A 56,318-nucleotide genomic window follows, 5' to 3' on the forward strand; every position below is an offset into this window, starting at 1 on the left:
AGACGACGATCCCCCCGGCCCCCCGACCGGCTCCCGCACCGGTACCCCCCCGCGCTCGCCCAACGGCGCCCGAGCCCCCTCCCACGGGGGTGCTCCCACCCGCTTCCGCGACGGTACTGCCGCGCTCGCGCGCGGGGGCGGCCCGGCTGGTCCCGGCGTCCGCGCCTGCGGTAGGTGTCTTTTCCGCGTCCGCGGAGTTGGTCCCGCCCGCGTGTGTGGCGGTGTTTCCTCGCGCTCGTCCGACGGCGGCACCGCCGGCGCCCCCTCCCGCGGCAGGGGTCCCTCCCGCCCCCGCGGAGGTGGTCCCGCAGGCCCCCGGCCCGTGCCTGTCGGCGGCGCCGGCCATGTCGGCCCCGCCGGCCGTGTCCGTCGTCACGACGGGGTGTCCTGTCGGGCGGCGCGGCGTTCCGCGCGCAGTTCGGCTCGTGCTCGGGGGTCGGCCTTGCGGAACTCGTGGAAGTGGCCGGGGTGGTAGAGGTGTGAGCGGGTGCCGCTCGCGTCCAGGGCGGGGCCGACCAGGAAGAGGGTGTGCTTCCAGAGTTTGTGCTCCTTGACGGTCTCCTCCAGGGTCTCGATCGTGCAGCGGACGAGCAGTTCCTCCGGCCAGGTCACCTGGTAGGCCACCACGACCGGCGTGGACGTCGGATAGCCGCCCTCGAGCAGCTCCTGCACCAGCTGCCCGCTGCGCGCCGCCGACAGGAAGAGCGCCATCGTCGTCCCGTGCCGGGCGAACTCCCGTACCTCCTCGCCCGGCGGCATCGGCGTCTTGCCGCCGCCGAGCCGGGTCAGGATCACGGACTGCGCCACCTCGGGGATCGTCAGCTCGCGCTGCGCGAGCGCGGCCACCGCGGAGAAGGACGAGACGCCGGGAATGATCTCCGTCTCGACCCCGAGACCGGCGCACCGGTCGAGCTGCTCCTGCGTACCGCCCCACAGCGCCGGGTCGCCGGAGTGGATCCGGGCCACCTTCAGCCCCTCCTCGGCGGCCCGCTCGTACACGGCCACCACGTCCTCAAGCGACATCGTCGCCGAGTCCAGGATCTCCGCGCCCTCCCGCGCGTGGCCGAGCACCTCCGCCTGCACCAGGCTGGCCGCCCAGATCACCACGTCGGCCTCGGCGATGGCGCGCGCGGCGCGGAACGTCAGCAGGTCGGCGGCGCCGGGGCCGGCACCGACGATCGTCACCTTGCCGGCGGGGGCATCGGCCATGGGATGGGTCCTCTCCTACGGAACACGCGGAACACGTGGGACGTGCGGGACGTGCGGAACATTCGGAACGTGCGAAATCGTGCGGAACATCTGTGCGTACGAGGGGTTCATGCGCTCGGACGCGTCGTGCGGGCGGTACGAAACTCAGGGCTTCCACGCGGACACGGGGCCGTGGAGGTGCGTGAACGGCGGTTGATCGGATAGCAAGGGCCTATGGCGGTCCTCGTAGCGCTCGGCGCGTTCCTGATGACGCTGGCCGGCGGCTGGACGGCACAGCGGGTGACCGACCGCCGCCATCTGGTGCTCGGCCTGGCCGGCGGCCTGATGCTCGGCGTGGTCGGCCTCGACCTGCTGCCGGAGGCGTTGGGCGCGGCGGGCCAGGAGGTCTTCGGCGTACCGGCCGCGCTGCTGCTCTTCGTGGCCGGGTTCCTGCTGGCCCACCTGGTCGAACGCCTGCTGGCGGCACGGCAGGCGGCGCACGGCGGCGAGGAGAACGACGGCCGCGCGCCCCAGGTGGGCCTGACGGCCGCCGGCGCGATGGTCGGCCACAGCGCGATGGACGGCGTGGCGATCGGCGCGGCCTTCCAGGTCGGCGGCGGCATGGGCCTGGCCGTCGCTCTCGCGGTCATCGCGCACGACTTCGCGGACGGCTTCAACACGTACACGATCACGAGCCTGTACGGGAACGACCGCCGCAAGGCGATCATGATGCTCGTCGCCGACGCCGCGGCCCCCGTGGCCGGCGCCGCCTCGACGCTCTTCGTCACCATCCCGGAGCAACTGCTCGGCTGCTATCTCGGCCTCTTCGGCGGCGTGCTCCTCTACCTCGCCGCCGCCGAGATCCTCCCCGAGGCACACCACGAACACCCCGCCCGCTCGACCCTGCTGTGCACGGTCGCGGGCGCGGGTTTCATCTGGCTGGTGGTGGGCCTCGCGGGCTGACGTCCCGGGCTCCGACGCTCCGGGTCTCACAGTTTCCCGCCGCGCCCGCCCTCGCGCCGCGCGGGCGCGATGAGCGTGGAGAGGTAGGGCAGCGGCCCGTCGAGGAGCTCGGCGGCGGGCCGGATCGACTCGCTCTCAAGACCGAGCGCCGAGCCCCACACGGCGTCGTCGAGCCGCCCGGTCTCGCGCAGCGCCTCCGCGACCTCCGCGGCCTGCCGCCCGAACTTGTACGCGACGACGGTGCCCGGACCGTTCAGGGCGTCCTTGAGGACGGTCGTCCCGGCCGTCACCGGCACGAGGGTGAGCGGCTCGGTCCCCTCGGCGAGCACGGCTCCCGACCGCGCCGCGAGATCCTGCATGGCGGTGATCCCGGGCACGCTCTCCACGACGGTCCCCGGCACGAGCTCCGAGACGGTCTGCGCGAGATAGGTGAAGGTGGAGTACACGTTGGGGTCGCCGATGGTGGCGAAGGCGATGACGGCGTGCGCGCGCAGCAGCCCGGCAACCCGCTCCCCGGCCGCGTCCCAGGCGGCCTCCCGCCGCCCCCGGTCGGTCCGCTCGTTCAGCGCGAACACGATCCGTACGACCTTCTCCGCGGGCACGTAGTGCAGGACGGTCGCCTCGGCGCGGCCCCGCTCGCCGGTGTCCATGACGGGCACCACGACGACCTCGGCGGCCCGCAGGGCATTGACCCCCTTGACGGTCACCAGCTCCGGGTCACCGGGCCCGACGCCGACTCCGATCAGCTTGCTGCTCATGACGTCAGGCACCTCTCCACGAACCGACGGGCGACACCGGGCTCGGACGCCCAGTGCGTGTGCAGATAACTCGCGTGCACACCGTGTTGTACGAAACCTTCGACCCGTTTGCGAGGGGTGCGCACACCCCAGGCGGGAGCCGTCCCGGCGCCGGGCTCGACGACCGTCCGGTGGAACTCGTGCCCGCGCATCCGGGTCCCGGCCACCGCGAGCACACTGTCCGACAGGGCGACCGCGTCCCGGTATCCGAGGGTCAGCCGCTCGTCCATACGGGCCTTGGCGTCGATGACCCCGCACATGGGCTGCCCGTCCAACTCGCGCGCCAGATAAAGCAGTCCGGCGCACTCGGCGGCTACCGGCGCACCGCTCTCGACGAGCGCCGAGACCGCCTTCCGCAACGGCTCGTTGGCCGACAGCTCGGGCGCGTACACCTCGGGAAACCCGCCCCCGATGACCAGCCCGCCCACACCCGGGGGCAGTTGCTCATCACGGAGAGGATCGAAGACGACGACCTCGGCCCCGGCGGCGGCGAGCAACTCGGCATGCTCGGCGTACGAGAAGGTGAAAGCGGCCCCCCCGGCAACGGCGACACGTTTCAGCCCGTCCGGCGTTTGAGGACGAGCCCTTCGGGCGACCGGGGGTTCGGGGGCGGAGCCCCCGAGTTCGGGAACGGGAAGGGGCGGAGGGGGCGAGGAACCCACCACCTCGGCCGCGTCCCAAGCGGCACCCGGCAACGCCGGAGCACTCCGCGCCAGCGCGAGCAGAGCCTCCAGATCACACCCTTCCCGCACCTGCGAGGCCATCGCCGCGACCGCCTCGACCGCGTCCGCCCGCCGCTCGGCGACCGGCACGAGACCCAGATGCCGCGAAGGCGTGTCCACCTGCGGAGCCCGCCGCAGCACCCCGAGCACCGGCACCCCCGACTCGTCGAGCGCCTCCCGCAGCATGCCCTCGTGCCGTACGGACCCCACCTTGTTGAGGATCACCCCGGCCACCCGCACCTCGGGATCCCAGGAGACGAACCCGTGCACCAGCGCGGCCACGGACCGGGACTGGGAAGAGGCGTCGACGACGAGCACCACGGGCGCCCGCAGCAACTTCGCCACCTGGGCGGTGGAGGCCAGCTCCCCTTCGCCGGCGGCCCCGTCGTACAGCCCCATCACCCCCTCGACGACAGCGAGTTCGCATCCCCGGGCCCCGTGCCCGAACAACGGCGCGATCAGCTCCGTACCGCACAGGTACGCGTCCAGATTCCGTCCCACCCGCCCGGTGGCGAGCGCGTGATATCCGGGATCGATGTAGTCGGGCCCGACCTTGTGCGCGGACACGGCGAGCCCCCGCGCGGCGAACGCGGCCATCAACCCCGTGGCGACGGTGGTCTTGCCGCTGCCCGAGGAGGGCGCGGCGACGACCAGCCGGGGAACGGAGATCACCACTCGATGCCCCTCTGGCCCTTCTGCCCCGCGTCCATCGGATGCTTGACCTTGGACATGTCGGTCACCAGGTCGGCCAACTCCACCAGCTTCTCCGGGGCGTTGCGGCCGGTGATCACCACATGCTGGGTGCCGGGCCGGTCCCGCAGCACGGCGACGACCTCCTCGACGTCGACCCAACCCCAGTGCATGGGATAGGCGAACTCGTCCAGCACGTACAGCTGGTACGTCTCGGCGGCCAGGTCCCGCTTGACCTGCTCCCACCCCTCGCGGGCCTTCTCCTCGTTGTCCATCTGGGAGTCGCGCTGCACCCAGGACCAGCCCTCGCCCATCTTGTGCCAGTCGACGGAGCCGCCCTCACCGCTGGCGCCGAGCACCCGCAGCGCGCTCTCCTCGCCGACCTTCCACTTCGCCGACTTGACGAACTGGAACACCCCGATCGGCCATCCCTGGTTCCAGGCCCGCAGAGCGAGCCCGAACGCGGCCGTCGACTTGCCCTTGCCGACTCCGGTGTGCACGACGACAAGTGGCCGGTTCCGCCGCTGACGTGTCGTCAGCCCGTCGTCCGGTACGACACTCGGCTGCCCCTGCGGCACTACGCGGCCCTCCTGTTGTCGCCCTGCACGTCCCTGACCAGACCGGCGATGGAATCGGCCCGCAACTCCTGGAGGGTCACCGCGGTACCCCCGAGCTCCACGGCGAGCTGTCCGGCCAGACCCAGCCGCACCGCCCCCGCCTCGCAGTCCACGACCACGGACGCCACCGAGCCGGCCGCGAACAGCCGTGCCGCCCGCCCGGCGAGCGCCACCGGCTCGGGACCACCGGTGGCCCGGCCGTCGGTCACCACCACGATCAGCGGCCGGCGCGCCGCGTCCCGCAGCCGCTCCACCCGCAGGACGTCGTGCGCCTTCAACAGCCCGGCCGCGAGCGGCGTCCGGCCGCCCGTGGGCAGCGACTCCAGCCGCGCGGCGGCGGCGTCCACCGAGGAGGTGGGCGGCAGCGCGACCTCGGCCGCGGCCCCGCGGAAGGTCACCAGACCCACCTTGTCCCGCCGCTGGTAGGCGTCGAGCAGCAGCGACAGCACCGCGCCCTTCACGGCACTCATCCGCTGCCGCGCCGCCATCGAACCGGAGGCGTCCACCACGAAGAGCACGAGGTTCCCCTCACGCCCCTCCCGGGTCGCCTGCCGCAGATCGTCCCGCCGTACGACGAGACCGCGCCCCGACCGCCCGCGCGCCCGCTGATGCGGAGCCGCCGCCTGGATGGTCGCCGCGAGATGCAGCTTGGTGAGCGCCCCCTGGGGCCGCCGCGATCCGGTCGTGCGCCCGTGCTCGGTCCGCGCCCGCGAACGCCGCCCGGCCGCACCCTCACCGAGTCCGGGCACGCTCAGCACCTTCGTACGGAAGGGCTCCGCGGCCCGTACGGGGGACTGCTCGCTGCCGCCCCGCGAGCCCGGAGCCCGGCCCTCCTCGGAGGGCTCGCCCTGCGCCGGAACCTCACCGGCGGGGGAGTCGTCGCCGGGAGAGTCACCGTCCGGCCCGTCCTGCGGAGGCCGCCCGCCGCCACCGGGTCCGTCCGGATCCGGATCGTCGTCCTCGCCGTCGCCCCGGCCGCCGAACTGCTCCAGCGTCTCGTCGAGCTTGTCCTCGTCGAGCCCCGGCGCGTCGAAGGGATTGCGCCGCCGCCGGTGCGGCAGCGCGAGCAGCGCCGCCTGCCGCACGTCCTCCGCGAGCACCTCGGTCCGCCCGTCCCACGCGGCCAGCGCGGTCGCCGTCCGCGCCATCACGATGTCGGCGCGCATGCCGTCCACCTCGAAGGCCGCACAGGTCGCCGCGATCTGCCGCAGCGCCCCGTCCCCGAGCCGTACCGAGGGCAACAGCGCACGCGCCGCCACGATCCGCGCCCGTACGGCCGCCTCCTCGTCCGCCCACCGCGCCGCGAAGCCCTCCGGATCGTCGTCGTACGCGAGCCTCCTGCGCACCACCTCGACCCGCTGGTCGGGCTCCCGGGAGGCGGCGACCTCGACGGTCAGCCCGAACCTGTCGAGCAACTGCGGCCGCAGTTCCCCCTCTTCGGGGTTCATCGTCCCCACGAGCAGGAAACGGGCGGCATGCCGTACGGAGACGCCCTCGCGCTCGACGTAGGAGGCGCCCATCGCCGCCGCGTCAAGGAGCAGGTCGACCAGGTGGTCGTGGAGCAGGTTGACCTCGTCGACGTACAGGATCCCGCGGTGCGCGTCGGCCAGCAGGCCGGGCTCGAACGCCTTGACCCCCTCCGCGAGCGCCCGCTCGATGTCGAGGGCGCCCACCAGCCGGTCCTCGGAGGCACCGACGGGCAGTTCGACCATCCTGGCCGGACGCGTCGTCCCCGGACCGACCTCGTGCGGCCCGTCCGGGCAGGCGGGGTCGGGGGAGGCCGGCGCGCACGAGAACCGGCAGCCGGCGACGACATCCACCTCGGGCACGAGAGCCGAAAGGGCGCGTACGGCCGTGGACTTGGCCGTCCCCTTCTCGCCGCGCACGAGCACACCGCCCACGGCGGGCGACACGGCGTTCAGCAGCAGCGCGAGCCGCAGGTCGTCCTGGCCGACAACGGCCGTGAACGGAAAGGGAGTACTCACTGGTCGTCGCCCTCCAAGTCGCCTTCGAGCTCCAGATAGGTGGAACGCAGCCGCTCCAGCGTCTCCGCGTCCGGCTCGGCCCACAGCCCCCGGTCGGCGGCCTCCAGGAGCCGTTCGGTGATCCCGCGCAGCGCCCAGGGGTTGGACTTCTTCATGAAGTCCTGGTTCTCCGGGTCGAAGACGTACTCCGCGCTGAGCTTCTCGTACATCCAGTCGTCCACGACCCCGGCCGTCGCGTCGTACCCGAAGAGGTAGTCGACGGTCGCCGCCATCTCGAAGGCGCCCTTGTAGCCGTGCCGCCGCATCGCCGCCATCCAGCGGGGGTTGACGACCCGGGCGCGGAACACCCGGTGCGTCTCCTCGCCCAGCGTCCGCGTCTTGACCTGGTCGGGCACGGCGGAGTCGCCGACGTACGCCTCGGGGCTGGTGCCCGTCAGATGGCGCACCATGGCCACCATCCCGCCGTGGTACTGGAAGTAGTCGTCCGCGTCCACGAGGTCGTGCTCGCGGGTGTCGACGTTCTTGGCGGCGACCGCGATCCGCTTGAAGGCGGTCTCCATGTCGCCGCGCGCCGCCCGCCCGTCGAGCCCGCGCCCGTACGCGTAACCGCCCCACACCGCGTACACCTCGGCCAGGTCGGCGTCCGAGCGCCAGTTCCGTGCGTCGATGAGCGGGAGCAGCCCCGCCCCGTACGCACCCGGCTTCGACCCGAAGATACGAGCCGTCGCGCGCCGCCTGTCACCGTGCTCGGCGGTGTCCTCGTCGGCGTGCCTGCGCACGTAGTTGGCCTCGGCGGGCTCGTCCAGCTCCGCCACCGCCCGCACCGCGTCGTCGATGAGACCGACCACGTGCGGGAACGCGTCCCGGAAGAACCCGGAGATACGGACCGTGACGTCGATGCGCGGCCGGCCCAGTTCCGCCAGCCCCACGATCTCGAAGCCGGTCACGCGCCTCGACGCGTCGTCCCACACCGGGCGGCAGCCCAGCAGCGCGAGGATCTCCGCGATGTCGTCGCCCTGGGTGCGCATGGCGGAGGTTCCCCAGACCGTCAGGCCGACGGAGGTCGGGTACGCGCCGGTGTCGGTCAGATACCGCTGGATAAGCGAGTCGGCGAGCGCCTGTCCGACCTCCCAACTCAGCCTGGACGGGATCGCCTTGGGGTCGACCGAGTAGAAGTTGCGGCCGGTCGGCAGGACGTTGACCAGTCCGCGCGTCGGCGATCCGGACGGGCCCGCCGGGACGAAACCGCCGTCGAGTGCCTTCAGGATGTGGTCGATCTCGTCCGTCGTCCTCGCCAGTCGCGGCACGACCTCGTCGCAGGCGAACTCCACCACCGCGATGGCGGACGGGAGTTCGACGCCGAGGACCTCACGTACGAGGGCGGCGCTCTCGGCCGTCACCCAGCCGCGCTCCTCCATGCCCTCGGCGATCCGCCGGCACAGGCGCTCAAGGAGGTCGATGGCGTCGGCGCCGGTCCGCGCGGGTCCCTCGACGAGTTCCGTCAGTTCCACCGGCACCTTCACCGGCGCGCCGGGCTCGCCGAGCAACTCCTTCTCGACCAGGCCGAAATGCTCGGCGAGGCAGGCCCGCAGACCGGGCAGCGCGTTCGCCTTGCCGCCCCACACCTGCGAGGCCCGCAGCACCGCCAGCACCAGGTTGACCCGCGGCTCGGCCTCCGGACCGCCGCCGAGGATGTGCAGGCCGTCCCGGATCTGCACGTCCTTGATCTCGCACAGATAGCCGTCGATGTGCATGACGAAGGAGTCGAAGTCGCCGTCGTCCGGCTGGTCGTCGACATGCAGGTCGTGGTGCAGCTCGGCCGCCTTGACCAGCGTCCAGATCTGGGCGCGCACCGCCGGGGCCTTCGTCGGGTCCAGGTCGGACACGAGCGCGTACTCGTCGAGGAGCTGCTCCAGCTTCGCCAGATCGCCGTAGGTGTCCGCACGCGCCATCGGCGGCACGAGGTGGTCGACGACCGTGGCGTGCCCGCGCCGCTTGGCCTGGGTGCCCTCGCCGGGGTCGTTGACGATGAAGGGGTAGATGAGGGGGAGTTCACCGAGCACGGCGTCGGGCGCGCAGCCGCCGCTGAGGCCGAGTCCCTTGCCGGGCAGCCATTCCATCGTGCCGTGCTTGCCCATGTGCACGACGGCGTCGGCGCCGAAGGAGTTCTCCAGCCACCGGTAGGCCGCCATGTAGTGGTGCGACGGCGGCATGTCCGGGTCGTGGTAGATCGCGATCGGGTTCTCGCCGAAGCCGCGCGGCGGCTGGATCATCACGACGACGTTCCCGAACCGGAGGGAGGCCAGCACGATGTCGTCCCCGTCGAGGTACAGGTTGCCCGGCGGCTCGCCCCAGGCCTCCAGCATGCCGTTGCGCAGCCCGGGGTCGAGCTTGTCGAACCAGGCCCGGTAGTCCGCCAGCGGTACGCGGGCGGGAGCGGACGCCAACTGCTCCTCGGTCAGCCACTCGACGTCGTGGCCGCCCGCCGCGATGAGCCGGTGGATCAACTCGTCGCCGTTGTCGGGGTATTCGGTCAGGGAGTACCCGGCGCCCCGCAGCGCGTCGAGCACCCGGACCGCGGAGGCGGGCGTGTCGAGACCCACCGCGTTCCCGACCCGGGAGTGCTTGGTCGGGTAGGCGGTGAAGACCAGCGCGAGCTTCTTCTCGGCGTTCGGCTTGTGCCTCAACCGGGCGTGACGCACGGCGATCCCGGCGACGCGCGCGGCCCGCTCGGGGTCGGCGACATAGACCGGGACGTCGTCCGGGCCCTGCTCCTTGAAGGAAAACGGCACGGTGACGATCCGCCCGTCGAACTCCGGGATCGCGACCTGCATCGCCGCGTCCATGGGGGACAGTGCGGCGTCCGACGCCTCCCAGGCGGCATGCGAGGAGGTGAGGCAGAGCCCTTGCAGGACGGGGATGTCGAGATCGGCGAGCGCGCCGATGTCCCAGGCCTCCTCGTCACCGCCTGCGGAGGCCTCCGAGGCGTGCGTGCCGCCGGCCGCGAGCACGGTGGCAACCAGCGTGTCAGCCCTGGCGAGGATCTCGTACAGTCCCGCTTCGGCGTCACGCAGCGAACCGCAGTACACGGGAAGGGCGTTGGCCTCCCGCGCCTCTATCGCGTCGCACAGCGTGTCCACGAAGGCGGTGTTGCCGGACAGTTCGTGCGCCCGGTAGAAGAGCACGCCGATCGTCGGACGCCCCTCCACGAACGGACGCTCGCCGTGGATGCCGTACGCGGCCGTCCGCCGCGGTTCCTCGAAGCCCTCGCCGGTGAGCAGCACGGTGTCGGAGAGGAAGCGGGCCAGCTCGGCCAGGTTCTGTGGGCCGCCCTCGACGAGATAACGCAGCGCCTCGGCGACCACCCCGGCGGGCACGGACGACTCGGCCATCAACTCCGCGTCGGGGACGGCCTCCCCGCCGAGCAGCACGGTCGGCACACCGGACGCCTTCAGGAAGGCGAGCCCGTCCTCCCAGGCACGCTTCCCGCCGAGGAGCCGTACGACGGCGACGTCCGCGCCCGCGACGAGCGCGGGGAGTTCGGCGGCGACGTCCACCCGGGTCGGATTGCCGATCCGGTACGCGGTGCCGGAGGCCCGGGCCGCCAGCAGATCCGTGTCGGCGGTCGACAACAACAACACTGTGCTCATGCGGGCGCTCCCGGTGGAATGAAAGGCAGTCCTGACGGCGCGCCCGACTCGATGAGCCGCAACAGCGCGTCCGTATCCGCGTGTTCCTCGATCAGATCGCCGAGCAGGTCCAACTGCTCCTCGCGCAGTGCCGCGAACGACGTGTCGGCGGCCGGTACGAAACGACGGCCCGCGGCGGCCGCCACCTCGCGCAGGAAGGCGCGCCGGAACCCGTCCGACTCCAGCGAGCCGTGCCAGTGCGTGCCCCACACCTCGCCGACCCGGCAGCCGTCCAGAAAGGGGGTGCCGCCGGTGACCTCGGCGACGCCGTGATGGATCTCGTATCCCTCGACGGGTTCGCCGAGCGCCTCGCCCACGGGCCGCGCGAGCGTCTTCTCCCGCGCGAACCGCACCCGCACGGGCAGCAGTCCGAGCCCGTCGACGTGCCCGGCCCGTGACTCGACCTCGTCCTCGATGTGCTCGCCGAGGAGCTGGTAGCCGCCGCAGACGCCGAGCACCGGCCGCCCCTCGGCGGCCCGGCGCGCGATCGCGTCCGCGAGGCCGCGTTCCCGCAGCCACTGGAGCGCCTTCACCGTCCCCCGGGTGCCGGGGACGATGACGAGGTCCGCGTCGGTCAGTTCCTCCGCCCGGTCCACGAACCGCACGACGACACCGGGTTCGGCGGCCAGCGCGTCCACGTCCGTGAAGTTGGACATGAGCGGGACGGCGCAGACGGCGACGCGCAGCACGTCCTCGCCGGCCGGCGCCGTGACCACGGACTCCCGGACCGCGCCCCTGAGGGAGACCCGCAGTCCGTCCTCCTCGTCGATGCCGAGGCCGTGCCGGAAGGGCAGCACACCGTAACTGGGCCGCCCGGTGAGGCCGTTGAGCATGTCGAGGCCAGGCTCCAGCAGGGAGACATCGCCGCGGAACTTGTTCACCAGGAACCCGGCGACGAGTTCCTGGTCCTCGCGGGAGAGCAGCGCGACGGTCCCGAAGAAGGACGCGAACACGCCGCCGCGGTCGATGTCGCCGACGACGAGCACGGGCAGCCGCGCGTTGCGCGCGATCCCCATGTTCACGATGTCGGTCCGCCGCAGATTGATCTCGGCGGGACTGCCCGCCCCCTCACAGATCACCGCGTCATACGTGCCCCGCAATTCGGCGAGACACTCCAGCACCGTCCCGAGCAGAGCCTCCTGCCGGCCGCCGTGGTACCCGCGGGCGCTCATCTCGCCCACCGGCCTGCCCATCAGCACGACCTGACTGCTCCGGTCGCCGCCCGGCTTGAGCAGCACGGGGTTCATCAGCGCGGTGGGCTCCACCCGGGCGGCCTGCGCCTGCATGGCCTGCGCCCGCCCGATCTCGGCGCCCTCCCGCGTCACGAACGAGTTCAGTGACATGTTCTGCGCCTTGAAGGGCGCGACCTTGACGCCCTGGCGCACCAGCCAGCGGCAGATCCCGGCGGTCACGACGCTCTTGCCCGCGTCGGAGGTGGTACCGGCGATCAGCAGTCCGCCGCTCATGAGTTGCCTCCCCGTCGCCTCAGCAGCACTCCCGCGGCACACACGCCGAACGCGAGCCAACTCACCCGCCGGGACAGCCGTACGGCCCGCTCGATGTCGCCGACCGCGACGGCCCGGCCCGCCCCGTTCAGGACCGGCCGGTGCTCGACCCTTCCCCCGTACGCGAGGGTTCCGCCGAGCCGCACGCCGAGCGACCCCGCGAACGAGGCCTCCACCGGGCCGGCGTTGGGGCTCGGGTGCCGGTCCGCGTCGGCGCGCCAGGCACGCAGGGCGCCGCGCGGATCGCTTCCGGCGGCGGCCGCGAGGAGCGCGGTGAGCCGCGCTCCGGGCCAGCCCGCGAGGTCGTCGAGCCGCGCGGACGCCCAGCCGTAGCGCCGGTATCTGGTGGACCTGTGCCCGACCATCGCGTCCAGGGTGTTGACGGCCCGGAACCCGACAAGACCGGGCACGCCGGCCACCGCACCCCACACCAGAGCCCCCACCACGGCGTCGGAGGTGTTCTCGGCGACCGACTCGACGACCGCCCGCGCGATCCCGTCGGCGTCGAGCGCCTGCGGATCCCGGCCGCACAGATGCGGCAGCCGCTCCCTGGCCACCTCGACGTCACCGGCCGCGAGCGCGCCGCCGATCGCCCGCGCCTCCCGGCCGAGGGAGGTTCCGCCGACGACGGCCCAAGTGGCGGCCGCGGTCAGCGTGATGGAGGCGGTACGGGATTGGCGTACGGAACGGGCGGCGAGCGCCGCGAGCCCGGCGGCACCGCCGGCGCACACGGCCGTGTGCAGCGCGCCCCAGCCGCGGTGGTCCCGCCAGAGCACCCGCTCCACGGCACCCGCGGCCCGCCCGAAAGCGGCGACCGGATGCCCCCGGCGGGGATCGCCGAGCAGCAGGTCACCGAGTAGGCCGGCGGCGGCGCCGTACGCGAAGACGCGATCGGCACGCATGGGTTCAGCCGACCGTCAGGTCGGGCACAGCCGTCTTTCGCAGGTCAAATGGGCAGCCGCGCATGGCGATATGTCCTCACTCAGGGTGTCCGCGCCCTGGTTAGAAGAGACCGGCGGTGAGAGTTCCTGGCTTCCGGGGACTTCACTCCCCGGTGACAGTGGCGGGACCGCGCCGGATTCACACCGGCTTCCTCTCTTGCCGCCGTACTTGGCCCCGGCAGTCCACCACGGCGTTGGAAGACCCGTCAACTTGCCGTTGACCTGCGACGGAGGAGTGTGCTGAGGCCCACACGGGGCCGACCAAGATCACGCCGCTCTCGTGGCCGGGCGCGGGGAAACACACGTATGGGGCGCACCGGGAAGTGCGCCCCATACGTGACTCTTCGCTGTGACGGGCCGTCAGGCCACGATCAGATAGATCCCGTACGCCACCGCCGCCGCGCACGCCGCGAAGCAGGCGTACGCGCCGGTGACCGCGAGGGCGGCGCTGCCGCCCGTGGCCGTCGCGGACTCGCGCTTGGAGAGGCCGACGATGCCCAGGGTGAAGAGGCCCACCAGTGCCACGGTGGCCACCAGGCTGACTCCGAACACGGAGCCGAGTGCTGCCCAGTCGATGTGCATGCTGTTCGTTCCTTAGACCGTGGCCGGAGCGGTGGGCTCCGCGTCCGGGGACGGGATGGTGGCCTTGAGGTCGGCGGGGAGCGGGCCCGCGGGAGGCGGGGAGACCGCGGCGACCGCCGCCGTGACGACGCCCGGGGTCTCGGCGCCGAACTCGTTGACGTTGTCGATGGTCACCGGGCGACGGCGCGACAGGTTCCAGATGATCCCCGCGCCGGCCACCAGGAGCGCACCCGTCAGGGCGACGCCCCAGGTGCCCTGCTTGGTGAGGAACTCCGCACCGGCGCCGACCAGGCCCGCCGCCGGGAGTGTGAGGCCCCAGGCGATGAACATGCGGGTCGCGGTCGACCAGCGGACGACACCGCCCTTGCGGCCGAGGCCCGAACCCATCACCGCGCCGGAGCACGACTGCGTGGTGGAGAGCGAGAAGCCCAGGTGGGAGGAGGCCAGGATGACCGTGGCGGCGCTGGTCTGGGCGGCGAAGCCCTGCGGCGGCGCGAGGTCGGTGAGGCCCTTGCCCATCGTGCGGATGATGCGCCAGCCGCCCAGGTAGGTGCCGAGCGCGATGGCCATACCGGCCGAGACGATGACCCAGGTCGGCGGGTTCGAGTCCGGCGCGATCACGCCGCCGGTGACCAGCGCGAGGGTGATGATGCCCATCGTCTTCTGCGCGTCGTTCGTGCCGTGGGCCAGCGAGACCAGGCCCGCCGAGGCGATCTGGCCGGCGCGGTAGCCCTTGGCCGTAGCCTTCTCGTCGGCGCGGCGGCCGATCCGGTACGTCAGCCGGGTGGCCAGCGTCGCGGCGATTCCGGCCACCACGGGCGCGGCGATCGCGGGAAGCAGCACCTTGGTGACCACGGTCGAGCCGTTCACCGACGACCAGCCGGCCGACATGACCGCGGCGCCGATGAGGCCGCCGAAGAGCGCGTGGGAGGAACTGGAGGGCAGGCCCAGAAGCCAGGTCAGCAGATTCCAGAGGATGGCGCCGACGAGCGCCGCGAAGATCACTTCGGTGCGGATGCCCTCTTCGTTGATGATGCCGCCGGAGATCGTCTTGGCGACCTCCACGGAGAGGAACGCCCCGACGAGATTCAGCACGGCGGACATGGCCACCGCCGTCTTCGGTCTCAGGGCACCGGTCGAAATGGTCGTCGCCATCGCATTGGCGGTGTCGTGGAAACCGTTCGTGAAATCGAACACGAGAGCGGTAACGATCACGATTCCGAGGAGGAGCGTGATGTGTTCCATTAACCCAGACTTCTATTGGACGTCAGTGGCAGGTGGACCGTAGGCAACCTGAATGAACGGAAGATGAACTAGGGGGGCATTGAAAGTGTCGCATGCGTCGCGCTATCCCTTTGATGGTGTGAAGGGGGCGGCTCGGTGCCGATCCGGCACGGGTCCGACACCTGTCCCGACGCCTCGAACACAGGCGGAACAAGGGGTTCCGCTACTCGCGCGGCCCCCGCGCGAACTCCTTGAGCCGAGCCATGGATCCGTTGAAGAGATTCTGGTCACCCGGCAGGCTGCCGCTGTTGTCGTACTGCCAGAAGGTCCAGAAGGACCAGCCTGCGGGCAGGGTGCCCGCGGTCGTCGAGTCGTAGCGCGCGACCCACAGGGGGTGGTTCCCGAAGGCCATGCTGCCGCCGGTGCAGGTGTTCCACCAGTGGGTGGTCGTGTAGATCACCGGCAGGCGCCCTGTCCTGCGCCGCACCTCGTCGCTGAACGCCTTGATCCAGCTCGCCATCCCGGCCCTGGTCAGGCCGTAGCACTTGTTCCTGCCGTACGGGTTGTACTCGATGTCGAGCGCGGGCGGCAGCGTCCGGCCGTCCGCGCGCCAGGCGCCTCCGTTGCGTACGAAGTGCGCGGCCTGGGCGGTGCCGGACGACCTGTCCGGCAGCGCGAAGTGGTAGGCGCCGTGCAGGATGCCGGCCTCCCGCGCCCCGCCGTACTGCTGGTCGAAGTACGGATTGCGGTACGTGTGGGACTCGGTCGCCTTGACGTAGACGAACTGTGCGCCCTTCGTCCTGGCGCTCGGCCAGTCGACGTTCTTCTGGTGCGAGGAGACGTCGTGCCCCTTGGGTTTGCCGACGGCGGAGGCCGGAGCCTCGAAGAGAGCTGTCCCGCCCACGGTGAGAGCGGTGACGGCGGCCGCGACGACGCGGGCGCGGTGGCGGGACGGACGGTGGTCACGGGCCACATTTCCCCCGTAATGGCGACGTGCACGGCAAATGCCCCCGAGGCTACTGGAAGATCACCAATACCTCGACGAGCCCTGGCGAAACGCTCAAAACCGATCGCTGGGTGCCCATTTGTGGTCTTACGGACACCCGGATCCCGCACCGAAGGCCCTCGCCCTCCTCGTGCCGAGGCCGACGCCTGGCAGGATCGCCGCATGGCTGAGCAGCGGCGGGACGCACGGGACGCACGGGGCGATCGGAGCGATCGAGGCGGGCGGGAGGGTGCGCAGGCGGCGCGTGAGCACGCGCCCGACGCGCGGGGCGCGGAGGAGCGGGCGTGGGACGAACTCGTCGCGACAGCCCGCCGCACGGTCGCCGACGGGCTGGTCGTGGGCACCTCGGGCAACGTCTCCGTACGCGTCGGGGACACCGTCCTGGTCACACCGACGGGAGTCCCCTACGACAGGCTCACGCCCGGCGACGCGGTGGCCGTCGACCTCGACGGCAGGCAGGTACGGGGTTCGCTCCTGCCGACGAGCGAACTGCCCATGCACCTCGCCGTCTACCGCGCCACCGACGCGCGCGCCGTCGTCCACACCCACGCGCCGCACGCGACGGCCGTCTCGACACTCGTCCCCGAACTCCCCCTGATCCACTACATGGCGGGCGACCTCGGCGGCCCGGTCCGCGTCGCCCCCTACGCGACCTACGGCACCCCGGAGTTGGCCGAGAACATGCGCCAGGCCCTCCGTCTGCGCACCGCCTGCCTCCTCCAGAACCACGGCACGATCGCCCACGGCACGACGCTCTCCCAGGCCTACGACCGCACAGCCCAACTCGAATGGATGTGCCGCGTCTGGCTGACCGCCTCCTCGGTGCCCGGCCTGTCCCCCTCCCTGCTGACCCGGGAACAGGTGGACGAGGCGGGGGAGCGGCTGCGGGGGTACGGGCAGCGGGACTAGCCGCGAGTGCCGCCCAGGGCGCCGGGAGAGGGGGCGACGGCGCGGTCGGACAGGGCGGCTCGGGGGATTCCGTTCTCGGGCCGGCGGCTCCGTTTCCGATCCGGGACGCCGGTCGCGGCCGGACCGGGGGAACCGGCCGATTCTCGCCGTAACGGCTTTCAGCCGCCTACCCCCGAGCTGGGGTGCCGAGCTTGTCCGCGTCGGCCTCGTCCGTTCACCTGGCCCCCGAATCCCGTACGCCACACCAGGCGCCGGCCCGACTCCCCGGGAAACGTGATCCCCGGCCGCGTCCCACTGGCCGGAATCCGGTGCCCCCAGGACACTGGACCCGTGCGCACTGTCAAAGCGGCGGCCGCTGCCGTCACCGTAGCCATCGCCGCGGGCGCGGCCTCCGTCATGGCGGGACGGTTCGCCAGTGACGCCGCGTTGAAGGCGCCGCCCGGCAGGCCCCTGCCCACCGAGCCCCGGCTCACCGTGCACGCCACGACGGCCGACGGGATCACGCTCACCCGGGATCTGGCCTCGCTGCGCCCCGGCACCTACGGGCTGGCCGGCGACGGCTCCCACGCGGTCGTCGGCCCGGTCATGGAGAACGAGCCGCACCCCGTCGACACGGTCGTACGACGTCTGGAACGCGTCACCCCCGGCACCCTGGAGCCCGGCGACAAGGTGTGGTTCACCCCGAACGTGCACATCGGCAACCCGAGCGCCGCCCTCGGTCTCGACTACGCCGACATCGACGTCCCCGGCGAACTCGGCGGCCTGCCCGCCTGGTTCGTCCCCGCGGCCCGCGACACCTGGGTGATCACCGCGCACGGCCTTGGCACCACCCGCGAACACCCCATGAACGTGATCGACTTCCTGAACCGCCACCAGTTCCCCGTCCTCGACCTCGCCTACCGCGGCGACCTCGGCGCGCCCCGCCCCCCGGACGGCCTGCACCACCTCGGCGAGACCGAGTGGCGCGACCTCGACGCGGCGATCCGCTACGCCGTGCGCTACGGCGCCGACCGGGTCGTCCTGTTCGGCTGGTCCACCGGCGCCACCATGGCCCTGCGCGCCGCCGCCCACTCCCCGCTGCGCGACCGGATCTCCGGACTCGTACTGGACTCACCCGTCCTCGGCTGGGAGACCACCGTGCGCGCCCTCGCCACCGCCCGGCACACCCCCGGCGCCCTGCTGCCCCTGGCGGTGCGTGCCGCCCAGGGACGCACGGGCCCGCACGGCGACCGCGTCGAGGACGCCGCCCGCCCCGAACGCCTCAAGGTGCCGACCCTGCTGCTGCACGGCCCGGACGACACCATCGCCCCCTGGGGCCCCTCCCGCCGCCTCGCCGAACAGCGCCCGGAGCTGGTCACCCTGCACACGGTCCCGCACGCCCCGCACGGCGCCATGTGGAACGCCGACCCGGCAGGCTACGAAGAGGCCCTGCGCCGTTTTCTCACACCGCTGATGTAGGGGCGGCGCAGGGGCTGTTTTCGGCCTCTCCGCCATGCGGGACAGGGGTACTTTCCGGGCGTGCGGGGGCCCGTGGGCGGTGCCCGCGGAGGGGCCGCGGCTCATTCCGTTTGGGTTTTCGGACTGTCAACCGGAAGACTGCACCCGTGACGTCCCGTAACCCGCGCGACTCCAGGCTCCGACTCGTCCGCCCGAGGCCCCTGGCCGCCGCTCCCCGAGCGGTGACCCAACGCCGCTCGCAACGCCCCGCACCCCGCCCGCCCGAGGGCACCCCGCCGCCCGCGGAACTGGCCCGCATGGCCCGCACCGGCCTCTCCGACGCGGCCCGCGTGGCCCGCTGGGCGGACGCCGCACTCGGCCCCGGCCGCGACGGCGCGACACCCGACGGCGCGCCCCCCGAGGACAAGGGCACCCTCTCCGACGCCTCCGCCGAACGGGCCGCCGCCGACCTCGGGCTGACCGCGGATCAGGTCCGCGCGGACTGGGACACCGCACGTCTGGCCGGCCTCGTGGAGGTGCACGGCGGCAGCGCCCGGCCCGGCTGGCGGCTGCGCGCCTGGAACCGCGACGACAGCGCCGTCCTGCGCGGCTGGGTCGCCCTCTTCGACGCCTGGTCTCTCGCGTACCCGGAGCCCGCGGACCGCGAGCCGTCCGCCGTCGCCGAGGTCGTCTCCGCGATGCCCCAGGTGCTCTCCTTCCTCCAGCTGTCCGCCGGGCCCGTCCCCGTGGAGCAACTCCTCGACCTCCTCGAACAGCGCGTCACGGAACTGCGCACCGAGCGCTGCGAGATCCCCTACGGCCCCCAGCCCGAGCCGGCCGACCGGACCGCCGCCGAGGCCACCCCGCTCGCACCCCTCCTCGACTGGGCCCTGCACGCCCTGGCCTCCGTGGGTGCCCTCACCTGCGCCGACGGCCAGGCCACCCTCACCCCGCTCGGCAACTGGGCGGTCTGGGTCAAGCTTGAGCAGATCTGCGTGGCCGCGCAGAGCCCCGCCGGCAACATCGAGCACTCCGCCGAGGACATGCTCCGCGGCTGCGCCCAGCTCCGGCCGAACGCGGCCCGCGCCGAATACCGCGCCTGGCTCGCCGCCCGCCCCGTGGGCAGCGCGATCACCGAACTCCTCGACGCCGCCCGCGGTGAGGACGCCCTCAGCCGAGGTCTCGCCTTCGAGGCGCTGCGCGTGGTCGGCGCCCCCGCCGAACCCGACGTACGGGCCGCGGCCGAGGAGACCCCGCTGCGCCCCTACGCCCTGCTGTGGCTCGCCGAGCACGACGGACACGACCCCGAGGACGCCCACGAGGTGCTCACCCGCGCGGAGGCCACCTGGCTCTGGGTCGACACCGCCGCGGCCGTCGCCGACCACGGGGAGGCGCCGCTCCTCGTGCGCCATCTGGAGTCGGCAGTGCAGCCCACCGTGCCGATGCTCCTCGACGAGGTGCGCGCCGTCGGGCATCCCCGCACGGTGCAGGTGCTGGTCGCGCTCGCCGCCGCCCACCCGGACCCGGCGCTGGCCAAGGCCGTCCGCCGGGCCGCCTTCCAGGTGCACACCTGGGGGAGCTGACCAGCCGCTTCGCCACCGGCACCGGGCAGGTCCGCGTGCGGCGGGCTCAGGCCGCTATCTCGGGGGCGTACGTCCCGAAGCTCCAGACGTTGCCTTCGATGTCCCGGGCCATGTAGTCCCGCGAGCCGTAGTCCTGGTCCGTGGGGGGCATCAGGATCTCCGCGCCGTGGTCCACGGCCTGCTGGTGGTGGGTGTCCACGTCGTCCACGACGACGTAGACACCCACCGGCCCGGCGCCCTTCATCGCGTTGTCGAAGACTCCGCCGCGGCCCTTGGAACCGAGCATCACCGCGCCGTTCCCCTGGGTCAGCTCGGCGTGCATCACCGCGCCGTCCTCGCCCTCGTAGACCGAGAGCTCGGTGAATCCGAAGGCCTCCGTGAGCTGCCTGATCGCCGCTTTCGCGTCCGCGTACAACAGGGTCGGGCAGATGCTCGGGCGCCCGCTGTCGATGGCTGCCATGCCGATCACTCCCTCTCGTCCCGCCGCCGGAATCCGAGCCGCCGGAATCCGGTCCGTGCCCAGTCTGGCACCGGGCACCGACAACGCCCGCCGAGCGGCCACGGGAGGCGGGCGGAGGTCAGCTGAAGGTGTTGCACCGGGCCATGTCGCCGGTGCGGTACCCCTGGTCGAACCACTGCTGGCGCTGCCCGGCCGAGCCGTGCGTCCAGGTCTCCGGGGTCACCCGGCCCTGGAACCTCTCCTGGATCCGGTCGTCCCCCACGGCCGCGGCCGCGTCCATCCCGTCCCGGATGTCGGCGGCCGTGAGGCTGGTCAGCAGCGGCCTGCCCGTCGACGGGTTCTTCGTGGTCGTCGCGTGGTGCGCCCACACCCCGGCGTAGCAGTCGGCCTGGAGCTCGACCTTCACGGCGTTGCTGTTCGCGCCGGTCACACCGTCCTGCGCCCTGCCCAGGGTCCCCATCAGGTCCTGCACATGGTGCCCGTACTCGTGCGCCACCACGTACGCCTGGGCGAACGGGCCGCCGCTCGAACCGAACTTGGTGCGCAGCTCGTCGAAGAAGCCGAGGTCCAGATAGACCTTGCGGTCGCCCGGGCAGTAGAAGGGCCCGACCGCCGAGGTCGCGGCGCCGCACGCGGTGCCGACACGGCCGCTGAAGAACACCGTGGGCGAGCGGGTGTAGGTGCCGCCGCGACGCGTGAACTCCTGGGTCCAGTAGGTCTGCACGCTGTTGACGACCGCCACGATGCGGCAGTCGTCCCTGGTGTTCGCGTCCTGGCCGGTCCGGCAGGTCTGCTGGACCTGCCCGAGAGAGGAGGCGGTCGCCGACGGCTGGTCGTCGCCGGAGAGCCCCAACTGGTCGGGTCCCACCCCGAAGAACAGGCCGAGGACGAGGGCGATCAGTCCGGCGATGCCGCCGCCCACGGTCGCCCTGCCGCCCGGGATTCGACTGCCGCGCACATCCTGCACCTCGGAGGTGTCCAGGTTGGCGTCGTCGTCGAACTGCATGGGCACACCTCCCTCTGCCGTACGGCCGTCCGTCTATGGCGTCATCCTCGTACGCCCCCAGGGCACCGGCCCCGGGCGGAGGTCCGAACGGGGGACGCACCCTCGCCCGCCCGCCGTGTCCCGACGACTACCCCTACGGGCCGCGCCTACGCTCTGCGCCTGATCCGTGTACCGAGTGGGCGAAGAGGGGGAACGGTGGTTGTCCTGCCTGCCGGGGTGACCGCCCCGCCCCCGCCCGACCAGGCACCACGAGACACCTCCCCGGCCGGTCCCACCGGCGTCACCTCCCCGGCCGATCCCGCGGCCGTTTCCGCGCCGGCCGGGCCCGCCGCCGTGCCCTCGCTTGTCGGGCCCGCGGCGACTCCGGCGTCCGTGCCTGCGCTTGTCGGGCCCGCGGCGACTCCGGCGTCCGTGCTCGCGCCTGCCGGTCCCGCAGGGACACCGGCGTCCGGGCCCGCGCCTGCCGGAGCCGCAGGGACACCGGCGCCCGGGCCCGCGCCTGCCGGAGCCGCAGGGACACCGGCGCCCGTGCCCGCGCCTGCCGGAGCCGCGGCGACACCGCCGCCCGTACCCGCGCCTCCGCGCCCACGGGCGGCACGGCATCACCCCCTCCTCCGTCTCCTCCCCCCGGCCCTCGTCCTGCTGCTCGTGGCCCCCGTCCTCGTCGTGGCCCACCAGGCGCGTCCCACCCCCTACGGGGACCGGATCACCGTCCACGCGCGCGTGGACGGTGATCCGAGTCCGTCGGTGCGTACGACCGAGGACGCGGTCGAGGCGTACGACGAGGCGACCGGGCGCCCTCACTGGAGCTACACGCGCGAGGGGCACCGACCGCTGGCCGTGGTCCCCGCGCGCGGGGACACCATCGCGCTCTGGGACGACGGACTGGTCACCGACACCGCGCGCGGCGGCGGCGCGGTGCGCTGGCACCGTGGCCTTCCCGGGGCCGCCCCGTGGCTCGCGGTCACCCGGGGGAGCGGCGTTCTGCGGCCCCTCGGCGCCCGCATGCTCGCCGTCGTCACCCCGCGCCGCGTCGCCGCGTACCGCATCGCGGACGGCGATCTGCGCTGGGTGCTGCCGGCCCGGCAGGGATGCGGGTTCGCGCCCTCGCGCGCGGTGCGCCGCGGTACGGCGCTCCTGATCGCCCAGCCATGCCCCGTCGGTGACGCCGCCGACTCCTGGACCGGCGAGATCATCGCGGTGGACGCCCTCGGCAGGATCACCCCCGACCGGACACCGCTGGGCAACGAGCGTCACACCCCATAACACCTCGACGCAGGAAAAGTGGTTGCACCGCCCCGTTAGACTTGGCCCATGGCCATTCTCCTCGCGCATTAGACGGCGGGAACGTCCTCAGCCGTCCACCCCGCCAACCACCCTGCCCTGGAGTCTGTCCGTGATCTCCGCCTCCGGAATCGAGCTGCGTGCCGGCGCCCGCCTGCTCATCGAGTCCGCCACCTTCCGAATCGCCAAGGGCGACCGCATCGGTCTGGTCGGCCGCAATGGCGCGGGCAAGACCACCCTCACCAAGGTCCTCGCAGGTGAGGGCACCCCCGCCGCGGGCAACGTCACCCGCTCCGGCGAGGTCGGCTACCTCCCGCAGGACCCGCGCACCGGCGACCTCGACATGCTCGCCGGCGACCGTGTCCTCTCCGCCCGCGGCCTGGACACCCTGATCCGCAAGATGCGCGAGAACGAACAGCGCATCGCCAACGGATCGGGCGCCACCCGCGAGAAGGCGATGCGGCAGTACGAGCGCCAGGAGACCGAGTTCCTCACCAAGGGCGGGTACTCCGCCGAGGCCGAGGCCGCCACCATCGCCGCCGCGCTCAACCTGCCCGACCGCGTGCTCGGCCAGCCCCTGCACACGCTCTCCGGTGGTCAGCGCCGCCGTATCGAGCTGGCCCGGATCCTCTTCTCGGACGCCGACACGCTCCTCCTCGACGAGCCGACGAACCACCTCGACGCCGACTCGATCGTCTGGCTGCGCGACTACCTGAAGACGTACCGCGGCGGCTTCATCGTGATCTCCCACGACGTCGACCTCGTGGAGACGGTCGTCAACAAGGTCTTCTACCTGGACGCCAACCGCGCCCAGATCGACGTCTACAACATGGGCTGGAAGCTCTACCAGCAGCAGCGCGAGGCCGACGAGAAGCGCCGCAAGCGCGAGCGGCAGAACGCCGAGAAGAAGGCCGCCGTACTGCACTCGCAGGCCGACAAGATGCGCGCCAAGGCCACCAAGACGGTCGCCGCGCAGAACATGGCCAAGCGGGCCGACCGGCTGCTGGCCGGACTCGACGCGGTGCGGGTCTCCGACAAGGTCGCCAAGCTGCGCTTCCCCGAGCCGGCACCCTGCGGCAAGACCCCGCTGATGGCCGAGGGCCTCTCCAAGTCGTACGGCTCCCTGGAGATCTTCACCGACGTCGACCTGGCCATCGACAAGGGCTCCCGCGTCGTGATCCTCGGCCTGAACGGCGCGGGCAAGACGACCCTGCTCCGCCTGCTCGGCGGCGTCGAGACCCCCGACACCGGTTCGGTGGTCGAGGGCCACGGCCTCAAGCTCGGCTACTACGCGCAGGAGCACGAGACCCTCGACCCGGAGCGCAGTGTCCTGGAGAACATGCGCTCCGCGGCCCCCGACCTGGACCTCGTCGAGGTGCGCAAGACGCTCGGCTCGTTCCTGTTCTCCGGTGACGACGTCGACAAGCCGGCGGGTGTCCTCTCCGGCGGTGAGAAGACCAGGCTGGCCCTGGCCACCCTCGTGGTCTCCTCCGCGAACGTCCTGCTCCTGGACGAGCCGACGAACAACCTCGACCCGGCCAGCCGCGAGGAGATCCTGGGCGCCCTCCAGACGTACAAGGGCGCCGTCGTCCTCGTCACCCACGACGAGGGCGCCGTCGAGGCGCTCCAGCCGGAGCGCATCATCCTGCTGCCCGACGGCGTCGAGGACCTCTGGGGCGCGGACTACGCCGACCTCGTGGCCCTCGCCTGAGCCCCGCAGCCCCGGGAGTGCCCGGGGCCGCGGGGGCCGTGGCCGCCCGCCGACCGGGCCCCGTCCGTCGGTCAGCGCCGCTTGATCGAACGACTGATCCACTGCGTATGGATCATTCGGCCGATCCGTGATCCATCAATGGTGTGAGATCTCCTCGTACCGACGTGTGTCCTACACCGATTTTCCGGCCGAGTCCTTTCTTCCCAAGGGCTCGGCCGTCTCGCGTCTCTGACCTGGCACTTCGCGGATGAACCCGTTCGGCCGAATGGAGAACAGCAGCCGGAATGCATGATTCCGCTCGTGGGGACGGGCTCCTGTCGTCAAAACCTTGTCTCACCGACCTTGCCGAATGGGTGGCCATGAAGCGCGGGAGGGGTGATCATGAGAGTCCAGAGCGCACTTCCCATGAGGAGGCACGGGTGGCCGAGACTCTGAAGAAGGGCAGCCGGGTAACCGGCGCCGCGCGCGACAAGCTCGCGGCAGACCTGAAGAAGAAGTACGACTCCGGTGCGAGCATTCGAGCGCTGGCCGAAGAAACCGGCCGCTCGTATGGCTTCGTGCACCGGATGCTCAGCGAATCGGGCGTCACCCTTCGTGGGCGTGGCGGAGCGACGCGGGGCAAGAAGGCCGCCTCGGCCTGAGGCCGGGCGTCCCCATCGGCTTCGGTGGTGACCACCCGGTCGGTCCCGTGATCGACCGGGTGGTTACTGTGCAGTCACTTATGGATGTCCACGTACGGCATCCACACTGACCGCACGCATCGGAGGCGTCCATGGCTTCTCTCGACCCGGTACTCGACAAGGACGGCGTACGGCTCACCATCGACGACTCCGTCGCCGCGGTGACACTGACCAACGCGCCCAAGCGCAACGCCCAGAGTCCCGCGCTGTGGCGGGCGTTGACGCAGGCCGGTCAGTCGCTGCCGGGCACCGTCCGGGTGGTGGTGCTGCGTGCCGAGGGCAAGTCCTTCTCCGCCGGCCTCGACCGGCAGGCGTTCACGCCCGAGGGCTTCGACGGCGAACCGTCGTTCATCGACCTCGCGCGCGGTTCCGACACCGAACTCGACGCGACCATCGCCGAGTACCAGGCGGCGTTCACCTGGTGGCGGCGTAACGACATCGTGTCCATCGCCGCCGTGCAGGGGCACGCCATCGGTGCGGGGTTCCAGCTCGCCCTCGCCTGTGACCTGCGCGTCGTCGCCGACGACGTGCAGTTCGCCATGCGCGAGACGAGCCTGGGCCTGGTCCCCGACCTCACCGGTACGCATCCACTGGTCAGCCTGGTGGGCTATGCCCGTGCGCTGGAGATCTGCGCGACGGGGCGGTTCGTGACGGCAGAGGAGGCCGAGCGCACCGGTCTCGCCAACCTCGCCGTGCCCGCCGACCAGCTCGACGACGCCGTACGGGACCTGGTGGGCGCCCTGATCGCCGCACCCCGCGACGCCGTCATCGAGACGAAGGCGCTGTTGCACGGTGTCCAGGGCCGCACGTACGAGGAGCAGCGCGGCGCCGAGCGCGCCGCACAGGCCCGTCGGCTGCGGGATCTCGCCGGGGTGAGCGACTGAGACCGTCGCTGGACCCCGGGGATCCCCGGGAACACCGGTCTAGTGGGCGGACGTCACCACGACCGCCACCGAGGGGCTGTCCGGCAGTGAGTCGGTGACCGCTCTCCTGACCTCACGTGCCACCTCGGCGGCGCGCCCCGAGACCGCCAGTTCCACGCGGACGTGACGGCGTGGCAGAGCGTCGCCGCCGGCAGGGCCGCCGTCCTCGATGTGCACCGACCGGCCCAGGGCGTCAGTCAGATGGGTGACACCCGGGACGGAAAGCGCCGCCGCGGCCACCCGTGCCTCGTCGGCGCCGGTCGGCTCGGCGGCCGGGCGTACGTCAGCCGGCCGTAGGTCAGCTGGGCGTACGTCAGCCGGGCGTACGGCGGCGGTTTCCTGGTCCTCCGCTGGCAACCCCGTCACCCGCAGATCCACTTCCGTGACCGTCAGACCGAGCCCCTCCGTCGCCGCCTCGGCCAGGGCCACGCGCAGCCGGGCCGCTGTCGTGGGGAGCGGTTCGGCGTCCGGGGCGGTGGGATCCGCCCAGGCCGTGAACTCCGCGCTGACGCGCAGCGGGCCGGGCGGCAGCGCGCTCGGTGGCGCGGGCACCGCCGGGTCCCGCGACCGCTCGGGGTCCGCCAGGGCGATTCGGAGTGTGCCGAGGCGGACCCCGCGCACGGGAGCAGCCGCGCGCCGCAGTACCGCTTCGGCGGCCCCCTCCGTGATCCACACCCCGTCGCCCGCGACACCCAGGGGCAGCAGTCTGCCGAGCCCGAGCCGATGTCGTACCACCTGAGCCCACGCGTCCACCGTCATTGCTCCAGCCTGCCGCATCCCAGGCGCGCGAGCGCGCGACCCCGCTTACTGTGGGTGAAGGACGACGACCGAAAGGGATGTACGGCGATGACCGACATGACAGAGCGGAAGCGGCCGGAGACCCCCGAGGGCGAGCGGGAGCCGCTGGGGACACGCAAGAACACCAAGCGCGGCGGCGGTGACCCCGCGACCCGCGGGCGTACCACCATCGCCGACGGGGTCGTGGAGAAGATCGCCGGGCTCGCGGCACGCGACGTACTCGGCGTGCACGCGATGGGCAGCGGGCTGAGCCGGACCTTCGGGGCCGTGCGGGACCGGGTGCCCGGTGGTACGAAGTCCGTGTCCCGGGGCGTCAAGGCCGAGGTCGGTGAGCTCCAGACCGCGCTCGACCTGGAGATCGTCGTCGATTACGGCGTGTCGATCGCGGACGTGGCCCACGCGGTGCGGGAGAACGTCATCGCGGCCGTCGAGCGGATGACCGGACTTGAGGTCGTCGAGGTCAACATCGCCGTCAGTGACGTGAAGCTGCCGGACGAAGAGGACGAGGAGCCGGAGTCCCGGCTCCAGTGACACGCCGCGCCCCGATCCGCCCGACGCAGCAACCGAATCGCTGAGGAGCGCACCATGAGCTTGGCCGTGATCGGCATGATCGCCGGAATGGCGCTGGGCTTCGCCGGGTACTTCGGGGGTTTCGGGGCCTTCCTCCTGGTGGCCGCCCTCGGTGCCGTCGGCTTCGTCGCCGGGCGGTTCCTCGAAGGGGACCTGGAACTCGGTGACTTCTTCCGTTCCCGCGAAGACCGGCGGCGGTGACGCGTGACCACTCAGCCCGGCAGGCTCGGTGAGACACGGCGGCCCGTGACGGACATCGAGCCGGCCGAGCGGGGTGCGACCCGGATCGCCGACCGGGTGGTGGCGAAGATCGCCGGCCAGGCGGCGCGCGAGGCACTGGCCGCGCTGCCCCCGGACGCCGTGCCCCCGCACGCCACGGTGGTCGTGCACCAGAACACCGCCCGCATCCGTGTCAGCCTCGAACTCCCCTACCCCTCCGACATCGGCGCGCAGTGCAAAGCGGTGCGTTGTCAGGTCGTTGAGCGGGTAGGCGCGTTGGCGGGGATGGAAGTACCGGAGGTGGCCGTCCAGGTGGAGCGGCTGCATCTGGACGAGGCGCCGGGCGCACACGGGAGGACGCAGTGAGCGAGTCCCAGGAAACCGAGGGCACCACCCGACGATTGCCCGTACTGGAGAAGGCCGCCGAGGAGGAACCGCCGCCCGTCCTCGACGAGACGGCCGGGGGATCGGGCCGCTTCTGGTCGGCCCGGCGCGTCCCCGCGGGGATTCTCGCGGTACTGGTCCTTCTCGGCGCGGGTGCCCTCCTGTACGACGTCGTGGCGGTCCGCGCCGACCGGCCCGCCATGCACTGGCGCAGGTCGCTGGCCGAGCAGCTCGCCGAACGCCCCCTGGACGACATCTGGGTGCTCGTCGGCTCCGGAGTGGCCGCGGCACTCGGACTCTGGCTGATCGTCCTGGCGGCGACGCCGGGGCTGCGTGACGTACTGCCGATGCTCCGCCCGCACCCCGACGTACGCGCCGGACTGCACCGGGGCGCCGCCGCGACCGCGCTGCGCGACCGGGCCATGGAGGTCGCCGGGGTGCAGTCGGTCCGCGTCCGGATGGGACGGGCCAAGGCCGACGTCAGGGCCGTCGCGCACTTCCGTGAACTCGAAGACGTACGAGCCGACCTGGACGCCACCCTCGCCGACGGCATCAGGGGACTGGGTCTCACCCGGCCGCCCTCCCTGTCGGTCAGGGTCGGCCGTCCGGGACGGAAGGGGTGAGCCGGATGCTGCGGATCGTCAACCGTGTCCTGCTGGGAGTGACCGGCCTTGCGCTGGTACTCCTCGGCGGCTCCGTGCTCGCCGTGGGGCTGGGAGCGAGTCCGCCTTCGTGGTGGATCCACGACGGGCGGCACGACGTGCTGGTCAGCGACGCTGACCGAGCACGGTGGCGGGACGAGGGCTGGTTCTGGCCGGTCGTCATCGCCGGCCTCGCGGTACTCGTCCTGCTCGCCCTGTGGTGGCTGGTGGCGGTGCTGCGTCGGCGCCGGCTCGCCGAGGTGATCGTCGACACCGGGGACGGCGAGGGCGCCCTGCTCCGCGGCCGGGCCATGGAGGGCGTACTGGCCGACGAGGCCGGGCGGTTGGACGGCGTCCAGCGGGCGCAGGTCCAGCTGACCGGACGGCGCAACGGCCCCGAGGCGCGCGTACAGCTCCTGTTGGAGCCGCACGCCGACCCCGGCCACGCGCTGCACTCGGTGACCACTCGGGCGCTCGCCCACGCCCGCGACTCGGCGGGCCTGTCCACGCTCCCCGCGGAGGTACGCCTCCGCGGGGCCAAACACCGCGCGGAGCGCGTGAGTTGACCATCGCCGAGACGCCGAGGAGCCCCCGCAAACGCCCCCTAGAACCCGCTCCGCATCCCCCCGTCCACCGGCAGCATGATGCCGGTGAGATAGGACGCCGCCGGGGAGAGCAGGAAGGCGGCTGTGCGGCCGAACTCGGCCGGGGTGCCGTAGCGCCGTAGCGGAATGCGGGACTCGTTGGCGGCGCGGGCGGCTTCCGGGGCCGGGGAGAGGCCGTCCAGCTCGCGGGCCCGGTCCGTGTCGATGCGGGACGGGAGCAGCCCGACGACCCGGATGCCGCGCGGGCCCAGCTCGTCCGCGAGGGACTTGGCGAAGCCCGCGAGACCGGGGCGGAGCCCGTTGGAGATGGTCAGACCCGGGATCGGCTCGTACACCGAGCCGGAGAGCACGAACCCGATGACGCCGCCCTCGCCGAGTTCCGCCGCGGCGGTCCGGGCCAGCCGCACCGCGCCCAGGAAGACGGACTCGAAGGCGGTCGTCCACTGCTCGTCGGTGTTGTCCGCGACGAACCCGGGCGCCGGGCCGCCCACGCTGACCAGGATGCCGTCGAAGCGGCCGAAGCGCTGCCGCGCGGCCCCCACGAGCCGCTCGGCCGCCGCGGGATCCGCGTTGTCGGCGGCGACGCCGAACGCGTCGGGCCCGAGCGCGGTCGCCGCCGCGGTGACGGACTTTTCGTCGCGTCCGGTGACGACCACCTTCGCACCGTCGGCGACGAGTTCACGCGCCGCGGCGTTGCCCAGGCCACGGGTGGCGCCCGTGACGACGTACACACGGTCCTTCAGTCCAAGATCCATGGGTCCTATTCTGTCCCCTTGCCCCCGTAGAGGACGAGGGCCGTGTTCACCAGGCCGATGTGGCTGAACGCCTGCGGGAAGTTGCCGAGCTGGCGGCCGGCCAGCGGGTCGTACTCCTCGGCGAGCAACCCCACGTCGTTCACCAGCCCCACCAGCCGTTCGAACAGCTCGCGCGCCTCCCGCGTACGGCCAATCAGGTGCAGGGCCTCCGCGAGCCAGAACGAGCAGGCCAGGAAGGTGCCCTCGCCGCCCGGCAGTCCGTCCACGTCGTTCTCCTCGACGCTGTACCGGCGCAGGAGGCCGCTGTGGCCCAGCTCGTCGCGGACCGCGTCGATGGTGCCGATCACCCGGGGATCGTCGGGGGGCAGAAAACCGACGCGGGGGATGAGCAGCAGGGAGGCGTCCAGTTCCCGGGAACCGTAGGACTGCGTGAAGGTGTTCCGCTCGGCGTCGTAGCCGCGCTCGCACACCTCCTGGTGGACCTCGTCCCGCATCGCGCGCCAGCCGTCCAGGTCGCCGTCGAGCCGGGGGTCGCCCTCCACGGCGCGTACGGCACGGTCGGCGGCCACCCAGGCCATCACCTTCGAGTACACGAAGTGCCGGCGCGGACCGCGCACCTCCCAGATCCCCTCGTCCGGCTGCCGCCACGCCGTCCGCAGGAACTCCATCAGCGCGACCTGCACCCGCCACATGTGCGGTTTGACGGACAGGCCCGAACTCCGTGCCAGCGACAGCGAGTCGATGACCTCGCCGTACACGTCGAGCTGCAACTGCTCGACGGCCTCGTTGCCGATCCGGACCGGGCCGGAGCGGGCGAAGCCGGGCAGCCACGGGATCTCGTACTCGGTCAGCCGGCGCTCGCCGGACAGGCCGTACATGATCTGCAGGTCCGCCGGGTCGCCCGCGACGGCGCGCAGCAGCCAGTCGCGCCAGGCCTCGGCCTCCTCGTGGTAGCCCATCGACAGCATCGCGCCGAGGGTGAGGGTGGAGTCGCGCAGCCAGCAGTAGCGGTAGTCCCAGTTGCGGACGCCGCCGAGTTCCTCGGGCAGGGAGGTGGTGGGGGCGGCCACGATGCCACCGGTCGGCGCGTAGGTGAGGGCCTTGAGGGTGATCAGCGAACGCAGCACGATGTCCCGGTGCGGGCCGTCGTACCGGCAGCGTGCCGACCACGTCCGCCACTCCTCGACGCTGGCGTCCAACGCCTCGTACGGGTCGCACAGGGGAGGCCGTGGCTGGTGCGAGGGGAACCAGGTCAGGACGAAGGCGACCTTCTCGCCCTCGGCGACCGTGAACTCCGTGTGCGTACGGAAGTCCTTGCCCCAGGTGCGCACGGGCGGCTCGCTGCGCAGCCACACCGCGTCCGGTCCCGCGACCGCCAGATGGTGGCCGTCCGTCCGGCGCATCCACGGCACGACCAGCCCGTAGTCGAAGCGCAGCCCGAGCAGGCCGCGCATCGTCACCCGGCCGCTCAGCCCTTCGACCACGCGTACGAGATCGGGGGCGCCCTCGCGCTGCGGCATCAGGTCGGTCACCCGGACGGAGCCCTCGGCCGTGTCCCACTCGGTGTCGAGCACGAGGGTGCCGGGGCGGTAGGCGCGCCGGGTGCAGTCGCCCGCGCCCTTGGGCGCGAGCCGCCACTTGCCGTGCCTGTCGTCGCCGAGCAGCGCGGCGAAGCAGGCCCCGGAATCGAACCGCGGCAGACACAGCCAGTCGACGGAACCGTCCCGTCCCACCAACGCGGCGGTCTGTTCGTCCCCGATGAGCGCGTAGTCCTCGATGCGTCGGTGCACGTGTGCGGGGTTCCCGCCGGGGATGAAGGGCAATCCGGGAGGGAGCCGACCGGGTGACGGGAGGCGAACGGGAGCCCGGTGGGGTCCTAGACGGGAGCCGGGGCCGATTCCGGGGTGGCCGCGGCCGTGGCGGCCGCCTCCGCCCGGTCGCGGCGTTCACGGCGGACCAGGACCACCCAGCCGACCGGGACGCCCGCGGAGAAGAGCCACCACTGGACGGCGTAAGCCATGTGCGGACCGATGTCGCCGTGTTCGGGGTCGGGGATCAGCTCGGGGGAGTCGCCCTTGGGCACCGGGGCGGTCTGCTCGATGTAGCCGCCGAGGACCTGCTCGCCGAGCCGTTTCGACTCCTGCTCGCTGTTGATCAGCATGACCATGCGGTCGGGGAGGCCCTGGACGTTCTTGATACCGCTGTCGGCGGTCGTCTCGTCGCCCTTCAGCCTGCCGGTGACGGTGATCTCGCCCTTCGCGGGCGCCGGGATCCTGGGAAACGCGCTCTGCGAGGCGTCCGCGGCGATCCAGCCCCTGTTGACCATGAGGACCCGGCCGTCGTCCAGGACGAACGGCGTCAGGACGTGGTAGCCGACCGCGCCGTCGGAGTCGGTGCGACGGCGGACGACCTCCTCGCGCGCGGTGTCGAAGTGCCCCTTCGCGGTCACCCGGCGGTAGAGGTCGTCGTGCGCGATCGGCCGGCCCGGAGCGGTGAGCGACTCGGCGGACACCGGCGTGGCGGCGAGCGAGTTGGAGATCACCGTGTTCAGCGCCACCTTGTGCTCGTGGCGGTGCAGCTGCCAGTAGCCCAGCTTGATCATCGTTGGGATGAGCGCGAGGGCCACGAGGGTGAGAATCACCCACTGCCGGGACAACAGGAAGCGGTACACCCCACGACCGTACAACTCGGTCGTGGGGCGCAAAGAGGGGGGTGCGGGTCGAGGCGGGCGCGGGGCCCGGCCGCCGACGGGGGCTCAGGCCTTGTCGATGATCCCCACCCTCCCCTCCGCGCGGGCGCAGTGCGCGCCGCAGAACCAGTGGCCCTCGACCTCGACCCCCTGGCCGATGATCTGGACGCGACAGTGTTCGCAGATGGGCGCCATCCGGTGGATGGCACAGGAGAAGCAGTCGAACACGTGCACCGCGCCCTGGGCGTGCACTTCGAAGGACATGCCGTAGTCATTGCCACATACTTCACATCTCGCCATGCGCCACAGGGTGGGGCGCCGACGGGACGCGGGCGAGCGGGCGCCGGGCGAGTCGCCCCGCAATCACCCGTCTGACGCCCACCCCGGTCACGTCCGCGAGGCCGGTTCCACATCCCGCAGCAGCTGCCCGAACGCCGCCTCGTCGATCACCGGTGTCCCGAACTGCCTGGCCTTGACCACCTTGGACGTACTGGAGTCGGGGTCGTTGGTGACGAGCAGGCTGGTGAGCCGGGACAGACTCGTCGCGACATGCAGCCCGGCCTCCACGGCGCGGTCCTCCAGCAGCTCACGGTCGACGGACGTGTCCCCGGAGAAGGCGACCCGCATGCCCTGCCTGAGCGGTCGGTCCGCGACGTAGCGGCCCGGGTTGGGGTAGGGGCAGGCGGGGCGCTTGCGTGAGGGGCGCCAACTCCCGGACGGGTAACCGCCGGCGGCCTGTCGCCCGATGGAGGGGCTCGCGGACCACTCCGTGAGCGGCCGGCACTCCAGGAGGGGAAGCCGGACGCCGTCCCGCGCGGCGGCCCGCAGGCTCGGCCGGAACGCCTCGGCCAGCACGCGCGCGTCGTCCAGCGCGTGGTGCGCCCGCTGTTGTACGACTCCGAAGTGCGCGGCCAGCGACTCCAGCTTGTGGTTGGGCAGCGGGAGCCTCAGCTCCTTGGCGAGCGCGATGGTGCACAGCCGCTGCCGCACCGGGGCCTCGCGCTCCGCGCGTGCGTACTCCCGCGCGATCATCGACCAGTCGAAGACCGCGTTGTGCGCGACGAGCACGCGGTCGGCGAGCCGGACGGCGAACTCCTCGGCGATCTCGTGGAAGAGCGGGGCGCCTTCGAGCACGTCGCTCGTCAGGCCGTGGATCCACACCGGGCCCGGGTCCCGCTCCGGGTTGACCATCGTGTACCAGTGGTCCTCGACCTCACCGCGCGCGTCCAGCCGGTAGACGGCGGCCGAGATTATCCGGTCGTCACGGGCCAGGCCGGTGGTCTCGACGTCGACGACCGCGTACCCCTGTGGATACGCGGCCGGCCAGGAGACGGGGGACGCTGCGGTCGTCAGGTCTTCGAGCATGGTCACTGAGAATACGGGTCGCGACTGACACTCCGGTCCGCGGACTCCGCGCGCTTCGGAGGGTCCGTCAGGTGCAGGTGCCGGGGCCGGCCGGTGGGCGAGCGCCGGGAGTTGCGCGGGTTTCCGCCGGGGCCGGTCCGCGGCGGACCGGCGCGAAGCCCGACGCGCACGGCTATGGACCTTTGGCCCGCCTGGTGCCAACGTGCTGCGCGCCCGGTGGACGACGGCCTGCGAAGGGCGGTACGAGACATGGCACGAGTGAGGTACGGGGCGCGGACCGAGGCGGAGATCGCCGCCGCGCGCACCGCGAACTCGAAACTCCCCGACATCTGGTCCACCGGCGTGGTGGCCGTCTGGGAGAGCGACCCGGACGCGGTCGCGGCGGTCCTGCCGCCCCCGCTCAAACCCACCGGCCGGCCCCTGGTGCGAGTGAGCATCAGCAGGGTCGACCTGGCCGGACACCCGCTGGGCGCCGGTTCGTTCGCCGTCGCCGCCGCGCACGAGGGCGTCGAGGGCTGGTACCCGCTCGTCATGCCGATGACCCACGAGCGAGCCCTCATCGGCGGGCGCGAGGTCTTCGGGGAACCCAAGAAGCTCGGCGAGGTGACTCTGGAGCGCGACGGTCTCGTCGTGCGCGCCTCACTCGCCCGGCACGGCATCGCGTTCGTAGAGGTACGCGGAGCCGTCAGCGGTGACCTGCCGCTGCCCGGCCTCGTCCGGAAGACCGACTTCTACTTCAAGTTCCTTCCCGCGGTGGACGGTTCGGGCTTCGACGCCGATCCGGTCCTCGTGCACTGTCTGCGCGAGGAGAAGGTGCGCAGGCTGGAACGCGTCACCGGGGACGTCGTCCTGCGCGAGTCGATGTACGACCCGGTCGCCGACCTCCCCGTGCTGCGGCTCGTGGAGATCACCCTCGGCGAGAAGACCACCGGCCAGCGCGGCAGGGTCGCCGAACGCGTTGACGCCCAGGCCCTGTTGCCGTACGTCCACCAGCGCTACGACGATCCCCGGCAGGTCCTCGACGGGCCGCCCGAGGGGAGCCTGTGATGGACCTGCGGGAAGGTCAGGTCGCCGTCGTCACCGGCGCGGCGAGCGGGATCGGGCTCGCGATGGCACGGCGGTTCGCCGCCGACGGCCTGAAGGTGGTCCTCGCGGACGTCGAGGAGGCGGCACTGGAGAAGGCCGCCGCCGGGCTGCGCCAGGACGGGGCGGAGGTGCACGCGCGCGTGGTGGACGTCGGGGAGCGCGCGGAGGTACTGGCGCTCGCCGAGGACGTGTACGAGACGTACGGCGCGGTGCATGTGCTGTGCAACAACGCCGGTGTCGGCTCGGGCGCCGAGGGCCGCATGTGGGAGCACGACCCGAACGACTGGAAGTGGGCGTTCGCCGTCAACGTCTGGGGCGTCTTCCACGGCGTCCAGGCCTTCGTGCCGCGGATGATCGCCTCGGGGGAGCCCGGTCACGTCGTCAACACCTCGTCCGGTGACGGCGGGATCGCCCCGCTGCCCACCGCCTCCGTGTACGCGGTCACCAAGGCGGCCGTCGTGACGATGACCGAGTCCCTGTACGCCCATCTGAAGGCGGACTGCGCGCGGGTGGGCGCCTCCGTACTCTTCCCCGGGCCCCACATGCTCCGCACCGGCCTGTGGGAGTCGCACCGCAACCGGCCCTCGCGGTACGCGAAACAGGCGCCCAGGAGGACGCCGTACCGCAGCCTCGAACAGTGGGAGGCCGCGATGCGGGAGTCGGGCCAGGAGGTGCGGTTCACGCCGGTCGAGCAGGTCGCCGACCTGGTGGCGGACGGCATCCGGGCGAACCGCTTCTGGCTGCTGCCCGAGAGCGAGCACAGCGACCGGCAGATCCGGGCGAGGTCGCGGTCGATGCTGGACCGGGCCGATCCGTCGTACTTGGAAGACTTCATCCTGGACTGAGGGGGCCCCAGTGACCGACCAGGACCCGTACCTGATCATCTCCTCCGACTGCCATGCCGGGCTCCCCACCGAGGAGTACCGGCCCTATCTGGACGCCCGGTTCCACCGGGACTTCGACGGCTTCCTCGCCGGGCGTGAGGCGCGCCGCGAGGAGATGACGCGGCTCGGCATCCGCAACGAGGCGTTCGCCGACAAATGGTTCCACGACAACGAGGAGGGCCTGAGGGGTGGTTGGGACAACGCGCAGCGGCTCAAGGAGCTCGACGGCGACGGGGTGGCCGCCGAGGTGGTCTTCCCCGACGCGGACGCGGTGGACAGCCGCACGGCGGCCCCCTTCGGTGTGGGCCTCGGCCTCTCCGGCGACCAGGACCCGGAACTCGGCATGGCGGGCGCGCAAGCGCACAACCGCTGGCTCGCGGAGTTCGTGGCAGCCAACCCCGAACGGCACTGCGGGGTGGCCCTGTTGCCCGTCACCGGTGAGGTCGCGCGGGTCGTGGCCGAGGTGCACCGCGCCAAGGAGTCCGGGCTCGGCGCCCTGATGATCCCCGCCATGTGGGTCGACAAGGCGCCCTACCACGACCGCCGTTACGACCCGGTGTGGGCGGCGGCGGCCGAGTGCGGGATGCCGCTGGTGACCCACTCCGGGGCGGCGCCGCGCCACGAGTACGGCGACCATCTCGGCATCTACGTCAGCGAGGTGACCTGGTGGCCCGCCCGGCCGCTGTGGTTCCTGCTCTGGGCCGGGGTCTTCGAACGGCACCCGGGACTCAGGTTCGGGGTGGCGGAGTCGGGTTGCTGGTGGCTGCCGAACCTCCTCTGGTTCATGGACCGGCTCTATCTGGGCGCGCACGGCGGCAAGAAGCTGTCTCCGTTCGCCGAGCTGAAACGGCCCCCGCACGAGTACCTGGACCGCCAGGTGTTCATCTGCGCGACGAACACCAAACGCCGCGAACTGGCCCAGCGCTACGAGATCGGCGTCGACAACATCCTCTGGGGCAGCGACTTCCCGCACCCCGAGGGCACCTGGCCCGACACGCGCGCGTGGCTGTCGAGGACCTTCCACGACATCCCGGTCGGGGAGACCCGCCGCATGCTCGGTCTCGCGGCGGCGGAGGTCTTCGGCTTCGACACGGAGAAACTGGCCCCGCTCGCCCGGCGTATCGGCCCGACACCGGCCGAACTGGGCCAGCCGGAGGACCAGTCGGCCGTCGAGGCGTCCTGGGCCCGCTCGCGCGAGGTGGGCCGCCACTGGCTGACGGACCACGACTTCCCGGCCCTCGGGGTGACCCCATGACCGGCGACCGCTACACGGTGATCTCCGCGGACTGCCACGCGGGCGCCGATCTCCTGGACTACCGGCCCTACTTGGCCAAGGAGCACCACGAGGACTTCGACGACTGGGCGGCCACCTACGTCAACCCCTACGAGGACCTCCTCGCCGACACGGCAGACAGGAACTGGAACTCCGAGCGGCGCCTCGCGGAGCTGGAGGCGGACGGGATCGTCGCGGAGGTCGTCTTCCCGAACACCATCCCGCCGTTCTTCCCGTCGGCCTCCCTGATGGCTCCGGCGCCCACGGCGGCGGAGTTCGAGCGACGATGGGCCGGGCTGCGGGCCCACAACCGCTGGCTCGCGGACTTCTGCGCCGCCGCGCCGGGCCGGCGCGCGGGCGTCTTCCAGATCCTCCTGCACGACGTCGAAGAGGCGGTGAAGGAGATCCGCTGGGCCGCCGGCGCGGGACTCGGCGGCGGGCTCCTGCTGCCCGGCACCCCGCCGGGGTCGGGCCTGCCCGAGCTCTACTCGTCGACGTACGACCCGATCTGGGCGGTCTGCGCGGAGCTGGGCGTGCCGGTGAACCATCACGCCGGCTCCGCCTCGCCGCCCCTGGGGGACGAGCCCGCCGCGCGTGCGGTCTTCATGGTGGAGACGACGTGGTTCTCGCACCGCGCGCTGTGGCACCTGGTGTTCGGGGGCGCGTTCCGCCGTCACCCGGAGCTGCGGCTCGTCCTGACCGAGCAGGGCTCCGGCTGGATCCCGGGCGTGCTCGACATGCTGGACTACTACCACGGCCGGCTGGTCGCCGCGGCGAGCAGGTCGTCCACCGCGGAGTCCAGGTTCGGCGCGGGCCTCGCGGCTTCGATGGGCAAGGGCCCCTCGCAGGTCTGGCGCGACAACTGCTGGGTCGGCGCGAGCTTCATGCGCCCGCACGAGGTGCCGCTGCGGGACCGTATCGGGCTCGACAAGATCATGTGGGGCAGCGACTACCCGCACGACGAGGGCACCCACCCCTACTCCCGGGAGGGCTTGCGAGTCGCGTACGCGGGTCTGCCGCGGGACGAGGTCGCGGCCATGGTGGGCGGCAACGCGGCCCGGGTGTACGGCTTCGACCTCGGTCTGCTCGACCCCGTCGCCGCGCGGGTGGGACCGACCGTGGCGGAAGTGGCGGAGCCGCTGGGAGAGCCACCGGCGGACGCGACGAGCCCGGCGTTCGCCAAGGGAGGCTCCGTACGCGTGTGGTGACGGGTCGGTACGCCGACGGCGGGGCCCGGGGTGCGATCCTCCCCACGTGACGCAACCCACGCACCACGAACCCCACGGCGGCACCCTCGGTTCCCGGCTGAACTGGCTGCGGGCCGCCGTGCTGGGCGCCAATGACGGCATCGTCTCCACGGCGGGCATCGTGGTCGGCGTCGCGGGCGCCACCAGCGACCGTTCCGCGCTGTTCACGGCGGGGCTCGCGGGCCTGCTGGCGGGGTCCATGTCCATGGCGGCCGGCGAGTACGTCTCGGTCTCCACCCAGTTGGACTCGGAGAAGGCCGCGCTGGCGACGGAGAGGCGGGAGCTGCGGGAACAGCCGGAGGCCGAACTGGAGGAACTGACCGAGCTCCTGGAGGCACGGGGCCTGACGCGCGAGGTGGCCCGCGAGGCGGCCGGGCAGCTCACCGAACGGGACGCTCTGCGGGCGCACGCGCGCGTGGAGCTCGGAATCGACCCCGACGACCTCACCAACCCCTGGCACGCGGCCTGGGCGAGCTTCTTGTCGTTCACGGTCGGCGCGCTCCTTCCGCTGCTCGCCATCGTCCTCCCGCCGAGCGACTGGCGGCTGCCCGTCACCGTCGTCTCGGTCCTGGCCGCCCTGGTCGTCACCGGCTGGGTGAGCGCGCGGCTGGGCGCGGCGGACGCGCGCCGGGCCGTGCTGCGGAATGTGGGCGGGGGCGCGCTGGCGATGGCGGTGACGTACGGGGCGGGAGCACTGCTGGGGGCGACGGGGGTCTGAGCGTGCCGCCGGGACCCGCCCAGGGCCGGAGCGTCCTGTCCATTGGCGGAGATCGCCAAGAAGCAAGCGCGTACCGCCGGTAATACTTGTCGGTAACAACCCCTAGCCGCAGGCCACCGGCGGTTCTACGGTTCACCCATGCCGAACCTGCCCGATGTCGTGCTGTGGTCGATACCCGCCTTCGTGCTGCTCACCGTGATCGAGGTGGTGAGCGTCAGGATCCATCCCGACGAGGACGCCGCGGGGTACGAGGCGAAGGACGCCGCGACGAGCGTCGGCATGGGGCTCGGCAGCCTCGCCTTCGACTTCCTGTGGAAGATCCCGATCGTCGCCCTCTACACCGCGGTCTTCGAACTGACGCCCCTCCGGGTGCCCGTCCTGTGGTGGACCATCCCGCTGATGCTGCTCGGGCAGGACTTCTTCTACTACTGGTCGCACCGCGGGCACCACGTCGTCCGCGTCCTCTGGGCCTGCCACGTCGTGCGCCACTCCAGCCGCAGGTTCAACCTCACCACCGCGCTGCGCCAGCCCTGGACGACGTGGACGGTCTGGCCCTTCTACGTCCCGCTCATCGCCCTCGGCGTGCACCCGGCGGCGCTCGCGTTCTGCTCCTCCGTGAACCTCGTCTACCAGTTCTGGATCCACACCGAACGCATCGGCAAGCTGCCCCGGGCCTTCGAGTTCGTCTTCAACACGCCGTCCCACCACCGGGTCCACCACGCCTCCCAGGGCGGCTACCTGGACCGCAACTTCGGCGGGATCCTGATCGTCTGGGACCGGCTCTTCGGCTCGTTCGCCGCCGAGACCGAGCGGCCCGTCTACGGACTCACCAAGAACATCTCCACGTACAACCCGCTGCGCGTCGCCACCCACGAGTACGCGGCCATCGGCAGGGACCTGAGAGCGGCGGGGAGCTGGCGCGAGCGCGCGGGGCGGGTCTTCGGCGGGCCCGGCTGGCAGCCGAAACCGACGACTGCGTCAAAGGCGCCGGTGACCGAACCGGTGACTGACCCGGTCACCGAGCCGGTGACTGACCCGGTCACCGAGCCCGTCGCGTGAGCCCACGCCTCGCGCGCGTGCTCCTCGTCTGCTTCGGCGTGGCGGCCGCCGTGGACCTCGGTTCGCTGGCCGCCGGTCTCGACGCGGGGCACACGCTCGCCAAGCCCCTCCTGATGCCTCTGCTCGCCGCTCACGTGGGTGCGCGCGGCGGGCCCAGGCTGCTCGTCGTCGCCCTGCTCCTCGGCTGGGGCGGCGACCTCCTCCTGCTGTCCGACGCCGACCCAGCCTTCCTCGCCGGGATGGCCTCCTTCGCGGCCGGGCATGTCTGTTACCTCGCGCTCTTCCGACGTGCTCCACGCGCGCGTGGAGCACGTCTCGCCGTCGTGTACGCCCTCGCCCTGACCGCCACCGTCGCCCTCCTGTGGCCGGGCCTCCCCGCCGAACTCCGGGTTCCCGTCGCCGGGTACAGCCTGCTGCTGACGGCGATGGCGTACGGCGCGACCCGGCTCGGTCCCGTGGCGGGCCTCGGCGGCGCCCTGTTCATGCTCTCGGACACGCTCATCGCGACCGGAGTCGCCGACTGGCCGCAGCTCCCCAGGCCGGACTTCTGGATCATGCTCACCTACATCGCCGCCCAGTACCTGCTGGCCAAAGGCGTGCTCGGCACCCTCGGCGCGCGTCCGGCGCCGACAGCGGCGTACGGTGGGACGCGCTCTGCCACCCTCTGAGCGCACCCCTCGCCGCCCCGCACGAGAAGGACCCTCGCCATGCGCGCCACCACCATCCACGCCCCGTACGACATGCGGGTGGAGGACGTTCCCGACCCCGTGGTGCGACTGCCCACCGACGCGGTCGTTCGGGTGCTGCGGGCCTGCGTCTGCGGCAGCGACCTGTGGGCCTACCGCGGCGAGGCGGCCCGGAAGCCGGGGCAGCGTATCGGGCACGAGTTCCTCGGCACCGTCGAGGAGACCGGCTCCGAGGTGACCGGCGTCCGGCGCGGCGACCTGGTCGTGGCGCCCTTCATGTGGTCCGACGGAGTGTGCGACTACTGCCGCGAGGGGCTGACCACCTCCTGCGAGCACGGCGGCTTCTGGGGTTCGGTGGGATACGACGGCGGGCAGGGCGAGGCCGTGCGCGTTCCCTTCGCCGACGGCACCCTCGTACGGCTTCCCAACGAGGCGGCCTCCGACGAGCGGCTGCTGTCGGCCCTGCTGACGCTGTCCGACGTGATGGGCACGGGCCACCACGCCGCCGTGGGCGCGGGGGTCCACAAGGGCGCCACCGTCGCCGTCGTCGGGGACGGCGCCGTCGGACTTTGCGCCGTGCTGGCCGCCAAGCGGCTCGGCGCCGAGCGGATCATCGCGCTCGGCCGCCACCAGGTGCGTACGGACATCGCGCGCCGCTTCGGGGCCACCGACGTGATCGCCGAGCGCGGCGACGCGGCCGTCGAGGCCGTCCGCGAACTGACCCGGGGCCAGGGCGCGCCCTGTGTCGTCGAGGCGGTGGGGACCGAGCAGTCGATGCGTACGGCCGTGAACATCACCCGGGACGGCGGCGCCATCGGATTCGTCGGGGTGCCGCACGGCAGCGGTACGGGGCTCGACCTCGGAGTGCTGTTCGACCGGAACGTCGCCCTGCGCGGCGGGGTCGCGCCGGTCCGCGCGTACCTCCCGGAGCTGCTGCCCGACGTCCTCGACGGGACCATCGACCCGTCACCCGTGTTCGACCTCACCGTCGGTCTGGAGGGCGTACCCGGGGGCTACAGGGCGATGGACGAACGCACGGCCCTCAAGGTGCTCATCACCGTCTGACCGACCGGCAGGGCGCTCAGCACCGGCGGACCGGCGGCGGGCTCACCACCGTCCGGCCGGCGGCGTGCTCCTCACCATCTGATCGGCAGCGGCAGGGCCGTCAGGACGCCCGACACCACGACGACCAGGCCCAGTGCCACGACCTCCGCGCGCGCGGGGGAGTCGGCACTGAGCGGGTCCGTGGCCCGGCGCAGCCTCAGCCGCGCGGACAGCGCCAGCGCGGCCACGGCGGCCACCAGCAGCAACTTGGCCAGCAGGGTGCGCCCGTACGCCGTCGTCGTCAGCTGGTCGAACACCGTCGACGGCGGCATCCGGCGCAGCGCGCTCCAGGTGCCCGTCGCGGTGAGCGCCGCGAAGAGTACGGCCGCCACGCGCGCGTAGAGGCCGAGCAGCGCGGCCCCCGCGTCCGAAGGGCCCCATGCGCGCAGCATCCGCAGAACGTGCAGCAGACCGCCGGTCCACAGCGCCGCGCAGATCACGTGCACGAGCGTCAGACCGGAGCCGACCAGCGGGCTGTACTCCGTCGTGGGGTGGGCCCGCAGCGACTCCGCGGCGGCCACCGCGGCCAGCGGCCACACCTGGAGGCCGGGGCGACGGTAGAGGGCGCAGAGGCCGATCACCACGAAGGCGTTGACCTCCAGGAGCGCGAGCTTGCCGTCCCGGGTCTGGTAGAGCCCGCCGAGGTCCATGTCGGAGAGCCGGCCGGGCAGCATGTTCCCGGTGGCCACGACCGAGGCGAGTCCGAGCGCGGCCACGAACCCGGTCGCCGCGGCGAACGGAGCCCAGCTGCGCGGAGCGACCGCCAGGGGCGCGCCCGGCACGCGGCGGGCCAGCCGGGCCGCGAACAGTTCCCCCGCGGGGACGCACAGCGCCGCGAACAGCACCCCGCGCAGCAGGGCGATGCCCCCGGCGCCGGGGGCCGCGGCCTCTCCGGTGCCGTCCAGCGCGGCGCGCGGGCCGAGCAGGGGTATCAGGGCCGCCACCGCCAGCAGGGCGAGCAGGGCGACGGCCCGTCCGATGGCCGGGCGCCGCGCCGGCCCGCTCGCGTCGGTCACCTCGGTGGGCGGTCTCGTCAACGTCACCTCAAGATCTTCACCAGTCGTCACAGATCCGGGCAAGTGCAGGGAAACAACTGGCGGAACGCCACTCCGTCCCCAGGTACGTTCGCGGCCCGCCCGTGACTCAGGACCAGCGCGCCGGATCGGCGCCCCAGACCCCCGGCGGCCGTGCCCAGTCGTCCGGCCCGCCCGCGAAACACACCGGCGGCCTGGCGTACCGCAGCCGTCCCAGACCGCTGTCGGTCTCCGCCGGCCAGGGTCCCGGATCGTACGAGCCCCGCGCGGGTTCCGCGGCGATTTCGTTCACCAGCCACGCCGCCGTCCGCGCCAGCGCCAGCCGTACGAGGTGGGTGCCGCCCTCCCGCGCCCGCTCGGTCAGCGAACGGAGCACCGCCGCCGCCAGCAGATACCCCGTGCCGTGGTCGAGCGCCTGCGCGGGCAGCGCGCCGGGCCGCTCCGCCGAACCCTCCATCGCCGCGATCCCGGTGGCCACCTGCACCAGGCTGTCGAAGCCCCGCCGCCCGGCCCACGGCCCGTACGCGCCCCACGCCGACAACTGCGCCACCACCAGTCCCGGCCGCCGCTCGGCCAGTGCCTCGGGGGCCAGCCCGAACCGGTCCAGGGCGCCCGGCCGGTATCCGGTGACCACGACGTCGGCTCCGGCGAGAAGTTCCTCGAAGATCCGCCGGTCCGTGGCGCGGCCGAGGTCGAGAAGGGCCGACCGCTTGCCGAAGCCCGTGTCGGCGTGCTGGTCGGGGAGTTCGGGCGGTCGCGGCGGGTCCACCCGCAGGACGTCGGCGCCGAGCAGGGCGAGGGTACGGGTCGCGACCGGGCCCGCGATGACGCGGGTGAGGTCCAGGACGCGTACCCCGGCCGCCGGCAGCAGGGGAGCACCGTCGAGCGGGCCGAGGGCCCGCGGGGGCGCGTCGCCCACCCGCTCCCGGCTCAGCAGCGGCGCGCCCGCCACCGCCGCGCCCTGCTCGTGCGCCGCCCACTCCTTCGCCGTACGCAGGGCCACGGCGAGGCCCCCGGCCGCGTACACCGTGTCCTCCACGTCCAGGGCGGACCGCCCGGCGAGATGCGCGCCGACGGTGTCCGCGGTCGCGTCCGCGGGCAGTCCGAGGGCGCTCAGCAGCCGCGCCCGATGGTGCGGATAGTTCGCGTGGGTCCGCACCCAGCCGTCCGCGGTCCGCCAGAACCGGGACAGCGGCGCGAAGTTCACCGGCGCCCGTCCGTCGATCAGCAGCTGCCGCTCGCTCACGAACGCCGTCGCGACGGCGCCGTCGTCGACCCGCGCCTCGGGCACGTCCGGGAGGCCGGCCCGCAGCGCCGCCAGCTCGGCGGCCGCGAGAGCGCACGCGCCCACGCAGGCCCGCGCCAACTCCCGTACGGGCAGCCGTGCTTCCAGCACCCCGCCCCGCTCCACGTGCGAGCTCCGGCGGAGCAGGGCGGGGTCGCCACCCAGGGCCGACCAGGCGTCCCCGATGTCCTCAGCAGTCATGGAGCCACTATGCCGGGTGGACGGAATCAATATGTCGACCCGGCAGGTGGAACGAGAGGGCCGGGCGGCGTACCGCCGCCCGGCCCTCTCGGGAATCCGCCGGATCAGCCGGTCCCGGTGCCTACTTGGTCACCGCGTCCAGCGCGTCCGCGATGCCCCAGCCGTAGAAGCCGTTGCGGTTCTTCGAGCCCTCGCACACCGCGTCGACCTTGCCGTCGCCGTCGATGTCGTACGGGTCGGTGCACGGCGTGGCGTCGGCCTCCGCGTACAGCAGCGCCTTCACCAGGGCCGGGGAGGCGTGCGGGTGGGTCGACTTGATGAGGGCGGCGACACCGGCGACGTGCGGGGACGCCATCGACGTACCGGCCATGTAGCCCCAGCCGCCGCCGGGCAGCGGGCCCAGGATCAGGCCGCTGGTGGCGGGCGGTGCGGGCGTCTGGAAGCGCGTCGAGTCGCCACCGGGCGCGGCGATGTCGACGACGCCCAGGCCGTGGTTGGAGAAGGACGACTTGATGCCCTTCGCGCCGGTCGACGCGACCGTGACGACACCGGGCAACTGAGTGGGAATGTCGTAGCACTTGGACGGGTCGATCACCCGGTCCGAGGGCGTCGCGTCGTTGGGGGAGACCGGGTCGGTGATCGAGTCGGCCGCCAGGTCGTAGTTCTCGTTGCCCGCCGCGGCGACGTTGACGGCGCCCTTCCTCTCGGCGTACTGCGAGGCGCGCGTGATGGCGTCGACGAGGGCCTTCTGGTCCGGGTCGTTCTTGCAGTTGAAGTACCAGGGGTCGGTGTAATAGCTGTTGTTGGTGACGTCCACGCCGTGCTCGGCGGCCCACACGAAGCCGCAGACGACGGCCTCGGTGTAGAAGTAGCCGGCCGTGGTGGACACCTTGATGCCGGCGACCTTCACCCCGGGGGCGACGCCGGTGACGCCGACGCCGTTCTTGGCGGCGGCGATCTCGCCGGCCACGTGCGTGCCGTGCGGGCTCTCGGCCGCGCTCGGACGCCACGCGCCGTCCGCCGTGTCCGGCGCGCCCGTCACGCAGTTGACCGACGCGGCGCGGTCGAAGTTCGGCGCGATGTCGGGGTGGGTGTCATCGACACCGGTGTCGATGACGGCGACCGTCACCTTGCTGCTGCCGAGCGACTTCTCGTGCGCCTTGTCCGCCTTGATGGCGGGCAGGTCCCACTGCAGGGGCTCCAACGGGTCCTGGCCGGCCGCCGCCTGAGTCTCCGTCACCTCTGATATCTCTTCGGCGGTGAGCGCCCGCGGGGTGCCCACGTCGGTGGTCGACTGCGCGGGCAGCGGCGCGTTGCGCGTGTTGCCCGCCGACTGCACCCCGCGTACGCCACGGATCGTCTTGGCGAAGTCGGCGTTCGAGGAGTGGACGACGATCACGCCGATCTGCTTGTACGTCGCCACGATCGTGCCGCCCGCCGCGCTGATGGCCCTCGTCACCGTGGCCGAAGGCGCGTGCCCGGGGCGGACGTTGACGACGTAGCTGAGCGCGGTCGCGTCGGCGGCGGCCTGCCGGGGTGCCTGCGGCACGGCCGCCGAGGCGCTGACGCTCGGCAGGAAGGCGAGTGCGGTCACCGTGGCCATCCCCAGCGGGATGGCAATGGCGCGGCGGGAGCGCGTGAGAGGCGCTGTCATGGGTGTCTCCAGTTCGTTCGCGGTACCAGTTGGTGCGAGCCGTGCGGAAGCTCGGTGGGCGGTCGGTCAAGGGCGGTCGCCGGCAGGGATACCGACGGCGCGTTACTTGACCGCCCGCAGTGCGTTGACGATCCCGGCCCCGTAGAAGCCGTTCAGTTGCTTGCCACCCACGCAGGTGGCGTCGACGACACCGTCGCCGTTCCAGTCGTAGGGGCCGGCCGGGCAACCCGGGTTCGTCGCCTGGGCCTTGAGGAGCGCCCGGAGCTGGGCCGGTGACGCCCAGGGGTACTTGGACTTCAGCAGGGCGGCCACACCCGCGGCGTGCGGCGACGCCATCGAGGTGCCCTGGAGGAAGGCGTACTGGTTGTTCGGCATCGTGGAGAGGATGCGGCCGTTCTGCGACGGCGTGTCCGGGATCTGGTAGCGGTCACCGCCCGGCGCCGCGACGTCGACGACGCCGTAACCGTAGCTGGAGTAGTACGACTTGGCGCTGTTGACGCCGGTCGCGCTCACCGTCACGACGCCCGGCAGCTGGGTCGGGATGTCGAAGCACTCGTGCGGGTCGATCGTGCGGGTCACCGGCGTGGAGTCGTCGGGGCTCGACTCGTCGACGAGGGCGTCCGCGTCGAGGTCGTCGGCCGAGTTGCCCGCCGCGGCCACGTTGAGGGTGCCCTTCTTCTGGGCGTACAGCTGGGCCCGGTTCACCGCGTCGACGATCGCCCGCTGGTCGGGGTCGTCGAGGCAGTTGTAGAGCCACGGGTCCACGTAGTAGCTGTTGTTGGTGATCTCGACGCCGTGGTCGGCGGCGAACACGAACGCGCAGACGACGCTCTCCGGGAAGAAGAGCTGTCCGGCGTCCGGCTCGGCGACCGTGATGCCCGCGACCTTCACACCGGGCGCGACCCCCGCCACCCCGACGTCGTTGCGGGCGGCGGCGATCTCACCGGCGACGTGCGTGCCGTGGTAGTGGTCGGCGTCCACCGGACGCCAGGCGCCGTACGTCGTGTCCGGCTTGCCGCCCACACAGTTCGCGGACTGCGAGGCGGAGAAGTTCGGGGCGAGATCCGGGTGGGTGTCGTCGACGCCGGTGTCGATCACGGCGACCGTCACGTTCCTGCTGCCCGGGTTGATCTTCGCGGCCTTGTCGGCGCCGATCGCCCGCAGGTCCCACTGGTCGGCCTCCAGGGGCTCCGTGCCCGCCGCGGCACTCCGCGACAGCTCGGCGGCGTCCGTGGCCGAGAGCAGTTGCGCCCCGCCCTCCTGGGTGGTTCCGGCGGCGGTGAGCGGCGCCGTCCGCGTGGCGCCCGCGGACTGGACCCCACGCGCCGCGCGGATCTGCTCGCCGAAGGCCGGGTTCGCCGAATGGACGACGATCACACCGATCTTCTCGTACGCGATGACGACGGTGCCGCCGGCCCTGGCGATGGCCTTCTTCACCGACTCGACCGTGCGGTGGTCGGCCTTGGTGTTGACGACATAGGGCAGAACCGGACCGTCCGCACTCGTCGCCGCGGTGAGCGTGCGAGGGGCGGCCGACGCGGCCCCCGGCAGGAAACCGAGCGAAGCGGTGAGCGACAGCACGACCGGCACCGCGAGCGCGAGCCGGCGTCTGGAACGCAGATGAGCCATGGGATCTCCACATCATCCGAGAAACGTGCTGCCCGAACACAGGTTGGTGCTCGGGCAGGTACATGACGGAGTGGTGCAGGCTGAAGCTATCTCCCGCCCGACCTGGCCAGCAATGACTTCCGGGGATGACTTCCGAAAGAAGTGCGGCGAGTTGAACCTGCCCATGCGTGGCGCCGTGACGTTGAACAGGGAGCCCGAGCACGATCGAGCCCCCTGCTGGATCACGCCCGTGGGCACCCGACAGAGCCGTCGGGACCACGTGATCCACGTATTCGTGAGGTCAGAAACAGCCATGTCCGTGCCCAGCCCGTCCCCGTCCGCGAGCCCCGGCTCGCCCCCGTCCACCGTCGCAACCGCACCCGCAACGCGAGGAGACTTCGTGGCCACCGACACACCACCCCCCTCGAAGACAGATCCCCAGCTCCCCTCGACCGAGAAGTTCGTCGAGATGCAGGAGAGTGCGGAGTTCGGTGAACTGCGCCGTTCCTACCGCTCCTTCGCCTTCCCGCTGACCGTCGGCTTCATCACCTGGTACCTGCTGTACGTCCTGCTCTCGAACTACGCGGGCGGCTTCATGGGCACCAAGCTGTTCGGCAACATCAACGTGGCCCTGGTCTTCGGCCTCGCCCAGTTCCTCACCACGTTCCTCATCGCCTGGTGGTACGCGCGCTACTCCGCCGCGAACCTCGACCCCAAGGGCGAAGCCATCAAGTCCCGGATGGAGGGCGGCGAATGAGCCCCCAGTTCGTACTCGCGGCCGGCGAGGCCAGCGAGCACCGGCCGCTGATCGTCTCCCTGTTCGCGGTCTTCGTGGTGGCGACCCTCGTCATCACCGTCTGGGCGGGCCGCCAGACCAAGGACGCGGCCGACTTCTACGCGGGCGGGCGCCAGTTCAGCGCCTTCCAGAACGGGCTCGCCGTCTCCGGCGACTACATGTCCGCCGCGTCCTTCCTCGGCATCGCCGGCGCCATCGCCCTCTTCGGGTACGACGGCTTCCTCTACTCCATCGGCTTCCTGGTCGCCTGGCTGGTGGCGCTGCTCCTGGTCGCCGAACCGCTGCGGAACTCCGGCAAGTACACGATGGGCGACGTCCTCGCGTACCGCATGCGCCAGCGCCCGGTCCGTACCGCCGCGGGCACCTCCACCATCGTCGTGTCGATCTTCTACCTGCTGGCCCAGATGGCGGGCGCGGGCGTCCTGGTCTCGCTGCTCCTCGGCATCACCAGCGACGCGGGCAAGGTCGCCATCGTCGCGCTCGTCGGCCTCCTGATGATCGTGTACGTGACGATCGGCGGGATGAAGGGCACCACCTGGGTCCAGATGGTCAAGGCCGTCCTGCTCATCGGCGGCACCCTGCTCATCACCTTCCTGGTGCTGCTCAAGTTCAACTTCAACATCTCCGACCTGCTCGGCTCGGCCGCCAGCAACAGCGGCAAGGGCTCGGCCTTCCTGGAACCGGGCCTCAAATACGGCCTGACGACCACCTCGAAGATCGACTTCATCTCGCTGGGCATCGCGCTGGTACTGGGCACCGCGGGCCTGCCGCACATCCTGATCCGCTTCTACACGGTCCCGAACGCCAAGGCCGCGCGGAAGTCCGTGAACTGGGCGATCGGCATCATCGGCGGCTTCTACCTGATGACCATCGCGCTCGGCTTCGGAGCGGCGGCGCTCATCTCGCAGGACGAGATCATCGCCTCGAACAAGGCGGGCAACACGGCGGCACCGCTGCTCGCCCTCCATCTGGGCGGCGTCGACTCCGCCTGGGGCGCGATCCTGCTCGCCACCATCTCGGCGGTCGCCTTCGCCACGATCCTCGCGGTCGTCGCGGGCCTCACCCTGGCCTCGTCCTCCTCGTTCGCGCACGACATCTACGCGAACGTCATCAAGAAGGGCACGGCCACCGAGAAGGAAGAGGTCAGGGCCGCCCGGTACGCCACGGTCGCCATCGGTGTCGTCTCCATCGGCCTCGGCGCCCTCGCCCGTGACCTGAACGTCGCCGGCCTGGTCGCGCTCGCCTTCGCGGTCGCCGCCTCCGCCAACCTGCCGACGATCCTCTACAGCCTCTTCTGGAAGCGGTTCACGACGCAGGGCGCGCTCTGGTCGATCTACGGCGGTCTCACCACGGCGGTCGGCCTGGTGCTGTTCTCGCCCGTCGTCTCGGGCAAGGCCACCTCGATGTTCCCGGACGTCGACTTCCACTGGTTCCCGCTGGAGAACCCCGGCATCATCTCGATCCCGGTCGGCTTCCTGCTGGGCTGGCTCGGCACGATCCTCTCCAAGGAGGAGCCGGACACCGGCAAGTACGCCGAGCTGGAGGTCCGGTCCCTCACCGGCACCGGAGCCCACTGAGCCCCTCCCGCCGAGTACGGCGCGGCCGCGTTGTAGATCCCTACGACGCGGCCGCGCCGTGTCTCGTGTGATCGGACCCGGGCCCACTGTCGGACCCGTCACGTAGGCTCGTCGGTGTCGGAGAATTCTGATCGGAAACGAGGGAGGGGGCCCACGTGCTCATCGACACGTACGGCCGGGTGGCCACCGACCTGAGAGTCTCACTGACCGACAGGTGCAATCTGCGCTGCACCTACTGCATGCCCGAAGAGGGCCTCCAGTGGCTGGCGAAGCCCGACCTCCTCACGGACGACGAGATCGTCCGCCTGATCGGCATAGCCGTGACGGACCTCGGCATCACCGAGGTCCGCTTCACCGGCGGCGAACCCCTGCTGCGCCCCGGCCTCGTCGGCATCGTCGAGCGGGTCGCCGCCCTGGAGCCGCGCCCACAGATGTCCCTCACCACCAACGGCATCGGCCTCAAGCGCACCGCCGCCGCGCTGAAGGCGGCGGGCCTGGACCGGGTGAACGTCTCGCTGGACACCCTGCGCCCCGACGTCTTCAAGACCCTCACCCGCCGGGACCGCCACAAGGACGTCATCGACGGTCTCGAAGCCGCCCAGGAGGCCGGCCTGACCCCGGTCAAGATCAACTCGGTCCTGATGCCGGGTCTGAACGAGACCGAGGCCCCGGACCTGCTGGCCTGGGCCGTCGAGCACGACTACGAACTGCGGTTCATCGAGCAGATGCCCCTGGACGCCCAGCACGGCTGGAAGCGCGAGGGCATGGTCACCGCCGGTGACATCCTCACCTCGCTGCGCACCCGCTTCGAGCTCACCGAGGAGGGGGCCGCCGAGCGCGGCTCCGCGCCCGCCGAGCGCTGGCTCGTCGACGGCGGCCCGCACCGCGTCGGTGTGATCGCCTCGGTCACCCGCCCGTTCTGCTCCGCCTGCGACCGCACCCGCCTCACGGCCGACGGCCAGGTCCGCACCTGCCTGTTCGCGTCCGAGGAGACCGACCTGCGCGCGGCCCTGCGCTCGGACGCCGGTGACGAGGAGATCGCCCGCATCTGGCGGGTCGCGATGTGGGGCAAGAAGGCGGGCTCCGGCCTGGACGACCCGTCGTTCCTCCAGCCCGAGCGGCCGATGTCGGCGATCGGCGGCTGACCGGGTCCGTACCGGCCGTCGGCGACTGCCTGCCCGGCGGCGGACCCCTACGGCCGGTGGGCTTCCCCGGACTCCTCGGACTCGCCGGACTCCCACTCGGCCAGGGGCACCACGTCCTTCAGGAACCCGCGCACACCGAGGAACTTGGAGAGGTGCTCACGGTGCTCCTCGCAGGCGAGCCAGGTCTTGCGGCGCTCCGGAGTGTGCAGCTTGGGGTTGTTCCACGCGAGCACCCACTCCGCGTCGGCGCGGCAGGCCTTGGCCGAGCACTGGGGAGTGGAGGGGGCGGCATCGGGGAAGAGCGGGAACGTCACGCCCCCACCCTAATCCGCTCCGGAAACGCCTCCGGAAAGTGCCCCGAAAAGGCGACGCCGAGCAGCCACGGGGGGAGCTGCCCGGCGTCGGTCCGTCGCTCCGACGGGGGATGCGGAGCGCGTACGAAGTATGTCACGGGGGACCCGGTGCCTGGCACCTGAACAACATGATTGATCTGAGCTTTTCTTGAGCTTGGCGCACGTTTGGATTCCGCTTCCGGGGGACCCCCGGTGGCCGGCTCCAGGGCCGTGCGGGCGGCGCCGAAGTCAGCCCGGCTCATACGGTTCGGCCCGCGACCGCACCCCGGAGTCGCCCGTGACGTTCTCCGCCACGGGCTCCGCGAAGCCCTCCTGACGCGGCGGCGCGAGCATCGGACGGGTGGGTGCGGCGACGAACGTCGAGGGCATCGACGGCACGTTCTCACGGCCCGCGTTGGCGATGACCACGGAGACGTACGGGAGCAGCAGGCCCAGTACCAGGGCGACGATGGCGACATGGCGCTCGACGTTCCAGAGGCTGGCGCCGAGGACCACGGAGACCGTGCGGAAGGACATCCAGATCACATAGCGGCGCTGTCTGCCGCGTACGTCCTCGTCGAGTCCTTGCCTGGCCCCGGTGATCCGGTAGACCTGACCTTTGCTCTGCTTCCGCAGCACCTTCCACCACCCGCCCGTGTCGGACTCTCCCCGGCCCGTACCCAGTGCCGGACCCGGTCAGGGAGGCAGGCCCGAACGGCGTCCACGTTACGCCGTGGCTGCGTCGTCTTCGAGACCGGGGCCTGTCCCGGCGGGCCGAACCTGATGCGTCGTACCGCGTATGGCTCCGCCCGACATGCGCCGTACGGCGAACGGTCCGACACTGAGCGTAATGCTTGCGTAGAGCCGTACTAGGAGGCAGCCATGGGCTGGTTGTGGGCGATCATCGTCGGGTTCGTGCTGGGTCTGCTGGCAAAGGCCATCCTGCCGGGCAAACAGCACAGCCCACTCTGGCTGACCACCGTCTTCGGCATCATCGGAGCCATCGTCGGCAACGCGATCGCACGGGCCATCGGGATCGACGAGACGAGCGGCATCGACTGGGGCCGGCACGCCCTTCAGCTGGTGGCGGCCCTCGTCATCGTCTTCCTGGGCGACATGGCCTACATGGCGGTGCGAGGCAACAAACAGCGGGCCTGAGCGTCCGTGCGTACGGCGATGGGGCGGGCCTTCCACAGGCCCGCCCCATCGCCGTATTCGCAGGCTTCAGCCTCCCGTGACCTCCACGGCCGCCAGGTTCTTCTTGCCCCGGCGCAGGACCAGCCAGCGCCCGTGCAGCAGGTCCTCCTTGGCGGGGACCGCGTCCTCGGCGGGGACCTTCGTGTTGTTCACGTACGCGCCGCCCTCCTTGACCGTGCGGCGCGCGGCCGACTTGCTGGCCACCAGGCCGACCTCCGCGAAGAGGTCCACCACGGGTCCCGCCTCGGCGACCTGGATGTGCGGCACCTCGGAGAGGGCCGCGGTCAGCGTCCTCTCGTCCAGCTCGGCCAGCTCGCCCTGCCCGAAGAGGGCCCTTGACGCGGCGATCACGGCGGTCGTCTGGTCGGCGCCGTGCACCAGCGTCGTCAGCTCCTCCGCGAGCGCGCGCTGCGCCGCACGGGCCTGCGGGCGCTCCTCGGTCTGCTTCTCCAGCTCTTCCAGCTCCGCGCGGGACTTGAAGGACAGGATGCGCATGTACGTCGAGATGTCCCGGTCGTCCACGTTCAGCCAGAACTGATAGAACGCGTACGGCGTCGTCATCTCCGGGTCGAGCCAGACGGCGCCGCCCTCGGTCTTGCCGAACTTGGTGCCGTCCGCCTTGACCATCAGCGGCGTCGCCAGACAGTGCGCCTCGGCCTCGGGCTCCAGGCGGTGGATCAGGTCGAGCCCCGCCGTGAGATTGCCCCACTGGTCGCTGCCGCCCTGCTGCAACGTGCAGCCGTACCGTCGGTACAGCTCCAGGAAGTCCATGCCCTGGAGCAGTTGGTAGCTGAACTCCGTGTAGCTGATGCCCTCCTGGGACTCCAGGCGCCGGGCGACCGAGTCCTTGGTGAGCATCTTGTTGACGCGGAAGTGCTTGCCGATGTCCCGCAGGAACTCGATGGCGGACAGGCCCGCCGTCCAGTCCAGGTTGTTCACCATCACCGCGGCGTTCTCGCCCTCGAAGGACAGGAACGGCTCGATCTGCGCGCGCAGCCGGCTCACCCAGTTGGCGACGGTCTCCGGGTCGTTCAGCGTGCGCTCCGCCGTCGGCCGGGGATCGCCGATCTGACCGGTCGCACCGCCCACCAGGGCGAGCGGCCGGTGCCCCGCGAGCTGAAGCCGGCGGATGGTGAGCACCTGCACCAGGTGACCCACGTGCAGTGAGGCCGCCGTCGGGTCGAAGCCGCAATAGAAGGTGACGGGACCGTCCGCGAGCGCCTTGCGCAAAGCGTCCTCGTCGGTGGACAGGGCGAACAGCCCCCGCCACTTCAGCTCGTCGACGATGTCCGTCACGGTTCTCTTGTCTCCTCGGAGGTCGTGCACGAGCGGCTCGCGAAGGGAGTGACGAGCCGCGAATCTGGTACGAGGTTATACGCCCTGACTGACAGAGCTCATATTGAAGTCCGGCACCCGCAGGGCGGGCATCGCGGCCCTGGTGAACCAGTCGCTCCACTCCCTGGGCAGCGTCTTCTCCGTGCGCCCGGCTTCCGTCGCCCGCCCCAGGAGGCCCACCGGCGACTCGTTGAACCGGAAGTTGTTGACCTCGCCGACCACCTCGCCGTTCTCCACGAGGTAGACGCCGTCCCGGGTCAGCCCGGTCAGCAGCAGGGTCGCCGGGTCGACCTCGCGGATGTACCAGAGGCAGGTCAGCAGCAGGCCGCGCCCGGTGGCGGCGACCATCTCGTCCAGCGAGCGGTCCTCGCCGCCGTCCAGGATCAGGTTGCTGATCGACGGCGCCACCGGGAGTCCCGTCACGCCGGCGCTGTGCCGGGTGCTGGTCAGGTGCTTCAGCTCGCCCTCGCCGACCCAGTCGGTCGCCTTGAGGGGCAGCCCGTTGTCGAACACGGACGCGTCGTCGCCCGAGGAGTGCGTGAGGACGAACGGCGCGGTCTCCAGCCCCGGCTCGTTCGGGTCGCTGCGCAGGGTCAGCGGCAGCTCCGTGAGCCTGTCGCCGACACGGGTCCCGCCACCGGGCTTGCTGAACACCGTCCGGCCCTCGGCCGCGTCCCGGGCCGACGCCGACCACAGCTGGTAGATCATCAGGTCCGCGACGGCGGTCGGCGGCAGCAGCGTCTCGTACCGCCCGGCGGGCAGCTCGATACGCCGCTGAGCCCATCCCAGCCGTACGGCCAGTTCGGCGTCCAGCGCCGCCGGGTCGACGTCCTTGAAGTCCCGCGTCGCCCGCCCGGCCCACGCCGAACGCGTACGGTCCGGTGACTTGGCGTTGAGCTCCAGCGTGCCCTTGGGCTGGTCGTGGCGCAGCCGCAGCCCCGTCGACGTACCGAGGTAGCTGGACACGAGCTCGTGGTAGGCGAACCCGTACAGCTCGCGGTCGCCCCCGCGCGCGCGGGCGAACGACTCGCCGAGCGCCGGCGCGAAGTCGGCGAACACGGCGGACGAGGTCTCGGCGGGCCCGTCCGTGAAGTCGGGGGACTCCGGCACCCCGGAGACCAGGGGCTGGGCGTCCTCGGCGGGACCCGCGCTCCGCGCCGCTGCCTCCGCGGCGCGCACCAGGGGCTCCAGCTCGTCGGCCATCACGGCGGAACGCGAGACGACCCCCGAGGCCGTACCCTCGCGGCCGTCGACGGTGGCGATGACGGTGAGCGTGCGCCCGCGCGTGACGCCGTTGGTGGTCAGCGCGTTGCCCGCCCAGCGCAGGTTCGCGGTCGACTCCTCGTCGGCGATCACCACGCAGCCGTCGGCACGGGAGAGTTCGAGGGCGCGCTCGACGACCTCGTGCGGCTTGTTCGTACGAGACGTCGTGCTCATCGACCGGCCTCCTGCGTGGTGTTGAGAATGTTGACGCCCTTGAAGAGGGCCGACGGGCAGCCGTGCGAGACCGCCGCGACCTGGCCCGGCTGGGCCTTGCCGCAGTTGAAGGCGCCACCCAGTACGTACGTCTGCGGTCCGCCGACGGCCGCCATCGATCCCCAGAAGTCCGTGGTCGTCGCCTGGTACGCGACGTCGCGCAGCTGGCCCGTGATCCGGCCGTTCTCGATCCTGAAGAACCGCTGCCCGGTGAACTGGAAGTTGTAGCGCTGCATGTCGATGCTCCAGGACCGGTCGCCGACCACGTAGATGCCCCGGTCGACGCTTCCGATCAGGTCCTCGGTGGAGAGGCCCGCGGGATCCGGCTGGAGCGACACGTTCGCCATGCGCTGCACCGGCACATGGCCGGGGGAGTCGGCGTACGCGCACCCGTTGGACCGCTCGAACCCGGTGAGCCTCGCGATCCGCCGGTCCAGCTGGTACCCGACCAGGGTGCCGTCCTTCACCAAATCCCAGGACTGTCCGGCGACGCCCTCGTCGTCGTAGCCGACGGTCGCGAGGCCGTGCTCGGCGGTGCGGTCGCCGGTGACGTTCATCAGCTCGGAGCCGTACCTCAGCTTGCCGAGCTGGTCGAAGGTGGCGAAGGAGGTCCCGGCGTACGCGGCCTCGTAGCCCAGCGCCCGGTCCAGCTCGGTCGCGTGACCGATCGACTCGTGGATGGTCAGCCAGAGG

The 56,318-nt window shown here is 72.1% G+C and carries 54 protein-coding genes and 1 riboswitch (2 of these 55 only partly in view); of the genes, 25 read left to right on the forward strand and 29 right to left on the reverse strand.

Going from position 1 to position 56,318, the window contains the following annotated elements:
• Positions 1–10 carry the start of a precorrin-6y C5,15-methyltransferase (decarboxylating) subunit CbiE gene (gene cbiE, locus ACIP79_RS29620; RefSeq protein ID WP_401228148.1) on the reverse strand. It extends 1,238 nt beyond the left edge of the window, so only the first 10 of its 1,248 coding nucleotides appear in the window; its start codon is at positions 8–10; its stop codon lies off the left edge, out of view.
• 362 nt (positions 11–372) lie between these two features.
• Positions 373–1,209, reverse strand: coding sequence for a precorrin-4 C(11)-methyltransferase (cobM, locus tag ACIP79_RS29625; protein ID WP_401228017.1), 837 nt, complete (start codon positions 1,207–1,209; stop codon positions 373–375).
• Between the two features lie 213 nt (positions 1,210–1,422).
• Between cobM and ACIP79_RS29630 the strand changes: the two genes are divergently transcribed.
• Positions 1,423–2,151 (forward strand): ZIP family metal transporter, encoded by a 729-nt coding sequence (locus ACIP79_RS29630; protein ID WP_401228019.1) that lies wholly within the window; start codon positions 1,423–1,425, stop codon positions 2,149–2,151.
• Between the two features lie 26 nt (positions 2,152–2,177).
• Here the strand turns inward: ACIP79_RS29630 and cobI are convergent, their stop codons facing one another.
• From cobI to ACIP79_RS29680, 10 genes are all read right to left on the reverse strand, one after another.
• Positions 2,178–2,909: a precorrin-2 C(20)-methyltransferase gene (cobI, locus tag ACIP79_RS29635; RefSeq protein ID WP_401228021.1), complete on the reverse strand. Its 732-nt coding sequence runs from the start codon at positions 2,907–2,909 to the stop codon at positions 2,178–2,180.
• Positions 2,906–4,345, reverse strand: coding sequence for a cobyrinate a,c-diamide synthase (locus ACIP79_RS29640; protein ID WP_401228023.1), 1,440 nt, complete (start codon positions 4,343–4,345; stop codon positions 2,906–2,908). The genes cobI and ACIP79_RS29640 overlap by 4 nt, the downstream gene beginning before the upstream one ends.
• On the reverse strand, positions 4,339–4,938 hold the full coding sequence (gene cobO / locus ACIP79_RS29645; RefSeq protein WP_401228025.1) for a cob(I)yrinic acid a,c-diamide adenosyltransferase: 600 nt from the start codon (positions 4,936–4,938) through the stop codon (positions 4,339–4,341). Before cobO ends, ACIP79_RS29640 begins: the two co-directional genes overlap by 7 nt.
• The gene (locus ACIP79_RS29650; RefSeq protein WP_401228027.1) at positions 4,938–6,962 is read right to left on the reverse strand and encodes a putative cobaltochelatase; all 2,025 of its coding nucleotides are present in this window, start codon (positions 6,960–6,962) and stop codon (positions 4,938–4,940) included. The genes cobO and ACIP79_RS29650 overlap by 1 nt, the downstream gene beginning before the upstream one ends.
• Positions 6,959–10,612: a cobaltochelatase subunit CobN gene (cobN, locus tag ACIP79_RS29655; RefSeq protein WP_401228028.1), complete on the reverse strand. Its 3,654-nt coding sequence runs from the start codon at positions 10,610–10,612 to the stop codon at positions 6,959–6,961. The genes ACIP79_RS29650 and cobN overlap by 4 nt, the downstream gene beginning before the upstream one ends.
• The gene (locus ACIP79_RS29660) at positions 10,609–12,117 is read right to left on the reverse strand and encodes a cobyric acid synthase (protein WP_401228030.1); all 1,509 of its coding nucleotides are present in this window, start codon (positions 12,115–12,117) and stop codon (positions 10,609–10,611) included. The genes cobN and ACIP79_RS29660 overlap by 4 nt, the downstream gene beginning before the upstream one ends.
• Positions 12,114–13,058 carry a cobalamin biosynthesis protein gene (locus tag ACIP79_RS29665; RefSeq protein ID WP_401228032.1) on the reverse strand — a complete coding sequence of 315 codons (945 nt, stop codon included), beginning with the start codon at positions 13,056–13,058 and terminating at the stop codon, positions 12,114–12,116. The genes ACIP79_RS29660 and ACIP79_RS29665 overlap by 4 nt, the downstream gene beginning before the upstream one ends.
• A gap of 99 nt (positions 13,059–13,157) precedes the next feature.
• Positions 13,158–13,301, reverse strand: a riboswitch (cobalamin riboswitch).
• 156 nt (positions 13,302–13,457) lie between these two features.
• Positions 13,458–13,679 carry a hypothetical protein gene (locus tag ACIP79_RS29670; protein WP_401228034.1) on the reverse strand — a complete coding sequence of 74 codons (222 nt, stop codon included), beginning with the start codon at positions 13,677–13,679 and terminating at the stop codon, positions 13,458–13,460.
• 12 nt (positions 13,680–13,691) lie between these two features.
• Positions 13,692–14,924, reverse strand: a complete 1,233-nt coding sequence (locus tag ACIP79_RS29675) for an anion permease (RefSeq protein ID WP_401228036.1) — start codon at positions 14,922–14,924, stop codon at positions 13,692–13,694.
• 202 nt (positions 14,925–15,126) lie between these two features.
• On the reverse strand, positions 15,127–15,876 hold the full coding sequence (locus ACIP79_RS29680; protein WP_401228038.1) for a lysozyme: 750 nt from the start codon (positions 15,874–15,876) through the stop codon (positions 15,127–15,129).
• Between the two features lie 195 nt (positions 15,877–16,071).
• Here ACIP79_RS29680 and ACIP79_RS29685 point away from each other — a divergent pair, with 195 nt between their 5' ends.
• The 3 genes from ACIP79_RS29685 to ACIP79_RS29695 all read left to right on the forward strand — a co-directional run bounded on the left by ACIP79_RS29685 (position 16,072) and on the right by ACIP79_RS29695 (position 19,838).
• Positions 16,072–16,818, forward strand: coding sequence for a class II aldolase/adducin family protein (locus tag ACIP79_RS29685; protein WP_401228040.1), 747 nt, complete (start codon positions 16,072–16,074; stop codon positions 16,816–16,818).
• 330 nt (positions 16,819–17,148) lie between these two features.
• Complete coding sequence (locus ACIP79_RS29690; protein WP_401228042.1) at positions 17,149–18,276, forward strand: alpha/beta hydrolase family protein; 1,128 nt, start codon at positions 17,149–17,151, stop codon at positions 18,274–18,276.
• A gap of 146 nt (positions 18,277–18,422) precedes the next feature.
• A complete protein-coding gene (locus ACIP79_RS29695) occupies positions 18,423–19,838 on the forward strand; it encodes a hypothetical protein (protein WP_383684921.1) in 1,416 nt (471 codons plus the stop codon).
• A gap of 46 nt (positions 19,839–19,884) precedes the next feature.
• Here ACIP79_RS29695 and ACIP79_RS29700 read toward each other — a convergent pair whose 3' ends face one another.
• On the reverse strand, positions 19,885–20,298 hold the full coding sequence (locus tag ACIP79_RS29700) for a VOC family protein (protein WP_383684923.1): 414 nt from the start codon (positions 20,296–20,298) through the stop codon (positions 19,885–19,887).
• A 118-nt stretch (positions 20,299–20,416) separates the two neighbouring features.
• Positions 20,417–21,304, reverse strand: coding sequence for a neutral zinc metallopeptidase (locus ACIP79_RS29705; RefSeq protein ID WP_383684925.1), 888 nt, complete (start codon positions 21,302–21,304; stop codon positions 20,417–20,419).
• A 528-nt stretch (positions 21,305–21,832) separates the two neighbouring features.
• Between ACIP79_RS29705 and ACIP79_RS29710 the strand changes: the two genes are divergently transcribed.
• The 4 genes from ACIP79_RS29710 to ACIP79_RS29725 all read left to right on the forward strand — a co-directional run bounded on the left by ACIP79_RS29710 (position 21,833) and on the right by ACIP79_RS29725 (position 25,863).
• The gene (locus tag ACIP79_RS29710; protein ID WP_401228044.1) at positions 21,833–22,570 is read left to right on the forward strand and encodes a PQQ-binding-like beta-propeller repeat protein; all 738 of its coding nucleotides are present in this window, start codon (positions 21,833–21,835) and stop codon (positions 22,568–22,570) included.
• A gap of 130 nt (positions 22,571–22,700) precedes the next feature.
• On the forward strand, positions 22,701–24,299 hold the full coding sequence (locus ACIP79_RS29715) for an ABC-F family ATP-binding cassette domain-containing protein (RefSeq protein WP_383684929.1): 1,599 nt from the start codon (positions 22,701–22,703) through the stop codon (positions 24,297–24,299).
• 419 nt (positions 24,300–24,718) lie between these two features.
• A complete protein-coding gene (locus ACIP79_RS29720; protein ID WP_006123601.1) occupies positions 24,719–24,940 on the forward strand; it encodes a helix-turn-helix domain-containing protein in 222 nt (73 codons plus the stop codon).
• A gap of 131 nt (positions 24,941–25,071) precedes the next feature.
• The gene (locus tag ACIP79_RS29725) at positions 25,072–25,863 is read left to right on the forward strand and encodes an enoyl-CoA hydratase/isomerase family protein (protein WP_401228046.1); all 792 of its coding nucleotides are present in this window, start codon (positions 25,072–25,074) and stop codon (positions 25,861–25,863) included.
• Positions 25,864–25,902: 39 nt separating this feature from the next.
• Here ACIP79_RS29725 and ACIP79_RS29730 read toward each other — a convergent pair whose 3' ends face one another.
• Positions 25,903–26,661, reverse strand: a complete 759-nt coding sequence (locus ACIP79_RS29730) for a nucleopolyhedrovirus P10 family protein (protein ID WP_401228048.1) — start codon at positions 26,659–26,661, stop codon at positions 25,903–25,905.
• 87 nt (positions 26,662–26,748) lie between these two features.
• Here ACIP79_RS29730 and ACIP79_RS29735 point away from each other — a divergent pair, with 87 nt between their 5' ends.
• The 5 genes from ACIP79_RS29735 to amaP are packed head-to-tail and all read left to right on the forward strand — an operon-like array spanning position 26,749 to position 29,080.
• Positions 26,749–27,231 carry an Asp23/Gls24 family envelope stress response protein gene (locus tag ACIP79_RS29735; RefSeq protein WP_401228050.1) on the forward strand — a complete coding sequence of 161 codons (483 nt, stop codon included), beginning with the start codon at positions 26,749–26,751 and terminating at the stop codon, positions 27,229–27,231.
• 54 nt (positions 27,232–27,285) lie between these two features.
• Positions 27,286–27,471 (forward strand): hypothetical protein, encoded by a 186-nt coding sequence (locus ACIP79_RS29740; RefSeq protein ID WP_383684937.1) that lies wholly within the window; start codon positions 27,286–27,288, stop codon positions 27,469–27,471.
• A gap of 3 nt (positions 27,472–27,474) precedes the next feature.
• Entirely contained in the window at positions 27,475–27,855 is a 381-nt protein-coding gene (locus ACIP79_RS29745) for an Asp23/Gls24 family envelope stress response protein (RefSeq protein ID WP_383684939.1), read from the forward strand.
• Positions 27,852–28,496: a DUF6286 domain-containing protein gene (locus ACIP79_RS29750; RefSeq protein ID WP_401228052.1), complete on the forward strand. Its 645-nt coding sequence runs from the start codon at positions 27,852–27,854 to the stop codon at positions 28,494–28,496. The genes ACIP79_RS29745 and ACIP79_RS29750 overlap by 4 nt, the downstream gene beginning before the upstream one ends.
• Positions 28,497–28,501: 5 nt before the next feature.
• Entirely contained in the window at positions 28,502–29,080 is a 579-nt protein-coding gene (gene amaP, locus ACIP79_RS29755) for an alkaline shock response membrane anchor protein AmaP (RefSeq protein ID WP_401228054.1), read from the forward strand.
• A 38-nt stretch (positions 29,081–29,118) separates the two neighbouring features.
• Here the strand turns inward: amaP and ACIP79_RS29760 are convergent, their stop codons facing one another.
• From ACIP79_RS29760 to ACIP79_RS29780, 5 genes are all read right to left on the reverse strand, one after another.
• Positions 29,119–29,874 (reverse strand): SDR family oxidoreductase, encoded by a 756-nt coding sequence (locus tag ACIP79_RS29760; protein WP_401228056.1) that lies wholly within the window; start codon positions 29,872–29,874, stop codon positions 29,119–29,121.
• A 5-nt stretch (positions 29,875–29,879) separates the two neighbouring features.
• Positions 29,880–31,664, reverse strand: a complete 1,785-nt coding sequence (locus ACIP79_RS29765) for a glycoside hydrolase family 15 protein (RefSeq protein ID WP_401228058.1) — start codon at positions 31,662–31,664, stop codon at positions 29,880–29,882.
• Positions 31,665–31,750: 86 nt separating this feature from the next.
• On the reverse strand, positions 31,751–32,545 hold the full coding sequence (locus ACIP79_RS29770) for an SURF1 family protein (RefSeq protein WP_401228060.1): 795 nt from the start codon (positions 32,543–32,545) through the stop codon (positions 31,751–31,753).
• 84 nt (positions 32,546–32,629) lie between these two features.
• The gene (locus ACIP79_RS29775) at positions 32,630–32,863 is read right to left on the reverse strand and encodes a hypothetical protein (protein ID WP_401228062.1); all 234 of its coding nucleotides are present in this window, start codon (positions 32,861–32,863) and stop codon (positions 32,630–32,632) included.
• A gap of 87 nt (positions 32,864–32,950) precedes the next feature.
• Positions 32,951–33,928, reverse strand: coding sequence for a DEDDh family exonuclease (locus ACIP79_RS29780; RefSeq protein WP_401228064.1), 978 nt, complete (start codon positions 33,926–33,928; stop codon positions 32,951–32,953).
• A gap of 249 nt (positions 33,929–34,177) precedes the next feature.
• Here ACIP79_RS29780 and ACIP79_RS29785 point away from each other — a divergent pair, with 249 nt between their 5' ends.
• From ACIP79_RS29785 to ACIP79_RS29820, 8 genes are all read left to right on the forward strand, one after another.
• Positions 34,178–34,975, forward strand: a complete 798-nt coding sequence (locus ACIP79_RS29785) for an acetoacetate decarboxylase family protein (protein WP_401228065.1) — start codon at positions 34,178–34,180, stop codon at positions 34,973–34,975.
• Positions 34,975–35,859 (forward strand): SDR family NAD(P)-dependent oxidoreductase, encoded by an 885-nt coding sequence (locus ACIP79_RS29790; protein WP_401228067.1) that lies wholly within the window; start codon positions 34,975–34,977, stop codon positions 35,857–35,859. The genes ACIP79_RS29785 and ACIP79_RS29790 overlap by 1 nt, the downstream gene beginning before the upstream one ends.
• A 10-nt stretch (positions 35,860–35,869) precedes the next feature.
• Positions 35,870–37,153, forward strand: a complete 1,284-nt coding sequence (locus ACIP79_RS29795; protein WP_401228069.1) for an amidohydrolase family protein — start codon at positions 35,870–35,872, stop codon at positions 37,151–37,153.
• Entirely contained in the window at positions 37,150–38,379 is a 1,230-nt protein-coding gene (locus ACIP79_RS29800) for an amidohydrolase family protein (RefSeq protein ID WP_401228071.1), read from the forward strand. Before ACIP79_RS29795 ends, ACIP79_RS29800 begins: the two co-directional genes overlap by 4 nt.
• A 46-nt stretch (positions 38,380–38,425) precedes the next feature.
• On the forward strand, positions 38,426–39,136 hold the full coding sequence (locus tag ACIP79_RS29805) for a VIT family protein (RefSeq protein ID WP_401228072.1): 711 nt from the start codon (positions 38,426–38,428) through the stop codon (positions 39,134–39,136).
• Positions 39,137–39,274: 138 nt separating this feature from the next.
• Positions 39,275–40,195 (forward strand): sterol desaturase family protein, encoded by a 921-nt coding sequence (locus tag ACIP79_RS29810; RefSeq protein ID WP_401228074.1) that lies wholly within the window; start codon positions 39,275–39,277, stop codon positions 40,193–40,195.
• Positions 40,192–40,863 (forward strand): lysoplasmalogenase, encoded by a 672-nt coding sequence (locus ACIP79_RS29815; protein WP_401228076.1) that lies wholly within the window; start codon positions 40,192–40,194, stop codon positions 40,861–40,863. Before ACIP79_RS29810 ends, ACIP79_RS29815 begins: the two co-directional genes overlap by 4 nt.
• Positions 40,864–40,902: 39 nt before the next feature.
• Entirely contained in the window at positions 40,903–41,946 is a 1,044-nt protein-coding gene (locus ACIP79_RS29820) for a zinc-dependent alcohol dehydrogenase family protein (protein ID WP_401228078.1), read from the forward strand.
• Between the two features lie 71 nt (positions 41,947–42,017).
• Here ACIP79_RS29820 and ACIP79_RS29825 read toward each other — a convergent pair whose 3' ends face one another.
• The 4 genes from ACIP79_RS29825 to ACIP79_RS29840 all read right to left on the reverse strand — a co-directional run bounded on the left by ACIP79_RS29825 (position 42,018) and on the right by ACIP79_RS29840 (position 47,788).
• Positions 42,018–43,028 (reverse strand): CopD family protein, encoded by a 1,011-nt coding sequence (locus ACIP79_RS29825; RefSeq protein ID WP_401228080.1) that lies wholly within the window; start codon positions 43,026–43,028, stop codon positions 42,018–42,020.
• Positions 43,029–43,128: 100 nt separating this feature from the next.
• Positions 43,129–44,505 carry a CoA transferase gene (locus tag ACIP79_RS29830; RefSeq protein WP_401228082.1) on the reverse strand — a complete coding sequence of 459 codons (1,377 nt, stop codon included), beginning with the start codon at positions 44,503–44,505 and terminating at the stop codon, positions 43,129–43,131.
• A gap of 121 nt (positions 44,506–44,626) precedes the next feature.
• On the reverse strand, positions 44,627–46,159 hold the full coding sequence (locus ACIP79_RS29835; protein ID WP_401228084.1) for a S8 family peptidase: 1,533 nt from the start codon (positions 46,157–46,159) through the stop codon (positions 44,627–44,629).
• Positions 46,160–46,261: 102 nt separating this feature from the next.
• Positions 46,262–47,788, reverse strand: a complete 1,527-nt coding sequence (locus ACIP79_RS29840; RefSeq protein ID WP_401228086.1) for a S8 family serine peptidase — start codon at positions 47,786–47,788, stop codon at positions 46,262–46,264.
• 379 nt (positions 47,789–48,167) lie between these two features.
• Between ACIP79_RS29840 and ACIP79_RS29845 the strand changes: the two genes are divergently transcribed.
• From ACIP79_RS29845 to moaA, 3 genes are all read left to right on the forward strand, one after another.
• Positions 48,168–48,524 (forward strand): DUF485 domain-containing protein, encoded by a 357-nt coding sequence (locus ACIP79_RS29845; RefSeq protein WP_401228088.1) that lies wholly within the window; start codon positions 48,168–48,170, stop codon positions 48,522–48,524.
• On the forward strand, positions 48,521–50,140 hold the full coding sequence (locus ACIP79_RS29850; RefSeq protein WP_387183537.1) for a cation acetate symporter: 1,620 nt from the start codon (positions 48,521–48,523) through the stop codon (positions 50,138–50,140). The genes ACIP79_RS29845 and ACIP79_RS29850 overlap by 4 nt, the downstream gene beginning before the upstream one ends.
• Positions 50,141–50,295: 155 nt before the next feature.
• Positions 50,296–51,285, forward strand: a complete 990-nt coding sequence (gene moaA / locus ACIP79_RS29855) for a GTP 3',8-cyclase MoaA (protein WP_401228089.1) — start codon at positions 50,296–50,298, stop codon at positions 51,283–51,285.
• Positions 51,286–51,332: 47 nt separating this feature from the next.
• Here moaA and ACIP79_RS29860 read toward each other — a convergent pair whose 3' ends face one another.
• Complete coding sequence (locus tag ACIP79_RS29860; protein ID WP_401228090.1) at positions 51,333–51,599, reverse strand: hypothetical protein; 267 nt, start codon at positions 51,597–51,599, stop codon at positions 51,333–51,335.
• A gap of 267 nt (positions 51,600–51,866) precedes the next feature.
• Positions 51,867–52,253: a DUF3099 domain-containing protein gene (locus ACIP79_RS29865; protein WP_401228150.1), complete on the reverse strand. Its 387-nt coding sequence runs from the start codon at positions 52,251–52,253 to the stop codon at positions 51,867–51,869.
• 246 nt (positions 52,254–52,499) lie between these two features.
• On the opposite strand from ACIP79_RS29865, the gene ACIP79_RS29870 reads away from it, so the two are divergent.
• Positions 52,500–52,775, forward strand: a complete 276-nt coding sequence (locus ACIP79_RS29870; RefSeq protein ID WP_383685248.1) for a GlsB/YeaQ/YmgE family stress response membrane protein — start codon at positions 52,500–52,502, stop codon at positions 52,773–52,775.
• Positions 52,776–52,841: 66 nt separating this feature from the next.
• Here the strand turns inward: ACIP79_RS29870 and tyrS are convergent, their stop codons facing one another.
• The 3 genes from tyrS to ACIP79_RS29885 all read right to left on the reverse strand — a co-directional run.
• Positions 52,842–54,110: a tyrosine--tRNA ligase gene (gene tyrS, locus ACIP79_RS29875; RefSeq protein WP_401228092.1), complete on the reverse strand. Its 1,269-nt coding sequence runs from the start codon at positions 54,108–54,110 to the stop codon at positions 52,842–52,844.
• 75 nt (positions 54,111–54,185) lie between these two features.
• Positions 54,186–55,586 (reverse strand): metallopeptidase TldD-related protein, encoded by a 1,401-nt coding sequence (locus tag ACIP79_RS29880; RefSeq protein WP_401228094.1) that lies wholly within the window; start codon positions 55,584–55,586, stop codon positions 54,186–54,188.
• Positions 55,583–56,318: the 3' end of a TldD/PmbA family protein gene (locus ACIP79_RS29885; RefSeq protein WP_401228096.1), read on the reverse strand. Its footprint extends 788 nt past the window's final position; the window shows 736 of its 1,524 coding nt (coding positions 789–1,524); its start codon lies beyond the right edge, outside the window — the gene reads right to left on this strand; it ends in the stop codon at positions 55,583–55,585. The genes ACIP79_RS29880 and ACIP79_RS29885 overlap by 4 nt, the downstream gene beginning before the upstream one ends.

Origin of the sequence: Streptomyces sp. NPDC088747 (genome assembly GCF_044751025.1) — a bacterium.
Classification (GTDB): Bacteria; Actinomycetota; Actinomycetes; order Streptomycetales; family Streptomycetaceae; genus Streptomyces.

Excerpts from the sequence above, each read along its gene's own strand:
- cobM (WP_401228017.1), bottom strand. The coding sequence starts at position 1,209 with ATGGCCGATGCCCCCGCCGGCAAGGTGACGATCGTCGGTGCCGGCCCC.
- ACIP79_RS29630 (WP_401228019.1), top strand. The coding sequence starts at position 1,423 with ATGGCGGTCCTCGTAGCGCTCGGCGCGTTCCTGATGACGCTGGCCGGC.
- cobI (WP_401228021.1), bottom strand. The coding sequence starts at position 2,909 with ATGAGCAGCAAGCTGATCGGAGTCGGCGTCGGGCCCGGTGACCCGGAG.
- cobN (WP_401228028.1), bottom strand. The coding sequence starts at position 10,612 with ATGAGCACAGTGTTGTTGTTGTCGACCGCCGACACGGATCTGCTGGCG.
- ACIP79_RS29660 (WP_401228030.1), bottom strand. The coding sequence starts at position 12,117 with ATGAGCGGCGGACTGCTGATCGCCGGTACCACCTCCGACGCGGGCAAG.
- ACIP79_RS29665 (WP_401228032.1), bottom strand. The coding sequence starts at position 13,058 with ATGCGTGCCGATCGCGTCTTCGCGTACGGCGCCGCCGCCGGCCTACTC.
- ACIP79_RS29670 (WP_401228034.1), bottom strand. The coding sequence starts at position 13,679 with ATGCACATCGACTGGGCAGCACTCGGCTCCGTGTTCGGAGTCAGCCTG.
- ACIP79_RS29675 (WP_401228036.1), bottom strand. The coding sequence starts at position 14,924 with ATGGAACACATCACGCTCCTCCTCGGAATCGTGATCGTTACCGCTCTC.
- ACIP79_RS29685 (WP_401228040.1), top strand. The coding sequence starts at position 16,072 with ATGGCTGAGCAGCGGCGGGACGCACGGGACGCACGGGGCGATCGGAGC.
- ACIP79_RS29700 (WP_383684923.1), bottom strand. The coding sequence starts at position 20,298 with ATGGCAGCCATCGACAGCGGGCGCCCGAGCATCTGCCCGACCCTGTTG.
- ACIP79_RS29705 (WP_383684925.1), bottom strand. The coding sequence starts at position 21,304 with ATGCAGTTCGACGACGACGCCAACCTGGACACCTCCGAGGTGCAGGAT.
- ACIP79_RS29725 (WP_401228046.1), top strand. The coding sequence starts at position 25,072 with ATGGCTTCTCTCGACCCGGTACTCGACAAGGACGGCGTACGGCTCACC.
- ACIP79_RS29730 (WP_401228048.1), bottom strand. The coding sequence starts at position 26,661 with ATGACGGTGGACGCGTGGGCTCAGGTGGTACGACATCGGCTCGGGCTC.
- ACIP79_RS29735 (WP_401228050.1), top strand. The coding sequence starts at position 26,749 with ATGACCGACATGACAGAGCGGAAGCGGCCGGAGACCCCCGAGGGCGAG.
- ACIP79_RS29740 (WP_383684937.1), top strand. The coding sequence starts at position 27,286 with ATGAGCTTGGCCGTGATCGGCATGATCGCCGGAATGGCGCTGGGCTTC.
- amaP (WP_401228054.1), top strand. The coding sequence starts at position 28,502 with ATGCTGCGGATCGTCAACCGTGTCCTGCTGGGAGTGACCGGCCTTGCG.
- ACIP79_RS29760 (WP_401228056.1), bottom strand. The coding sequence starts at position 29,874 with ATGGATCTTGGACTGAAGGACCGTGTGTACGTCGTCACGGGCGCCACC.
- ACIP79_RS29775 (WP_401228062.1), bottom strand. The coding sequence starts at position 32,863 with ATGGCGAGATGTGAAGTATGTGGCAATGACTACGGCATGTCCTTCGAA.
- ACIP79_RS29780 (WP_401228064.1), bottom strand. The coding sequence starts at position 33,928 with ATGCTCGAAGACCTGACGACCGCAGCGTCCCCCGTCTCCTGGCCGGCC.
- ACIP79_RS29785 (WP_401228065.1), top strand. The coding sequence starts at position 34,178 with ATGGCACGAGTGAGGTACGGGGCGCGGACCGAGGCGGAGATCGCCGCC.
- ACIP79_RS29790 (WP_401228067.1), top strand. The coding sequence starts at position 34,975 with ATGGACCTGCGGGAAGGTCAGGTCGCCGTCGTCACCGGCGCGGCGAGC.
- ACIP79_RS29800 (WP_401228071.1), top strand. The coding sequence starts at position 37,150 with ATGACCGGCGACCGCTACACGGTGATCTCCGCGGACTGCCACGCGGGC.
- ACIP79_RS29810 (WP_401228074.1), top strand. The coding sequence starts at position 39,275 with ATGCCGAACCTGCCCGATGTCGTGCTGTGGTCGATACCCGCCTTCGTG.
- ACIP79_RS29820 (WP_401228078.1), top strand. The coding sequence starts at position 40,903 with ATGCGCGCCACCACCATCCACGCCCCGTACGACATGCGGGTGGAGGAC.
- ACIP79_RS29830 (WP_401228082.1), bottom strand. The coding sequence starts at position 44,505 with ATGACTGCTGAGGACATCGGGGACGCCTGGTCGGCCCTGGGTGGCGAC.
- ACIP79_RS29835 (WP_401228084.1), bottom strand. The coding sequence starts at position 46,159 with ATGACAGCGCCTCTCACGCGCTCCCGCCGCGCCATTGCCATCCCGCTG.
- ACIP79_RS29840 (WP_401228086.1), bottom strand. The coding sequence starts at position 47,788 with ATGGCTCATCTGCGTTCCAGACGCCGGCTCGCGCTCGCGGTGCCGGTC.
- ACIP79_RS29850 (WP_387183537.1), top strand. The coding sequence starts at position 48,521 with ATGAGCCCCCAGTTCGTACTCGCGGCCGGCGAGGCCAGCGAGCACCGG.
- ACIP79_RS29870 (WP_383685248.1), top strand. The coding sequence starts at position 52,500 with ATGGGCTGGTTGTGGGCGATCATCGTCGGGTTCGTGCTGGGTCTGCTG.
- ACIP79_RS29880 (WP_401228094.1), bottom strand. The coding sequence starts at position 55,586 with ATGAGCACGACGTCTCGTACGAACAAGCCGCACGAGGTCGTCGAGCGC.